Below are 48,414 nucleotides of genomic sequence, written 5' to 3'. Positions count from 1 at the left end.
TAGCGGCTTTTTTCTTGCCGTCAACACCTTTTTGATCAGGTGGTTGACGCCGCTTCTTCGTCCAAACCCGAAGGCTTTTCCTCGAAGCGAGCCGGCCATATTAGCCGACTTTTTCACTTAGTCAACACCTTTTTGAAGAGGTTCCGACGCCCCTGCCGCGTTGCCGTGAAGGCGTTGCGTCAGGGGAGGGAAAGTATGGCCCCAAATCGCCCGCTTGGGAAGAGGGCGTGAAAACTTTTTTCACTCTCCCGTCGCGGGGGCCCTGCCAGCCCCGCCGGCCCTGCCTTTACGCCGCTCGGCACTGCTTGGCACCGCTCGCGTGGCGCGCCTCTCTATATAGAGTTGCAGCCCACTGCCGGCCGCACCCACACCCGGTCCCTCGCCGGGCCTGGGCAACCGATCTCACGCTTCGACGAGTTGCACCCGGGCAAAGGTGCGCTTGCCGACCTGCAGGACACCCTCGAAACCAGGGGCGAAGCTCTGTTGCGGATCCTCGACCACCTCGCCAGCCACGCGCACCGCCCGCTCCTTCAGCTTGCGGGTGGCCTCGGAATTGCTGGCGGTCAGGCCCGCGGCGGTCAGCAGCGCGGCGATCCGCAGCCCCTCCGCCGGCACGGCGACCTGCTGCAGCGGCAAGGCGCTGGTGTCGCCCTGCCCGGTCACCACCGCATGCCAGCCGACGATGGCCTGCTCGGCGGCAGCCGCATCGTGGAAGCGGGTGGTGAGTTCGCGCGCCAGGCGCAGCTTCACTTCGCGCGGGTGCAGCCCGCCGGCTTGCACCTGCTGCCGCAGCGCCTGCGCCTCGCTCATGCCGATCTCGAAGGACAGCAGTTCGATCCAACGCCACATCAGCTCGTCGCCGATCTTCATGGTTTTGGTGACGATGTCGATCGCCGGCTCGCTGATGCCGATGTAGTTGCCCAGCGACTTGGACATCTTGTTGACCCCGTCCAGGCCTTCGAGCAGCGGCATCGTCAGCACGATCTGCGCCGGCTGCCCGTAGTGCTCCTGCAGGCCGCGGCCCATCAGCAGGTTGAACTTCTGGTCGGTGCCGCCCAGTTCGACGTCGGCCTTCAGCGCCACCGAGTCGTAGCCCTGCACCAACGGGTACAGGAACTCATGGATGGCGATGGACTGCTGCGCGGCATAGCGCTTGGCGAAATCGTCGCGCTCAAGCATGCGCGCGACGGTGTGCTGGCCGGCCAGGCGGATCATGTCGGCCGCGCTCATCTGCCCGAACCACTCGGAGTTGAAGCGCACCTCGGTGCGCTCCCGGTCGAGCACCTTGAACACCTGCTCCTCGTAGGTGCGCGCATTGGCCAGCACGTCCTCGCGGGTCAGCGGCTTGCGGGTGACGTTCTTGCCGGTCGGGTCGCCGATCATCCCGGTGAAGTCGCCGATCAGGAAGATCACCTGGTGCCCCAGGTCCTGGAACTGGCGCATCTTGTTCAACAGCACGGTGTGGCCGATGTGCAGATCCGGCGCCGTGGGATCGAAGCCGGCCTTGACCCGCAGCGGGCGGCCGCTGCGCAGGCGGGCCTCCAGTTCTTCACGCTTGAGGATTTCATCGGCACCGCGGCCGATCAGGGCAAGGGACTCTTCGATCGTGGACAAAGCAGGAACTCCGGCGTGTGGCGTCAAGCAACGTGAATGGCGTTAAGAGCGAGTTAACCATGCAGCCAGGTGAAAATCCGAGCCGGCTCAATGGTTTGACGCGCTGTGGAACCATGTTTATGGTAGCCGAGTTTTGAGCTCGCGCTTCGGGCTCGTGAGGAAGCCTTGATGCCCAACAGTGATCAGGAACGCGCGCGCCGGCAGCGCTTCCAGCAACGCCTTCATGTTCTCCACGACACTGCGCTGCATCGCAAGTTGAAGGAACACCTTCCCGCCGGACGCTGGACGCGCCGCCACTGGATCCACGCCAGCCTGTTCGCCACCATCGGCGCGATGGTCGCCACCATCGTCCCCGGCTTCTCCAACGCCATCGACGTGCCGCTGCAGACCACGCAGGCGACGCTGGCGCTGCCGTTGCCGCCGATCTCGCTGGCGCAGCAACAGCAGGCCGCGATCACCGACAACTGGCAGGTAGTTCGGATCGAGTCCGGACAGACCCTGGGCTCGGTGTTCGAGAAGCTCGGCATCCCCGCCACGGTGATGCAGCGGGTGCTGGACCATCCGGGCACCCACGACGCGCTGACCAAGCTGCGCCCGGGCGCCGAGATCGGCTTCGACCTGGCGACGACGGGCGACCTGCGCGCCCTGCGCTTCGACCGCGATGCCACCCACCGGGTGGAACTGTCGCTGCTCGACGACGACATCAAGGAGAAGGTGATCGAGCGCGAGACCAGCACGCGCACCGTGGTCACCAGCGGCGAGATCACCAGCTCGCTGTACGTGGCCGCGCGCAAGGCCGGGCTGTCACCGTCGGCGATCGCGACGATGACCGACGAGATCTTCAAGTACGACATCGACTTCGACAAGGACCTGCAGCCGGGCGACCGCTTCAGCGTGGTCATGGACGAGACCTGGCGCGAAGGCGAGCGCATCGACACCAGCAAGATCCTGGCGGCCACCTTCACCACCCGCGGCAAGACCTACAGCGGCTTCCGCTTCGAGCGCGGCGGCAAGCCGGCCGAGTATTTCGACGTAACCGGGCGGCCGCTGAAGAAGAGCTTCATCCGCATGCCGGTGTCCTACAGCCGCATCAGCTCCACCTTCGGCGCGCGCAAGCACCCGGTGCTGGGCACCATGCGCATGCACAAGGGCATCGACTACGCCGCGCCGACCGGCACCCCGATCATGGCCGCCGGCGATGCGCGGGTGCAGTTCGTCGGCACCCAGCGCGGCTACGGCAACGTGGTGATCCTGGACCACGGCAAGGGCTACAGCACGCTGTACGGGCACATGTCGCGCTTCGGCGGGATTAAGGCCGGCCAGCGCATCAACCAGGGCACGGTGATCGGCTATGTCGGCATGACCGGCATGGCCACCGGTCCGCACCTGCACTACGAATTCCGCGTGGACGGGGTGCAGCGCAATCCGGCCTCGGTGACGATGCCGCCGCCGACCCCGCTGGCCGGCGCCGAGCTGGCCGCGTTCCGCGCCCAGACCTCGCCGGCGCTGGCGCGCATCCAGCGCGTGGAGAAGCTGATCTACGCCGATGCCGACGAGCCGGCGGCGAAGAAGAAGAAGGTCGTCGCCTCGTCCAAGGCCGCCGCCTCGCACGACGCCGGCTGAGCACCGGCGTCCGGTTCCGCCGCGCCGCGCATTGACGGGCGGCGGCACCTGGCCCACGCTGCGGCGCCGACCGCCGCCTGGTGCCTTGCATGTCCTCGCTCTCCGCCGTTCCCGACGACGCCCTGTTCCTGGGCCTGATGTCCGGCACCAGCGCCGACGGCATCGATGCCGCGCTGGTGCGCTTCGGCCACGATGGGCGTCCGCATCTGCAGCTGGGCCGCACCTATGCCTGGGCACCGCAGCAGCGCGCGGCGCTGATCGCCCTAGGCGAAGGCGGCGACATCACCTCACTGGACGCACTGGGGCGGCTCGATGCCGAGGTCGCGATCGCCTTCGCCGAGGCGGCGCTGCGCCTGCTCGAGGACGTCGGCGTCGCGCCGGCCGCGGTCCGCGCGATCGGTTCGCACGGGCAGACCGTGCGCCATCGCCCGCTGGCCGACCCCGCCTTCACCTGGCAGCTCGGCGACGGCAACCGCATCGCCGAACTGACCGGCATCGCCACGGTCTGCGATTTCCGCCGCCGCGACGTCGCCGCCGGCGGCCATGGCGCGCCACTGATGCCGGCTTTCCATGCGGCGATGCTGGGGGCGGCGCACGAGGATCGGGCCGTGCTCAACCTCGGCGGCATCGGCAACCTGACCCTGTTGCCGGCGCACGGCGCCGTGCGCGGCTTCGACACCGGCCCGGCCAACGCACTGCTCGATGCCTGGTGCCAGCGCCATCAGGGCCAGCCCTACGATGCCGGCGGCGCGTTCGCCGCCAGCGGCGCGGTCGACGCCGACCTGCTGCAGCGCCTGCTGGCCGATGCCTGGTTCGCGCTGCCGCCGCCCAAGAGCACCGGGCGCGAGCAGTTCCACCTGCGCTGGCTGGAGGCCTGCCTGGAAACACCGGCGCCGGCGCCGGCCGCGGTGCAGGCGACGCTGCTGGAACTGACCGCAGCGACGATCGCCGATGCGCTGCTGGCGCAGCAGCCGGCGACCCGGCAATTGCTGGTGTGCGGCGGCGGCGTGCACAACCCGCTGTTGCTGGCGCGGCTGCAGGCGCGCTTGCCGGGCGTGCAGGTGCTATCGACCGAGACGCAGGGCCTGGACCCGGACTTCATCGAAGCGATGGGATTTGCCTGGCTGGCGCGGCAGACCCTGGCCGGGCTGCCGGGCAACCTGCCGTCGGTCAGCGGCGCGCGCGGGCCGCGCATCCTCGGCGCGATCCATCCCGCCTGAGCACCGACGCCAGAAGGTCAGAAGCCGCTGCCGGCCGGCAGCGCGCGCAAGGCCGCGATCGCCTCCGACAGCGCATCCACTTCGCGGTGCTCGAAGCCGCTGCGCACGTCGTGCTCGCTGGAGAACAGGCCCTGCTCGATCAGCGCCAGCACCGCCTGGCGCTGGGTCCAGCCGCGCGCCACGCCGATGCGGCGGATGCGTTCGAGCAGGAACGGGTCGATATCGCGCAACACAAGGTCGCTCATGCGGACTCCCGGGCGGCGGCGCACCCGTGCGCCGCTGCCCATCATCCCTGCCTGGGGACGCCCTTTCAATCGCGGGACGACACCGCCTGTGGCGTCTGTTCGCGGATCCGCGGCCACAGCCAGGCCAGCAACAGCAGGGTCGGGATCACGGTGAAGGCGCTGAGCACGAAGAAGGTGCTGTAGGAGGTGGCTTCGACGATGTAGCCGGAGACACCACCGACGAACTTGCCCGGCAGGTTGGCCAGCGACACCAGCAGCGCGTACTGGGTGGCGGTGAAGTTGCGGTCGGTCAGCGAGGACATGAAAGCGACCAGCACGGTCCCGGCGAAGCCCTGGAACAGGTTGTCGGCGCTGAGCGCGGCGTAGAACGACCAGAGTTGGCCGGGGTTGTGCGCCATCAGCAGGAACGCCAGGTTGGACAGCGCCACGCCCAACGCGGCGACGAGCAACATGCGCCGGAAGCCGAAGGCGGCCACCGCCAGGCCGCCGGCGAACGCCCCGGCGATGCCCATCCAGACCCCGAACAGCTTGGAGACGGTGGCGATGTCGGCCTTGTCGAAACCCGAGTCCAGGTAGAACGGGCCGGACATCACCCCGATCACCTGGTCGGGGAACTTGAACAGACCCACGAACAGCAACAGCGCCAACCCCAGCGCCAGGCCGTTGCTGGAAAAGAAGCTGGAGATCGGCTGCCAGAACGCGCCGACCATGTCGATCCTGCGCACCACCGTCGCCGCCGGCACCTCCGGCTCGCGGCACAGCAGGGTGGTGACGATCGGCAGCAGCATCAGCCCGGCCATGACCAGGTAGGCCAACGTCCAGTCGCCGTACTGCGCCAGATACAGCGCGCCGGCGCCGGACAGGATCAGGCCGATGCGGTAGCCGAAAGTGTAGGTGGCGGCGAGCGCGGCCTGCGCCGACAGCGGCGCGATCTCGATGCGGTAGGCATCCACCACCGAGTCCTGGGTGGCGCCGGCGAACGAGGCGATCAGCACCCACAGCACCAGCGTGCCCACGCTCAACTCCGGGCGGGTGAACGCCAGCGCCACCAGGCCGATGGCCACGCCCAGTTGCGCGACCAGCAGCCACGAGCGGCGCCGGCCGAGGAAGCCGAGCAGCGGGAAGCGGTAGCGGTCCAGCAGCGGCGCCCACAGGAACTTGAGCAGGTAGAAGAAGCTGGCCAGGCTGATCAGGCCGATGCTGCCCAGGTCCAGGCCGACGTCGCGCAGGCGCGTGGACAGGGTCTGCGAGGCGATCAGCAGGAACGGCAGCCCGCTGCCGAAGCCCAGCAGCGCCATGGTCGCCGCCGACGGCGTGGCGAAGGCGCGCTTGATCCCGGCCCAGCCCTTGTACGACACCGGCGCCGCGGAGGTGCCGCCGCTCATTCGCGGTAGTCCACCGTGAACGGCGCATGGTCGGAGAAGCGCTGCGCGGTGTAGATGGAACAGCCTTGCAGGCGCTCGCGCAGGGTCGGGGTGACGAACTGATAGTCGATGCGCCAACCGACGTCGTTGGCGCGCGCCGCACCGCGGTTGCTCCACCAGGTGTAGTCCTGGCCTTGCGGATGCAGCGCGCGGTAGGCATCCACCCAGCCGCGGCCGCTGGCCGGGTCGGCCTCCTCGGCACGGTCGGCGCACAGGCCGTTGAGCCAGTCGCGCTCGGCCGGCAGGCAGCCGGAGTTCTTCTGGTTCGACTTCCAGTTCTTGATGTCCAGCGCCGAACGCACGATGTTCCAGTCGCCGCACAGCACGTAGTCGCGGCCGCTGTGCAGCCACTCCACCAGGATCGGCCGCAGCCAGTCCATGACCTGGAACTTGTAGCCCTGGCGCAACTCGCCGGAGGACCCGGAAGGAATGTAGAAGGACACCACGCTCAAGTTGCCGAAGCGCGCCTCGATGTAGCGGCCCTCTTCGTCGAACTCGGGCCAGCCCAGCGCGGTCCGCACCTCGTCCGGCTCGCGCTTGCTGTAGATGGCCACGCCGCTGTAGCCCTTCTTGGTGCTGGCGTCGCGGAACCAGACGCCGTAACCGTCCGGCAGGAACGCCGGCCCGGCCAACTGATGCTCCTGCGCCTTGGTCTCCTGCACGCACAGCACGTCCGCCTGCTGCGTGGCGAACCACTCGAAAAAGCCCTTGGTGGCGGCCGACCGCAGGCCGTTGGCGTTGAAGCTGATGATGCGCATGGGTGAGGAGCCGGGATTCGGGATTGGGGATGACGGGATTTGTGAAAGCATAGCCGGTCACGCCCATGCAGCGTCCGCGCTTGGGGTACGCTTTCACGAATCCCTAATCCCCAATCCCGAATCCCGGCCTTCCAATGACCGACTACCGGCAACGTTTCCTGCAACTGGCCCTGGACGTGGAGGCGCTGCGCTTCGGCGAGTTCACGCTGAAGTCCGGGCGCCTGAGTCCGTATTTCTTCAACGCCGGGCGCTTCGACTCCGGTGCCAGCATGGCGCGGCTGGCGGCGTGCTACGCCGATGCCGCCGACGCCGCCGGGCTCGACTTCGACCTATTGTTCGGCCCGGCCTACAAGGGCATTCCGCTGGCCACGGCGGTGGCCTGCGAGTACGCGCGGCGCGGGCGCGACCTGCCGCTGGCGTTCAATCGCAAGGAAGCCAAGGCGCACGGCGAAGGCGGCAGCCTGATCGGCGCGCCGCTGGCCGGCCGCCGGGTGCTGATCGTCGACGACGTGATCACCGCCGGCACCGCGATCCGCGAGGCGCTGGGCATCATCCGCGCCGCCGGCGGCGAGCCGGCCGCGATCCTGGTCGCGCTGGACCGCCAGGAGATCGCGGCCGAGGACGACCGCCGCTCGGCGGCGCAGGCGGTGGCCGCCGAAGCCGGCGTTCCTGTGGTCTCGGTCGCGCATCTGGGCGACCTGCTTGCATTCATCGACGGAAACGCAGACCTTGTCGGCTTCCGCGAACCGCTGCTGGCCTACCGGGCCCGCTACGGTTGCGCTTCGTCTGGCTGACAGCAGGGGGCTGCCACGATGCCGATCCGACCACGCAATCGCGTCCTGCCGGCGGTGCTGGCGCTGCTGGCCTTGCCGGCCGCCGCGCAGCAGGCACCGGCACCGTCCAAGAAGCTGTATTGCTGGAACCAGGGCGGACAGCGCACCTGCAGCGATGCGCTGCCGCCGGAAGCGGTGAACCAGGCCCGCGACGAGTTCAACGTCACCAGCGGCATGCGCAGCGCCGAGGTCGGACGCGCATTGAACGCCGAGGAGCGCGCCGCGGCCGCGGCCGATGCCGCGCAGCGGCGCGCCGACCAGGCGGCGCTGGAGACGCGCAAGCGCACCGACCAGGCGATGCTGCTGTCGTACCAGACCGAGGACGAGTTGCGCCGGGTGTTCGCCGAGCGCATCGGCATCGTCGACAACAACATCCAGACCGCGCGCTACAACGTGGAGAGCCTGCGCCAGGGCCTGATCGGCCTGCTGTCCGGCGCCGGCGCGCGCGAGCTGACCGGGCAGAGCGTGCCGGCCAAGACCGCCGACGATGTGCAGCAGCGGCACCGCGCCCTGCTGTGGCAATTGCGCATGCAGAAGAACTTCGAGCAGCAGCGGCTGGGCCTGGATCAGGAAATCGAGGACGTGCTGCAGCGCTACCGCGCGGCCCGCGGCGTCGGCCCGGCAGCGGCCGCGACCACCGCCGGCGGCTGAGCCGCCGTACGGTCCGGCGCCCGGACCAGGCCGGGCGCGAAGCCTCTCAGAACGTCGGCGTCAGCCCCGGCAGCACCGCCTGCAGCTGGGCGCGGAACAGCGCCTTGATCCGCTCCAGCGCCGCCGCGTTGTCGGCCTCGAAGCGCAGCACCAGCACCGGCGTGGTGTTGGAGGCGCGCACCAGGCCCCAGCCGTCGGGGAAATCGGCGCGCAGGCCGTCGATGGTCAGCAGCCGCGCACCGGTGAACGGCGAGCCGTCCTGCTGCGCCCGGGCAGCCAGGTCGGCGACCAGCGCGTGCGCATCCTGCCCGTCCACCGGCAGCTTGATCTCCGGCGTGGCCACGCTGTCGGGCAACTCGGCCAGCACCTCCGACGGCGCTTCCTCGCGCTGGGCCAGGATCTCCAGCAATCGCGCCGCCGCGTACAGGCCGTCGTCGAACCCGTACCAGCGCTCCTTGAAGAAGAAGTGGCCGCTCATCTCGCCGGCCAGTTCGGCGTCGGTCTCGCGCATCTTCGCCTTGATCAGCGAGTGCCCGGTCTTCCAGACCAGCGGGCTGCCGCCGTTGCGCAGCACGTAGTCGGACAGCTTGCCGGTGCACTTGACGTCGTAGATCACCAGCGCGCCGGGGTTGCGTTGCAGCACGTCGGCGGCGAACAGCATCAGCAGGCGATCCGGATAGATCACCGTGCCGTCCTTGGTGACCACGCCGAGGCGGTCGGCGTCGCCGTCGAAGGCCACGCCCAGGTCGGCGTCGAAGCGCCGCACGGTCTGCACCAGGTCCTCCAGGTTGCGCGGCTCGCTGGGGTCGGGATGGTGGTTGGGGAAGGTGCCGTCGACGTCGCAGTACAGCGGCACCACCTCGGCGCCGATCGCCTCCAGCAGCCGCGGCGCCAGCTCGCCGCCGACGCCGTTGCCGGCATCGGCCACGACCTTGAGCGGGCGGTCCAGCTGCACGTCGTCGGCGATGCGCTGGATGTAGTCGTCGCCGACGTCGCGCTGCTGCAGCCGGCCGGGTTCGTCGGCCACCGGCAGGCGGCCGGCACTGATCCGCGCGTGCAGGTCGGCGATGGCGGCGCCGGACAGGGTCTCGCCGCCGATCACGATCTTGAAGCCGTTGTAGTCGGCCGGGTTGTGGCTGCCGGTGACCGCCACGCAGCTGCCGGCGCGCAGGTGATAGGCGGCGAAGTACACCACCGGGGTCGGCGCCAGGCCGATGTCGGTGACATGGCACCCGGCGCGGCGCAAGCCTTCGATCAGCGCCGCCGACAGCTCCGGCCCGGACAGGCGGCCATCGCGGCCGACCACCACCTCGTTGAGCCCCTGTTCCTGCATCACCGCGCCGATCGCCTGGCCGATCAGTGCCGCGACCTGCGGGCTGAGGTCGCGGCCGACCACGCCGCGGATGTCGTAGGCGCGGAAGATCTCCGGCGCCACCGTGAACGCCGGCACCGGCTTGGCCGGCGCGGCCTCCTCGGCGGCGGACGGCGGCGGCGGCGGCAGCTCCTGGCGTTGCAGGCTCTGCTGCAGGGTGTGTTCTTCGGTGGCCGCGGCGCCGGCACGGCGCGCCCGTGGCTGCGGCAGGCGCCCACGCGCGGCCAGCAACAGCAGTGCGCCGAGCACCGCACACAGGCCGGCGACCAGCAGGCAAGGCAGCGCGCCCAGCCCAAGCGGACCGGCTTCGGTATCCGGCAGCGAGGCGACCATGCGCAGGCCGCTGTCGCCGACCGGCCGCGACAGCGCGTCGGCGCGATCGTGCAGCGCAGCGTCGCCGGCGGCGATCACGTCATAGCCGCCCTGGCGCAGGGCCAGGTAGCCGGTGCCCGGCACCGATGCCTGCGCGACCGGATCGGTCAGCAGCGCCAGCGGCAGGCGCAGGTAGACCACCCCGGCGCTGCCGCCCAGCGATACCGGCGCGGCCAGACCCAGGCGCGGGCCGCCGCCGTCGCGGATCACCGCGCTGGCCAGCTTGCCGGTCAGCAGGGCCTTTTCCAGCAGCGCCAGGCGGCCGTAGCCGAAGCGCGCCGTGTCGGCGTAGCCCGGCTCCAGGTCGGCGGGCAGCACCAGCGCGTCCTCGGCCTGCGCCCAGTCCGCACGCAGCGCCTGCGCGGCGGCCGCGGCATCGCCGCGGCTCAGGGCCGCCTGCACGGTCGGCTGCTGAAGGCGCTCGGACAGGCGTTTGCCCACGCCGGCCAGCGCCTGCTGGGTCTGCATGACCGCGGCATCGCGCGCCTGCTCCAGCGTGGCGGCGGCCTGCTCGGCCCGCCATTGCTCGACCCCGCTCCAGCCGAACCAGACCACCAACAGCACCAGCAGCACCGTCAGCAGAGGCGCCACCTTGCGCAAACCCTGCGGCACCGGCCGCGCTTGTGTTGCCTCGCTCATGCAGACGATCCCCTGTCAGCGCACTCCGGTATGGCCGAATCCACCCGTTCCCCTGGCGCTGTCGGCAAAAGTATCCACCACCTGCAGGGCGACGCGCACGACCGGCATCACCACCAACTGCGCGATGCGATCGCCGGGGGCGATGGTGAAGTCCTCGCGGCCGCGGTTCCAGACGCTGATCAGCAACGGCCCCTGGTAGTCGGCGTCGATCAGGCCGGTACCGTTGCCCAGCACGATGCCGTGGCGGTGGCCCAGGCCCGAGCGCGGCAGCACCACCGCGCACAGCTGCGGATCGGCGATGTAGATGGACAGGCCGCTGGGGATCAGCGCGGTGTCGCCCGGCGCCAGGGTCAGCGGCGCCTCGGTGGCCGCGCGCAGATCGAGCCCGGCGCTGGCTTCGGTGGCGTAGTCGGGCAGCGGCCAGCTGTCGCCGAAGCGCGGATCCAGCAGCTTCACCTGCAACGGATAGGGCGTGGGAGTGCTCATGCGTGCAGCCTCTGCGCGATCAGGTCCAGCAGTTGTTCGGCCAGCTGTGTCTTGGAGACCGCCGGGAAGTCGCGTTCGCCATCCTGCCAATAGGCGGTGGCCGCGTTCTGGTCGCTCTCGAAGCCGTTGCCGGCCACCCCCACCCGGTTGGCCACGATCAGGTCCAGGTGCTTGTCGGCGAGTTTGCCACGGGCATAGCGCTCGATGTCGTGGGTCTCGGCGGCGAAGCCGACCACCAGCTTCAGCGCCTGGGTCTGCGCGGCGACCTCGGCCAGGATGTCCGGGGTGCGGGTCAACTCCAGGGTCAGGGTCTCGCCGCTCTTCTTGATCTTCTGCGCCGCCACCTGTTTTGGCGTGTAATCGGCGACCGCGGCGGTGCCGATGTAGATGTCCGCCGGCAGCGCGCCGAGCACCGCCTCGCGCATCTGCGCAGCCGAGCGCACGTCGATGCGCTGCACGCCGTCGGGCGTAGACAAATGCACCGGACCGCTGACCAGCACCACCTCGGCACCCAGCCGGGCGGCGGCCGCGGCCAGCGCATACCCCATCTTGCCGCTGCTGCGGTTGCCCAGGTAGCGCACCGGATCCAGGTCTTCGTAGGTCGGGCCGGCGCTGATCACCATGCGCAGGCCGCGCAGGACGCCAGTGCCGGTGCCGGTGCCGGTGCCGGTGCCAGACCGCGACGGAACGGCGGCGTTGGCGGCGGCGGCGGGCGGGGCAACCGACGCGGCGCCCTGGTCCGTGCGCCCAGCGAGCGCGGCGACGATCTGCTCGGGTTCGGCCAGGCGGCCGGGGCCGGACTCGCCTTCGGCCAGCGGGCCGTCGTTCGGGCCGACCACCTGCGCGCCGCGCTGGCGCAAGGTGGCGATGTTGGCCTGGGTGGCCGGATGCAGCCACATGCGGTGGTTCATCGCCGGGCATACGGTCAGCGGCGCGGTGCTGGCCAGGCACAGCGTGCCCACCAGGTCGTCGGCCAGCCCGTGCGCCAGGCGCGCCAGCAGGTCGGCGGTGGCCGGCGCCACCACGATCTGTTCGGCCCAGCGGGCCAGTTCCAGGTGGCCCATCGCCTGCTCGGCCCCGCTGTCCCACAGCGTGGTGCGGGTGAGATGACCCGACAGCGCCTGGAAGCTCAGCGGGGTGACGAACTGCTGCGCGCCGGCGGTCATCGCCACCTGCACCTCGGCGCCGGCGTCGCGCAGGCGCCGTACCAGTTCCAGCGCCTTGTAGGCGGCGATTCCCCCGCCGACGCACAACAGCACACGTCGCCCCTGCAGGGGCCTCTCGAAAATCGGGGTCACGTCGGGAATGTCCTACCCATACAAGGACGATTAGCTTACCCGATGGTTTTTGGCGGCCTGATACCGTTGCGCCATGTCGGCCGGCACCCTGGCGATATGCACATCTCCGACTGGCCCTGCGAAGAACGTCCCCGGGAAAAGCTGCTGGCACGCGGCCCCCGGGCCCTTTCCGACGCCGAACTGCTGGCGATCTTTCTCGGCTCCGGCCTGCCCGGCAGCGACGCGGTGCGCACCTCGCGCGACCTGCTGCAGCGGCACGGGCCGTTGCGCATGCTGCTGGACCGAACGCCCGGCGACCTGGTGCGCCTGCCCGGGCTGGGGCCGGCGCGCGCGTGCCAGCTGTCGGCGGCGCTGGAGCTGGGCCAGCGCCACCTGGCCGCGGAACTGCAGCGCGGCGACACCCTCAGCAACCCGGTCAGCGCCGGCCGCTACTTCGCGCAACGCCTGCGGTCGCGGCCCTACGAGGTGTTCGCCGCGCTGTTCCTGGACACCCGGCACCGCTGGCTGGCCTTCGAGGAGCTGTTCCAGGGCACCCTGGACGGCGCCGAGGTGCACCCGCGCGAGGTGGTGCGGCGTGCGCTCACGCTCAACGCCGCCGCGGTGATCATCGGCCACAACCACCCGTCCGGGAACCCGGAACCCTCCCCCGCCGACCGCGCGGTCACCCACCGGCTGAAACAGGCGCTGGACCTGATCGACGTGCGCCTGCTCGACCACTTCATCGTCGGCGACGGCGTGCCGGTCTCGATGGCCTCGCGCGGCTGGGCCTGAGCCGCGGCGCGGGGCAGGCCTTGCCGGCCTGGCACGCGCGCCCGGCGGGGCCAGTAGCGGCCACGGCAACGCCGCCGCGCAGCGGTCTGGCCGGCGTGGGCCTGCGGCCGCTTCACGGCTGAGGTCGGGCTGAACCCGGGACGGGCCGGGAGGCGGCGGGTCGGGTAAAATCGCCGGTTCCGCGCTTCAAGCAGAGATCTCGTGAAATCCCAACTCCGCGCCCTGATCGGTCAAGGCATCGAAGCCTTGCGCGCCAATGGCACCCTGCCGGCCGACACCCTGCCGCCGGACTTCGTGGTCGAGCGGCCCAAGACCCGCGAGCACGGCGACTTCGCCACCAATGCCGCGATGCTGCTGGCCAAGGCCGCGCGCACCAATCCGCGTGCCCTCGCCCAGCAACTGGTGGACGCGCTGCCGGCCAACGACGATGTCAGCAAGGTCGAGATCGCCGGCCCGGGCTTCATCAATTTCCACCTCGGCCCCGGCGCCTACCAGCGCGAGGTGCTGACGGTGCTCAAGCAGGGCGAGGACTACGGCCACAGCCTGGTCGGCAACGGCCGCACCGTGGGCGTGGAATACGTCTCGGCCAATCCGACCGGCCCGCTGCACGTCGGCCACGGCCGCGCCGCGGCCATCGGCGACTGCCTGGCGCGCCTGCTCGAGGCCAACGGCTGGAACGCCAAGCGCGAGTTCTACTACAACGACGGCGGCAACCAGATCGAGAACCTGGCGCGCTCGGTGCAGGCGCGCGCCCAGGGCAAGACCCCGGACAGCCCGGACTGGCCGGAGGAAGGCTATCGCGGCGACTACATCCAGGACGTGGCCGACGCCTACCTGGCCGGCGCCGCGGTGGACCTGGAAGGCCACGTGGTCACCGGCGCCAGGGATCCGCAGGATCTGGACGCGATCCGCCGCTTCGCCGTGGCCTATCTGCGCAACGAGCAGAACCACGACCTGGCCGCGTTCGGCGTGGATTTCGACATCTACTTCCTGGAAAGCTCGCTGTACCGCGACGGCAAGGTCGAAGAGGCGGTGCAGAAGCTGATCGCCTCCGGCCACACCTACGAGGACGGCGGCGCGCTGTGGCTGAAATCCACCGATTTCGGCGACGACAAGGACCGGGTGATGCGCAAGTCCGACGGCACCTACACCTACTTCGTGCCGGACGTTGCCTACCACCTGAGCAAGTGGCAGCGCGGCTATGTGCGCGCCATCACCGAGCTGGGCGCCGACCACCACGGCTCGCTGGCGCGGGTGCGCGCCGGCCTGCAGGCGATGGACCTGGGCATCCCCAAGGGATGGCCGGAATACGTGCTGCACCAGATGGTCACGGTGATGCGCGGCGGCGAGGAAGTGAAACTGTCCAAGCGCGCCGGCAGCTACCTGACCCTGCGCGACCTGATCGAGGAAGCCGGCCGCGACGCCACCCGCTGGTTCCTGATCGCGCGCAAGCCCGATTCCCAGCTCACCTTCGACATCGACCTGGCGCGCCAGCAGAGCAACGACAACCCGGTGTTCTACGTGCAGTACGCGCACGCCCGCGTGTGCAGCCTGCTGCGCCAGGCGCAGGAGAAGAAGCTGGACTACGACCAGGCCGACGGCCAGGCGCAACTGAACCGGCTGAACGACGCGACCTCGCTGGAACTGATGCAGGAACTCTCGCGCTACCCGGAAGTGGTGGAGAATGCGGGGCATGCGCTGGAGCCGCATCTGATCGCGCAGTACCTGCGCGAACTGGCCACGGCCTTCCACACCTGGTACCACGGCACCCCGGTGCTGGTGGACGACGCCGGCGAACGCAACGCCAAGCTGACCCTGGCGGTGGCGGCGCAGCAGGTCCTGGCGAACGGTCTGAACCTCCTGGGCGTCTCGGCCCCGGAAAAAATGTGAGTGGAGAAGCGGTAAATGGCAGCACGACGCGGTAAGACCCAGGCCCGACGCAACACCGGCAACGGCACGCCCGGGTGGGTGTGGCTGATCGCCGGCGCGGCGATCGCCGCGGTGGTGTTCCTCGGCGCGCCGGGCCTGTTCAAGAAGGATGGCGACTTCCTGCGCGTGGGCGGCCCGCGCGCCAATCCGGATGCGCAACCGGCACCGGTGGCCGATGCCGACGTCGATGCGGCCCCGGACCTGCCCAAGCCCGCCGCCCACGCAGCCGGCAGCACCAAGCCGGAGGCGAAGAAGGACGCGCAGACCCAGTACGACTTCTACACCCTGCTGCCCGGCAAGGAAGTGCAGATGTCCGACGCCGAACTGGCCGCCAGCGCACGCGCCGAGGCGGCTCGCCAGGCCAAGGCGCAGGCCGCCGCGGGTGCGACTGCCGCCGCGACCGGCACCACGCCGGCAACGGCCACGGCCGCGCCGACGGCAACCGCAGCCAATCCGACGCCGCTGCCGGAAACGCCGAGCGTGGCAACCAGCACCGCGGCCACCCCGGCGGCGTCAAGGCCGACGGCGACCACGGCCACGCCGGCCGCGACCACCGCACCGGCCGCGGCAGCGGCGACCGCCGCGCCCGACAACGCGCGCTACATCCTGCAGGCCGGCTCGTTCGGCGCCTCCGGCGACGCCGAGTCGACCAAGGCCAAGCTGGCGATGCTGGGCCTGTCGGCGCGCGTGGAATCGGCGCAGATCAGCGGCAAGACCGTCTACCGCGTGCGCATGGGGCCCTACGGCACCGCCAGCGAACTGGCCGAGGCCAAGCAGAAGTTGAACGGCAGCGGGCTATCGGCGATCGCGATCAAGGCGCAGTGAGGCTGGGATTCGGGAATCGGGATTGGGGATTCGGAGAAGCGGTCTTCGTACCGTTTTCGCCTTCGCGTGCATGCATGCGTTGTCGCCACTGACGTTGCGGCGCACCGACGCTGCTATGGCGATGCAGTTCATCGACGGCCGCCTGCCGGCGGCTGCGATCAGTGCGCAATAGAGCCGGGAATCGCGAGTCGGGAATCGAGAATGGGAGAAGCGGCATCCCTGCCGTTCTCACTTGCATGTGTGCGCAAGTGCCGCCGCCGGCGTTGATACCCGCCAATGCGGCATGACGCTGCAGCGGCACATCGGCGACGCGGAGAACAGCGTAGTTAGGTGGGGAATCGGAAATGTTGAATGGGGAGGCGAGCGCCCCGTTCCGGGCGACGCGTAGGCTTGGCAAGACACTTTGTCTGCGAGCTGTCTCGCCGGCACCGACACGCAATCAAACGCTTGCGCTGACTCCCGCACGGACACACGGCGCCGTCGACGCCCTACAACCGCATTTGCTTTTACCATTCCTGATTCCCCCCTCCCGATTCCCGGCCCCACCATGACCCAGACTGCCCTGATCACCGGTGCCACTTCCGGTTTCGGCGCCGCCGCCGTGCGCCGCTTCGTCGATGCCGGCTGGCGCGTGATCGCCACCGGCCGCCGCGCCGAACGCCTGCAGCCGCTGCTGGACGCCTTCGGCGCCGAGCGCGTGCACATCGCCGCCTTCGACATCCGCGACACCGACGCCCTGGACGCGATGCTGGCGGCGCTGCCCGAGGCGTTCCGCGGCATCGACCTGCTGGTCAACAACGCCGGCCTGGCCCAGGGCACCGCGCCCGCGCAGGCCGCGCAACTGGACGACTGGCGCACGATGATCGACACCAACATCACCGCGCTGGTGACGCTGACCCATCGCCTGCTGCCGACGCTGATCCAGCGCCGTGGCGCGATCATCAACATCAGTTCGGTCGCCGCGCTGTATCCCTACCCCGGCGGCAATACCTACGGCGGCACCAAGGCCTTCGTCAGCCAGTTCTCGCTGGGCCTGCGCTCGGACCTGCACGGCACCGGCGTGCGCGTGACCGCGATCGAACCGGGCATGGCCGAGACCGAATTCACCCTGGTCCGCACCCATGGCGACCAGAAGGCCTCGGACACGCTCTACCAGGGCGCGCAGCCGATGACCGCCGACGACATCGCCGAACAGATCTTCTGGGTCGCGACGCTGCCGCCGCATCTGAACATTAATCGGCTGGAAATCATGCCGGTGACGCAGTCCTTCGCCGGCTTCCAGGTCGCACGGCAACCGGCCTGAGCGGCCGCGGGGTCGCGCGCGGCCCCGCCACCTCCCTTTCCCACGCCCTCGCGGCGCAAACATCCCCTGCCGTCGCATGGCAGAGGCCGGCGCCGGTGCGCCAGCAGAGCGCCCATTCCGACACCGGCTTAACGAAATGATATAACATCACTTACATGGCGCCGCGCTCGTGGATCGGGCCGCGCACCATCCGTTCGCCTGCAGCCCGCCGCTGCCGCCAGCCTCCACTCCCCTTCGTCCGCACACACCATGAAGACCTATACCCACGCCCTCGCCGTGCTGGCCGGGCTCGCGGCCGGCGACGGCGCCGCGCAGACGTCGACCGACACCACCACCACGCTCGGCACCGTGGAAGCGCGGCGCCACAGCGCCGCTTCGCTGTCCACCCGCAACATCCTCAGCTCGGTCGACGTGCTCGGCAGCGAGCAGATCGGCGACAAGAACGTCATGAACAGCTGGGAGCTGCTCGGGCAGATGCCCGGCATGCAGCTCACCGAAACCCGGCAGGGCGCCGAGTCCGGCAAGGTCACCTTCCGCGCCTTCAACGGCGAGGGCTATCTCAACGGCATCAAGGTGCTGATCGACGGCGTGCCGAGCAACGTCAACAGCGGCAACCAGCGCTTCATCGACATGATCTTTCCGCTGGAGATCGCCTACATCGAGGTGGTCCGCGGCACCAACGATCCGCGCTACGGCCTGCACAACATCGGCGGCAATTTCAACATCGCCACCCGCCAGGGCGGCAACTACCAGGACCTGCGATTGAGCGGCGGTAGCTTCGCCACGCGCGAGCTGCAGTACGCCGCCGGCCATGAAGCCGATGGCCTGGCGCAGAACTACTTCGTCGGCGCGCAGGCCGCGCACGGCTATCGGCAGCACGACACCTCGCGCAAGTACACGCTCGGCGGCAAATGGTTCTACGGCGAAGACGACGATGCCGCACGCATCGGCCTGATCGCCCGCATTTACCACCACGAGGCCGACGAACCGGGCTTCCTCACCGCCGCGCAACTGGCCGAGGACCGCACGCAATCGCCGCCGAAGAACGCCAACGACGGCGACGACCGCGACATGCGCCAGGCCAGCGTGCACGCCGACGTCAGGCTCGGCGACGGCCTGCAGCTGCGCAACACGTTGTACTTCAATCGCTATGAGGACGACCGCCGCGTCACCTTCACCGACTACCCGATCGGCAACGCGCCGCGGCAGCGCCGGCAATGGGACGAAACCCAGACCGGTCTGCTCAGCACCGTCGCCTGGCAGGCCAGCGACCTGCTGAGCGTGGAAGCCGGCCTCAACGCCGAGCACCAAGACAACCGCTACCGGCGCGCGCGCTATGCCTACAGCGTGCCGACCGATTTCGACCGCACGCCGGCACGGGTGCAGAACGACGATCGCTACAGCCTGGACAACCTCGGTCTGTACCTGCAGGCGGTGCTGCAGCCGACCGACGCGCTGAAGATCGTGCCGGCGTTCCGCGCCGACCGTTTCTCCGGCGAGACCGCGCTACCCGGCGGCATCCATGCGCCGCTGCAACGCTACGGCTGGATCGACCAACCCAAGCTCAGCGTGATCTACGCGCTGACGCCGCAGCTGAGCGTGTATGCGAACTGGGGACGCACCTTCCAGATCCTCACCGGCTCCACCGCGCCGGCCTATCTCACCCCGGGCCAGCCGGCGTTCCGGCCCTCGATCAATACCGGCAAGGAACTGGGCTTGAAACTGCAGCCGGTGGCCGGCACCGAGGCGCGCGTGGCGGTGTGGCGCCAGGACGCCACCGACGAAGTGGCCAACATGCCCAGCACCGGCACCACGGTCGGCCTCGGCCAGACCCGACGGCAAGGCGTGGACCTGCAACTGAGCACGCAATTGGGCGAGCGCTGGACCGCGTGGCTCTCGCACGCGGTGCAGGAAGCCAAGGTGGTCAGCGCCTACACCGCCACCGGCGAATCGCTGCGCGGACGCGAGGTGTTCTCCACGCCGCGCTACATCAGCAACGCCGGCCTCGACTACCGGCCCGACGCGCGCTGGACATTCGGCGTGCAGGCGCGCGCGCAGGGCGACTACTACATCGACGAGCGCAATGCGCAGGGCAAGTACGGCGGCTTCCGCGTGGTCGATGCCAGCGTGCGCTACCAGCTCACCTCGCGCAGCAGCCTCGGCCTGCAGGTCAAGAACCTCACCGACGCCCGCTATGCCTACGTGTGGTACGACAACTTTTTCTGGGGCGGCAACGACCAGCCGATGTTCTCGCCGGCGCCCGGACGCTCGGCCTACCTGAGCGTCGAAGTGCGGCTGTAGGGCAACGCCAACGACCTGCTTCCGCTACTCCACGCCGGAGGCGGGTTGCCTTGTGGGAGCGGCGTCTGCCGCGCCGGGTTCCCAGGATCACCACGTCGCGGCTGAAGCCGCTCCTACAAGGCGCTTCCCCTCGTGACCGGAGGCCCTGTCGTCGTCGCGGCTGGCGGACGGCCGCACCTCCCCCGCCACATCGTTTAACATTGCCTTCACGGAGCGACGGACGCCCAGCGTCCCGAACAAGCAAGCCCCGCAACCTCGCCGTTGCCGCCAGCCCTCCGCTGTCCCCACTTGCTTGCAGGCCCCATGAAGATCGATTCCCTCGCCCTGGCCGTCCTGGCCGGACTTGCCGCCGGCCATGCCGGCGCGCAGACCCTGACCTCCGAGACCACCACCACCCTGGGCACCGTAGAGGCGCGACGCGAGACCGCGGCTTCGCTGTCCACCCGCAACATCCTCAGCTCGGTCGACGTGCTCGGCAGCGAGCAGATCGGCGACAAGCAGGTCATGAACGGCTGGGAATTGCTGGGCATGATGCCCGGCGTGCAGCTCACCGAGATCCGCCAGGGCGCCGAAACCGGCAAGGCCACCTTCCGCGCCTTCAACGGCGAGGGCTACCTCAACGGCATCAAGATCCTGATCGATGGCGTGCCGAGCGATGCCAACAGCGGCAACCAGCGCTTCACCGACATGATCTTCCCGCTGGAGATCGCTTACATCGAAGTCGTGCGCGGCACCAACGACCCGCGCTACGGCCTGCACAACATCGGCGGCAACCTCAACATCGCCACGCGCCAGGGCGGCGACTACCAGGACCTGCGGCTGAGCTACGGCAGCTTCGCCACGCGCGAGTTGCAGTATGCCGTCGGCCACGAGGCCGGCGGCCTGGCACAGAACTATTTCGTCGGCGCGCAGGCCACGCAGGGCGAACGCGCGCACGACAGCGCGCGCAAGTACACCCTCGGCGGCAAGTGGTTCTACGGCGAGGACGACGACACCGCGCGCATCGGCCTGATCGCCCGCGCCTACCATCTCACCGCCGATGCGCCCGGCTTCCTCACCGCCGCGCAACTGGCCGAGGACCGCGAGCAGTCGCCGCCGCAGAATGCCAACGACGGCGGCGAGCGCACCCTGCGCCAGGCCAGCGTGCACGCCGACCTGAAGCTCGGCGAGGGCCTGCAGTTGCGCAACACGCTGTACGTCAATCGCTACGACGAAGAACGCCGGGTCACCTTTACCAGTTATCCGGTCGGCAACGCGCCGCGGCAGCGCCGGCAATGGGACGAAACCCAGACCGGCCTGCTCAGCACCATCACCTGGCAGGCCAGCGACCTGCTGAGCGTGGAAGCCGGCCTCAACGCAGAGCACCAGGACAACCGCTATCGCCGCGATCGCTACGCCTACGCGGTGCCCACCGATTTCTGGAGTGCACCGGCGCGCGTGCAGAACGACGACCGCTACACGCTCGACAACCTCGGCCTGTACCTGCAGGCGGTGCTGCAGCCGACCGCCGCGCTGAAGATCGTGCCGGCGTTCCGCGTCGACCGCTTCTCCGGCGACACCACGCTGCCCGGCGGCGTGCACGCACCACTGCAACGCTATGGCTGGATCGACCAGCCCAAGCTCAGCGTGATCTATGCGTTGACCCCGCAGCTGAGCGTGTACGCCAACTGGGGCCGCACCTTCCAGATCCTTACCGGCTCCACCGCGCCGGCGTACCTGACGCCGGGCCAGCCCGGCGTGCGGCCATCGATCAACACCGGCAAGGAGCTGGGTCTGAAGCTGCAGCCGGCGGCAGGCACCGAGGCCCGCGTGGCGGTATGGCGGCAGGACGCCACCGACGAGGTTGCCAACAACGTCAGCTCCGGCACCACGGTGGGCCTGGGCCAGACCCGGCGCCAGGGCGTGGACCTGCAACTGAGCACGCAACTGGGCGAACACTGGACGCTGTGGCTGTCGCAGGCGCTGCAGGAGGCCAAGGTGGTCAGCGCCTACAATGCCTCGGGCGAATCCCTGCGCGGGCGCGAAGTGTTCTCGGTGCCGCGCTACATCAGCAACGCCGGCGTCGATTACCGACCCGATGCGCGCTGGACGGTCGGCGTGCAGGCGCGCGCACAGGGCGACTACTACATCGACGAGCGCAACACGCAGGGCAAGTACGGCGGCTTCCGCGTGGTCGACGCCAGCGTGCGCTACCAGCTCAGCCCGCGCGTCAGCCTCGACCTGCAGGTCAAGAATCTCACCGACAACCGCTACGCCTACGTCTGGTACGACAGTTTCTTCTGGGGTGGCAACAACCAGCCGATGTTCTCGCCAGCGCCCGGGCGCTGGGCCTATCTCGGGTTCGAACTGCGGCTGTAGCGCGCCTCGCATCACCTGCATCCGTCACGGCGTGCTGCGTAGGCGCAGCTTCAGCCGCGACGGCTTCACCCGGAACGCCCATCGCGGCTGAAGCCGCTCCTACAGGACACGTCCCCGGGGAGATGGGAGGTGCCCCTGTCGCGGTCTTGCCTGGCCAAGAGCGACCGTAAGGTCGCTGGACGCGGCGTCAGCCACGCTGTGGTACGTTTCCAGACGTCGCCAGCCTTCGCGCAAGCCTCCCGCTCGTTCACAGGAGTGCCTTGCGATGCTCTCTCCCTCTCCGTTCGACCGCGTGGTGTTTCGCTTCCCGGAGGCGCCGCGATGACCGACTTCGTCACCGACGCAGCGCAGCTGCAGGACTGCGTGGGGCGCCTGCCCGGCCCGCGCGACATGAAGGTGATCGACCATCTGGACGCGCATGCGCTGCGCTGGCTGGCCGCCAGCCCGCTGCTGTTCGCCGGCGTCGCCGGCCAGCGCCTGGCGTTGAGCGCAGGCAGTGGCGCGCCCGGCTTCGCGCGCGCCGACACTCCGCACCTGCTGTCGATCCCGCTGCAGGCGCTGGACACGGCGCATCCGCAGGTCGGCGCCGGCTTCGGGTCGCTGTTCCTGGTACCCGGTTTGGGCGAGACCCTGCGGATCAATGGCCGCATCGCCGGCGACGACGGCACGCGCCTGTTCGTCGCCGTCGAGGAGTGCTATCTGCACTGCGCCAAGGCCCTGCTCCGCGCCGACTGGTGGCGTGCCGAGACACCGACCGACGCCACGCCAGCGGAGGCGGTGGCGGGATTTCTCGCCAGCTGCCAGCTGCTGGTGCTGGCCACCGCCGATGCCGAGGGCCGCGTCGATGTCAGCCCGCGCGGCGATCGCGCCGGAGCCTTGCTGCAGGCGCATCGCGACGCCTGGTGGTTCGCCGACCGGCCGGGCAATCGGCGCGTCGACAGCCTGGGCAATCTGCTGGCGCGGCCGCAGATCGCCCTGCTCGCGCTGCGCCCGGGCAGCGCGCGCTGCGTCCGCATCGAAGGGCTGGCCCGCCCCAGCCCCGACGCGGCGATCCGCAGCGCGCTCGCCGTCGATGGACGCGTTCCGCATCTGGCGGTGCGGGTGCTGCCGGCGCTCCTCGAAGAGACGCGCAGCCCCGCGCTGGGCCGCTTCGACGCCTGGCCGCCCGCCGCCATCGCGCACGACCTGGACCCGCCGGCGATCTTCCGCGACCACGTCCGGCTCAGCGGCGCGCGCGGCGCCCAGGCCACGCTGATGCGCGCGGCGGTCTCGGTGCCCGGCGTGGTCCGCAAGGGGCTGCAGGCCGACTACAAGAAGAACATGTACTGAGCGCGCGACGCCGCCGGCTCACCCGGCTGCGTCGATCACGCCAGGGGCGCTGAGGTGATGTACCGCATAGCGCTGCGCCTCGTCGTCCGCCGGCGGCAGATCGCGCCACAGCTCGAAACGCAGCCGCGTCCATCCCTGCGGTTCATAGCCGCGCACCGTGGCCAGCACGCGTGCGTCAGGCGCATGCACGTCGTCGGAGTCGCTGCCCACGGCGCGCGACGGTGCCTGAAGCGCGCGGGTGGCATAGCGCGCCGTGCGCAGCGCCGCCGACGTCGACGCCGTCCCGACCATCCACGACTGCACCGCCGGTCGGCCGAACGCCTCGCATAGCGCGGCGAAGGCGGGGCCGACGAGGAACGCGTGCATCGCCGCCGCATCGCGCCACAGGTAGAACGGCGCGTACAGGTTCTGCCCGCTTGGCAGGAGCGGATCGGCGCGATCGGCAACCAGGTAGGCCTTGAACTGCAACCCCGGCAGCGTATCGAGCAACGGCCCCTTGTCGGCGATGCGGCGGCGGATGATCGCCATGTCGTAGTCCGCCGGCAACGCGATGCTGTACTGCATGGCGATCATGCCGGTGCTCCGCTGGCCGCGATGCCGGCGCGGCCGCCACCGAAGGACCAGTCCTGCGCGTCGGTGGTGACGATGGTGACCATCACGTCCTCCGGCGCGATCCCCGGCGCGATCGCCAGCAGCTCGACCAGGCGCCGGTAGAACGCCTGCTTGCAGGTGGCGCTGCGTTGGCGGCCGGCGGTGATGGCGATCAGCACGAAGCCCTCCGAGCGCGGCCCGCCCAGGTAGTGGCGGTCGAACACCAGTTCGTCCGCGTCGTGCTGGTGGATGACCTGGAAGCAGTCGCCGGCCGGCACCTCGAACGCCTCGTGCATGGCCTGGTAGAGGCTGGCCGACAGCGCGCGCAGGCATTCGGGCGGGTTGCCGCGCAGCAGCGAGATGCGGGCGTACGGCATCAGCGTGCCTCCGTCGTGGCCGACCGTGCCGCGACGGCGGCACGCAGCAAAGGCAGCGCCGACGCCGCACACGGCCAACCGGCGTAGAAGGCCAGGTGGGTGATGGCTTCGGCCAACGCCTCGCGGTCCAGGCCGTTGTCCAGCGCGCGCCCCAGGTGAAACGGCAGTTGCTCCAGCCGATACAGCGCAACCAGCGCGGCCACCGTGACCAGGCTGCGTTCGCGCGGCGGCAGGCCGGGGCGCTGCCACACCTCGTCGAACAGCACCTCGTCGGTCAGCCGGGCAAAGGCCGGCGCAATGTCACCGAACGCGGCCTGCGGGGAGGGAAACGGCGTGGATGGGTCGGACATCGGGCAGGCCTCGCATGGGAACGGGCACAGCCTAGTCGCGCAGGATTTTCCGAAAAATCGGAAAATATCGAAACGACCATCCGGAAAACCAGGATCGACCGATGCGCCCCACCACCTTCGACCTCGACGCGCTGCGCAGCTTCGTCGCCGGCGTGGAACTGGGCAGCTTCGCCAAGGCGGCCGACCGCCGCGGGCGTTCCACCTCGGCGATCAGCGCGCAGCTGAAGAAGCTGGAGGAGCAGGCCGGGCAGCCGGTGCTGCGCCGCCAGGGCCGCGGCCTGGCCCTGACCGAGGCCGGCGAAGCCTTGCTGGGCTACGCGCGGCGCCTGCTCGAACTCAACGACGAGGCGGTGGTGGCGCTGCAGGACCCGGCGCTGCAGGGCTGGGTGCGGCTGGGGCTGCAGGAGGACTTCGGCGAGCACATGCTGCCGGACGTGCTGGGGCGTTTTGCCCGCGCCCACCCGCAGGTGCGGATCGAAGCGCGCATCGCCCGCCACCAGGAGCTGCTGGCGCGGGTGGAGGCCGGACAACTGGACCTGGCCCTGGCCTGGGAGTCCGGTGCGGCCTCGGCGCACCGGCAGGCGCAATCGGCGTGGCCGCTGCGCTGGATCGCCGCTGGCGAGCGTAGCGGCCTACCCGCCATGGCCACCTGGAGCGGCGCAGCGCCGCTGCCGCTGGTGATGCTGGAAGCGCCCTGCCTGCTGCGCACGGCCGCGACCACGGCCCTGGACCGCGCCGGCATCCCGTGGCGCATCGCCTTCACCAGCGCCAGCCTCGGCGGCGTATGGGCGGCCGTGCGCGCCGGATTGGGCATCACCCTGCGCACCCCGGCCGGCGTGCCGCCCGGGCTGGCCCTGCTGGCGCCCGGCGCCGGCGGCCTGCCGACGCTGCCGGCGCTGGGACTGAACCTGCATCGCGCGGTCGCCACGCCGCCGCCGGCAGTGGCACGGCTGGCGGAGATCCTGCAACAGCGCCTGCAGGCGGCGCATGCGGCGCTGGCCGCGGAGGGGTGAGGCGGCGCGCGCTTACTTGCCGCCCTTGCAGGGCATCATCTTGGCGATCAGGCCGCCGCCACCGGAGAACATGTTGGCGCCGCCGGTGACCGCGGTCTTGACGGTGCTGCCGTCGCTCTTCACTTCCACGTCCTTGAACAGCTCGTCGTTGCGCGCCACCGCATAGTCCTGGCGGTCGTAATGCTCCACCTCGATGGAACCGGCGTAGCTGGTGCCCGCGTACACGTTGCGCGACTTGGCCTGGTCGAACTGGAACGGCACCACCACGATGTAGCGGCCCGGCAGCATGTCGGTGAACTGGAACGCGCCGGTGGCGTCGGTCTTGGTTTCGACCCGCGTGTTGAAGGCCTGGTCGGACATCAGCACCGACTCCTTGCTGCGATCGGACTTCTTGCGCAGCGCGACCCATTCCTCGAAGTACGGCGTCGCCGGGAACAGCATCACCTGGCGGTTGTCGGCCAGGAACAGGCGGTTGTCGTGGTAGGCGCAGGCCACGCCGGTGATGGTCGCATGGCCCTTGGCCAGCGCGGCTTCGGCCGCCGCCTTGTCGAACGGCAGGCTGGGCGAGGTCTCGCGGATCTTCGGCGTGCTGTCCACGGTCGGCGAGGTGCGCATCTGCGCAGCACTCTGGCCGGCGGCGGCCAGTCCACAGCTCAGCAGCAGGACCCAGCCACGGCGTGTGATCGTCTGCATCGTATTCCCCTTATCGTCCATGAAGGCGCGCACGCTAGCACGATCCGTGGCAGCGCCATAGAGCTGTAGCGCGCGGGTCGCACCCCGCGCTTTCAGCCCCGCGCCGCCGCCGCGACAGGAGCGCTGCGCCGCTCGCGCAGGCGCAGGAACGGCCACTCCACCGCGTAGTGCAGGACGGCCGCGAACAGCAGCGCCATGCCGGCATAGACGGCGAAGGCGAGCGGCCCGCGCCCGTCCAGTTGCGCGCCGAACCACACCTGGGTCAGATGGAATACGGCCTTGTGGCTCAGGTACAGGCTGTAGGACACCGCGGCCAGCCAGGCCACGCCCGGCACCCGGCAACGCCCCAGCCACCCTTGCGTGGCGGCGCCGGCGCCGACCAGCAGCGCCAGCCCCAGCGACAGCACCGGCCAGCCGATCGCATTGCCGAGCAGGCCGGTGCGGTCGCGGAACAGCCACATCGCCAGCGCGCAGACCGCGATCCCGGCAAGCGCCACGGCGCTGGCGTGGCGCTGCAGCCGCTGCCAGTGCCGCGGCCGGAAGGTCTTCAGCACCGCCAGCGCCACGCCGGCCAGCAGGCCGTACAGGCGGTTCCAGGTCGGGTAGTAGAGATCCTCGACGAACCAGTTGCGCTGCAGCCCGGCGCCAATGCGATCCAGCGTGCTGTCGTGCAGCCAGATGGCGCGGCGCAGGGCGATGCCGCCCAGCACCACGGCCACGCACAGCGCCACGAAACGCGCGCCGACGGCCGCCGCAGCATCCACGCCGCCAACAGCGGAAACACCAGGTAGAAGTGCTCCTCCACGCACAGCGACCAGGCATGCGAGAACGCCTGCTGGTTGGCGTACTCGATGCCCAGGTTGAGGGTGAAGCTGGCGAACAGCCACCACGGCGCGATCCCCGGCGCTTCGCGGAAGCCGGGCCAGGCTAGGTACAGCGCCAGCACCACCGCGTACGCCGGCAGGATGCGGTAGGCGCGGCGGCGATAGAACTCGCCGCAGCGCAGCCGTTCGCCGCGGGCCAGCGGCGCCAGCACCTGACCGCCGATCAAAAAGCCGCTGAGCACGAAGAACAGGTCCACGCCCATCCAGCCATCGCGCGAGAGCCACTCCCAATCCGGCCCCAGCCCGCCGACCACGAAGGAGTGGAACAGCATCACCCAGACGATGGCGATGGCGCGCTGCAGGTCGAGGCCGGGAGAGCGCATCGCATTGAGGTGACGGTGGGAAGCGCGCAGCTTACTGGCTGTGCTGGCGTTTGCGGCGGTGGCCGTCCACCGGCGCCGGTGCGATCGCGCCTGTGAGACGTCGCCGCGGCGCCAAGCGGCGACCTCTGACCTCCAGGCTGCGTGCACGCGCGCACCCTCACCCCAACCCCTCTCCCGGGGGAGAGGGGCTTACTGGCGGATGCCGGCGCTGGCGTCAGTCGCGCGCCGTCAGCCCAGCGGCTCGTCCGACAGGTAGGTGTAGCCGGTCAGGCCGGCCTCGAGCGCGTCGGCCAGTTCCGTCGCCTGCGCGGCCGGCAACTGCGCGGCGGCCACACGCTCGGCGTAGGCGGCGCGCAGGTCGTCCAGGCGGTAGCCCACGTAGTCCAGCATCACGTCGGTGGTGTCGCCTCGCCGCTGCTGGGCGATGCGGTAGCCGTCGCCGTCCACCGCCACTTCCACCGCGTCGGTGTCGCCGAACAGGTTGTGGATGTCGCCGAGGATTTCCTGGTAGGCGCCGACCAGGAAGAAGCCGATGCGGTAGCTTTCGCCCGGGCGCAGCGCGTGCAGCGGCAGCGAGCTGTCCAGGCTTTCGTTCTCGACGTAGGTCTTGACCATGCCGTCGGAATCGCAGGTCATGTCGCAGACCACGCCGCGCCGCGCCGGCGCCTCGTTCAGGCGCTCGATCGGCACGATCGGGAACACCTGGTCGATCGCCCACACGTCGGGAATCGATTCGAACACGCTGAAGTTGACGAAGTACTTGTCGACCAGGCGCTCGTTGAGTTCGTCCAGCACCGGGCGGTGGCTCTTTTCCTCGTGGCTCAACCGCGCGCGCACGCCGTGGGCGATGGCATAGAACAGGTCGTCGATGCGCGCGCGATGGGTCAGGTCGATCTGGCCCAGCGCGTAGCCGCTGAGGCCTTCGGCGTGGAAATGCTGCGCTTCCTGGAACAGCTCCACCGCCGGGCGCTGGTCCAGTTCGGCATGGATCTCGCGCAGGTGGCGGATCGCCGCCGGCTCGTCGTCGTGCGCGTCGGGCACGCGGCCTTCCGGCGCCTGCTCCACCTCGGACACGTTGGCGATCAGCACCGCGTGGTGCGCGGTCATCGCGCGCCCGCACTCGGTGACGATGCGCGGCGGCGCCAGGCCGTGTTCCTCGCAGGCGCTGGCCAGCGGCTGCACGATGTTGCTGGCGTAGGAATGCAGGCCGTAGTTGATCGAGCAGTAGCTGCGCGAGCGGGTGCCTTCGTAGTCGATGCCCAGGCCGCCGCCGACGTCGACGTGGCTGATCTTCGCGCCCAGCTTGGACAGCTCGACGAAATAGCGGGTGGCCTCGCGCATGCCGTTGGCGATGTCGCGCACGTTGGAGATCTGCGAGCCCATGTGGAAGTGCAGCAGGTTCAGCGCGTCGGCGTACTCGGTGTCGCGCAGGGTCTTCCACAGGTCCAGCACCTGCCGCGGCGACAGCCCGAACTTGGCCTTGTCGCCACCGCTGTTCTGCCACTTGCCCGCGCCCAGCGAGGCCAGGCGCATGCGCACGCCCAGGCCCGGCTTCACGTCCAGCGCGCGCGCCTCCTCCAGCACCAGCTTCAGCTCCGACGGCTTCTCGATGACGATGAAGGTCTGCAAACCGAGCTTGCGCCCGATCAGCGCCAGGCGGATGTATTCGCGGTCCTTGTAGCCGTTGCACACGATCAGCCCGCCCGGACGCGACAGCGCCAGCACCGCCATCAGTTCCGGCTTGCTGCCCGCCTCCAGGCCGAAGCCCTCGCCCTGGTGGCTGGCCAGGGTACCGGCCACGCCGCGGTGCTGGTTGACCTTGATCGGGTACACCGCGGTGTAGCCGCCGGCGTAGTCCCAATCGGCCTGGGCCTGCGCGAACGCGGCCTGCAGCTTGCCCAGGCGCTCGCCGAGGATGTCGGGGAAACGCACCAGCATCGGCAGCTTGGCGCCGGCCGCGCGCGCGGCGTCCACCACCTCCGGCAGCGCGATCGCCACGCCGTCGGCGCCCTGCGGCCGAACGACCAGCCGGCCGGCCGCGTCCACGTCGAAATACCCGTCGGCCCAATGCGGGATCGAGTAGGTCTTGCGGGCTTGGTCGAGGGACCAATCGCTCATCGTGGCGGCTCGGCTGACGGAAAAAGGGCGTGGATTGTAACCCCTGCTACGCGTGGGGTCCGTTACAATCCGCGCCGTTCCGACGCCCTCGGCTCCTGCCGGAGCCGGGCCGGGTTCGCGGGCGCCTGGCGTGCTCTGCGCCTAGCCCTCATCCGGAGAGGTACGGTAACAGCGTCGCGTGGCTTGGCTCCACTAGGCTGCGCCCGACCCTCATCCGGCGCTACGCGCCACCTTCTCCCGGGGGGAGAAGGAATCATCGCTTCTTTTCTTGCTTTCCTAGGACATCTGCATGAGCGCCAACGACAACTGGTACATCGAACACTTCCAGCCCACCGGCTCGGCCATCGGCTACCGCATCACCGGCAAGCTGGACGAGGTGCAGTCGCCGTTCCAGAAGATCGAGATCTACGACACCACCGACTGGGGCAAGCTGATGGTGATCGACGGCGCGGTGATGCTGACCACGCGCGACAACTTCTTCTACCACGAGATGATCAGCCACCCGGCGCTGTTCACCCACGCCGCGCCCAAGCGCGTGGTGATCATCGGTGGCGGCGACTGCGGCACCCTGCGCGAAGTGCTCAAGCACCCGGGCGTGGAAAGCGCCACCCAGTGCGACATCGACGAGCAGGTCACGCGCATGGCCGAGAAGTATTTCCCGGAACTGTGCGACTCCAACAACGACCCGCGCGCCGAGTTGCTGTTCGACGACGGCGTGGCCTACATGGCCAACTGCCCGGCCGGCAGCGTGGACATCGTCATCGTCGACTCCACCGACCCGGTCGGCCCGGCCGAAGGCCTGTTCAACAAGGCGTTCTACGAAAGCTGCTTCAAGGCGCTGAAGGACGACGGCATCCTGGTGCAGCAGTCCGAATCGCCGCTGGCGCTGCTGGACCTGATCAAGGAAATGCGTGCGGAAATGGGCAAGGCCGGCTTTGCGAGCTTCCACACCGTGCCGTTCCCGCAGCCGTGCTACCCGACCGGCTGGTGGAGCGTGACCATGGCGCGCAAGCAGGGCGGCTTCGACTTCCGCCAGGCCGACGCCGCGGCCAAGCCATTCGCCACCCGCTACTACAGCGCGCACCTGCACACCGGCACCCAGGTGCTGCCGCCGTTCGTGGCCGAGGCACTGGGCGGCTAAGCCCCGGTCCTCTTCGGCATCGGCGCGCTCGACGTGCGCCGATGCCGCGGATCGCAGGCGCTACCCCGGTCCTCGAGTCTCGGCCAGGTCCCGTATCAACTCATTCGCCGCGGCTACGACGGCATCTGAACCGGCACCTGGCGCAAGCGTGCTCGGCCTATCCGGCTGGCCCACCACGCTGGCGGCAGACTCCGGCAGGCACGAACCCCACGCCGATAGGCGCGGCTTCAGCCGCAACAGGCGTCACAGGAACACGCCGTCGCGGCTGAAGCCGCTCCTGCAACGCATCCATGCCACGCCGATGCAGCCGCGGTGACCGCGTTACAGCGCGTCTGCGTCCAGTTCGCCGGTGCGGATCCGTACCACCGTGCCCAGGTCGTAGACGAACACCTTGCCGTCGCCGATCTTGCCGGTGGCGGCGGCCTTGACGATGGCCTCGACCACGCGCTCCACCTGCTCCTCGCTGACCGCCACTTCCAGCTTCACCTTTGGCAGGAAATCGACCACGTACTCGGCGCCGCGGTACAGCTCGGTGTGGCCCTTCTGCCGGCCGAAGCCCTTGACCTCGGTGACGGTGATGCCGGCCACGCCCTGCGCGGCGAGCGCTTCGCGCACGTCGTCGAGCTTGAACGGCTTGATCACGGCCATGATCATCTTCATGCGGCGTTCTCCAATCACAATGGCCTCAGGATAGCGCGGTTGCGCGATCGACGGCCGTCGGGTTCAATGGCCACGCGCCCCCAACGCCGGAATTTTCCGACAGCGCGCCGCGTCCGATCCCGATGGTGCCGACCCGCCGGATACCGCAGTCTGACGCCACCTGCCGGAGCACAGCCATGATCGATCTCAACCATCTCGACGACCTCGCCCGCCGCCTCAGCGACCTGGTGCCACCGGGCCTGCGCCAGTCCCGCGACGAACTGCAGAGCACCTTCAAGAGCGCGCTGCAGGCCGGGCTGGGCAAGCTCGACCTGGTCACCCGCGAGGAGTTCGAAGTGCAGCGCGCGGTGCTGCTGCGCACCCGCGAGAAGCTCGAGGCGCTGGAGCGCAGCGTCGCCGCGCTGGAAGCGGCACGCAGCGGGCAAGCGCCCAACACCAACCCCTGATCCACCCGCCACCATGAGCCTGGCGCTGGTGCACAGCCGTGCCCGCGCGGGGGTGCTTGCGCCTCCGGTTCGGGTCGAAGTCCATCTCTCCGGCGGCCTGCCGGCCACGCAGATCGTCGGCCTGCCCGAGGCAGCGGTGCGCGAATCGCGCGATCGCGTACGCGCCGCCCTGCTCTGCGCGCAGTACGAATTCCCGGCACGGCGGATCACCGTCAACCTGGCCCCGGCGGACCTGCCCAAGGAGGGTGGCCGCTTCGATCTGCCGATCGCGCTGGGCATCCTCGCCGCCGCCGGCCAGCTCGACCCGCAGGTGCTCGGCCAGTACGAATTCCTCGGCGAACTGGCCCTGACCGGCGAACTGCGCCCAGTCGACGGCGTCCTGCCGGCCGCGCTGGCCGCCGCCCAGGCCGGGCGCACCCTGATCGTGCCGGCCGACAACGGCGCCGAGGCCGCGCTGGCGCAACACGTGCAGGCGTTCACCGCGCGCACCCTGCTCGAGGTCTGCGGATTGCTCAACGGCAGCAAGACCCTGCCCGCGGCGACGGCGCCGCCGGCCGTCGCCGCGCCCTTTCCCGACCTGAGTGACGTGCGCGGCCAGGCGCAGGCGCGGCGCGCCCTGGAGATCGCCGCGGCCGGACATCACCACCTGCTGCTGATCGGCAGCCCCGGCTGCGGCAAGACCCTGCTGGCCTCGCGCCTGCCCGGCATCCTGCCCGAGGCCAGCGAAGCCGAGGCGCTGGAGAGCGCAGCCATCGCCTCGGTCAGCGGCCGCGGCGTGGATCCGGCGCGCTGGCGGCAACGCCCCTACCGGGCGCCGCATCACACCGCCAGCGCGGTGTCGCTGGTCGGTGGCGGCACCCATCCGCGTCCCGGCGAAATCTCGCTGGCGCACCACGGCGTGCTGTTCCTGGACGAGTTGCCCGAGTGGAACCGCCACGCGCTGGAAGTGCTGCGCGAGCCGCTGGAGTCGGGCCAGGTGACCGTGTCGCGCGCGGCGCGCAGTGCCGAGTTTCCTGCGCGCTTCCAGTTGGTGGCGGCGATGAACCCTTGCCCCTGCGGCTGGGCCGGCGACCCCAGCGGCCGCTGCCGCTGCAGCGAGGACGCGGTGCGGCGCTATCGCGCGCGCATCTCCGGCCCACTGCTGGACCGCATCGACCTGCATGTGGACGTGCCGCGGCTGCCGCCACAGGCACTGCGTGCCGATGCGCCGCCCGGCGAAACCAGCGCCGCCGTGCGCGAGCGCGTGGAGCAGGCGCGGCAACGCCAGCAGGCACGCGCCGGCCGCCCCAACGGCCAGCTCGGCCACAGCGAGACCCTGCGCGACTGCCGCCTGCAGCCGCGCGACGAGGCGCTGCTGGAACATGCGATCGAGCGCCTGCGGCTGTCGGCGCGCTCGCTGCACCGCATCTTGCGCGTGGCACGCACCATCGCCGACCTGGACGCCAGCGATGCCATCGCCACCGCACACCTGACCGAGGCCATCGGCTACCGGCAACTGGATCGTGGGGAGGCGGCGGCGAGCGCCGTGGGTTCCACAGCGCCCGGAGCACGTCGCCTGGCAGGGTGACGTCAAGCCGCAGCCGGCGCATGCACCGCTTTGTTTCTCTGCGCGGTCGCGCCCGATGAGCGCGGCACTCCGCCGTCCGCGCTCAACTCCTCGCCGCAGCGTCCACCCAATCGGCGAGCAGGGCATTGCACCGCCTGGCATGGGTGAAGGTCATGCCGTGCGACGCCCCGGCCAGCACCTCGTGACGCGCCTGCGGCAACCACGCCGCCAGGGCGGCAGCGTTGTCGCGGTACTGCGCCGGGCTGCGTTCGCCGGCGACCAGCAACACCGGCATCGCCAGCGTGGCGGCCTGCTCTGGCCGGTACGCCGGCAGCGCGTCGGCGATCTGCGGCACCAGGGTCTGCGCGTTGTCGCGCACCATCTGCCGAAAGCTCGCGCTGCTGCGCGCCCAGGCGCCGCGCTGGCTGACCGAGTCGACGAAGCATTCCAGGCCGGCCTCGATCTGGCCGCCTTGGAGCAACGCGATCGCCTGCGCGCGGACCGCCTGCACCTCGGCCGGCAGGCCCTGCGGTTGCGGGCCGCCCGGATCGAACAGGGTCAGGCTGGCGATAGCGTCGCGCCGCAGCAGCGCCGCCTGCCAGGCGACGGCGGCGCCACGGGAGTGCCCGACCAGATGCACCGGCCGCGCTTCCTCGGCGATGAAGGCGGCGAGCTGCTGCGCATGCCAGCGCCAGCCGAATACATGCCGCGACGCCGACGGCAGCCGCGGGTAGTACTGGCCCAGGCTCAGCGCACTGAGCTGGAAGCGGTCGGCCAGCCCGCGCACCTGCGGCGCCCAATAGCGGTAGTCGCACAATGCCCCGTGCACCAGCAGCACCGGCGCGCCTTCGCCTACCCGCAGATAGGCCAGCGCATCGTCCGCACCGAGCAGGCGCACCGCGGGTTTGGGCAACGCGGTGCGTGGACTGGCAGTACGTGGAATGGTCATGTCCGAGCGTGGATCTGCGCAGCGTGCCCGATGCGCCGGCGCGGGCCGGTTGTGCCGGCATCTGCGCCGCAGCAGGCGGCAGCACAGGCAAGCACGAGAGCAAAAACAGGGAAGATGGGCACAGGCATGCGCATACGATAACTGCGGCGCCAGCGGGTCTGTCCCGGGCACGCGATCGTCGGAATGACGATGCGCAGGAAGCAGGGGGGAAGGACTGGATGGCGCGCCCGGAGGGATTCGAACCCCCGACCAATGGCTTCGGAAGCCACTACTCTATCCGGCTGAGCTACGGGCGCAACGGACGCGCATTCTAACGGCATTCGTCGGCCGCGTCTCCCCCGTCCGCACTGCCTGCCGACATCGTGCGGCGCGGCGGGCTTGCGCCTACCGCCAGACAGGCTCCGCCCCGCGGCTCCCCCCGGCTGCCGACGCGGCAGGGCATACCGGGGCGCCCCGCTTGGTCTTCCGGGGTGGCGAAGACCCACCACCAAGGCATCTCACGCCATCGCCAGCCCTGCGTAGCAGCGCAGGCCACCGCCACGACATCGCGACGCGCCGCCCACGCCACGCGGCTGCTACCCTTGCGCGATGGCTTACGAACGCTACGAAACGCCTGCCGCGCTGCCGCCGCGCGCGCGCCTGGGCCAGTACTGGAAACTGCTGCGCGGCGACCGGCCGATCGGCGCGCTGCTGCTGCTGTGGCCGACCTGGTGGGCGCTGTGGCTGGCCGCCGATGGGGTGCCGCCGCTGTGGACCCTGTTCGTGTTCACCGCCGGGGTGTGGCTGACCCGCTCGGCCGGCTGCGTGATCAACGACTACGCCGACCGCTGGCTGGATCCGCAGGTCGAGCGCACCCGCAGCCGGCCGCTGGCCACCGGCGCGGTCAGCGGCCGCGAGGCGCTGGCGGTGTTCGCGGTGCTGATGCTGGTCGCGTTCGCGCTGGTGCTGACGATGAACGCGCTGACCATCGGCCTGAGCGTGGTCGGGCTGTTGCTGGCCGCCAGCTATCCCTACCTGAAGCGCTACACCTACCTGCCGCAGGTCTACCTGGGCATGGCCTTCGGCTGGGGCATCCCGATGGCCTTCGCCGCCGTGCGCGGCGAGGTGCCGGCACTGGGCTGGCTGCTGTACGCGGTCAACATCCTCTGGTCCACCGCCTACGACACCTGGTATGCGATGGTCGATCGCGAGGACGACCTGCGCGCCGGCTCCAAGTCCACCGCGATCCTGTTCGGCGAACTGGATCTGGTCATCCAGGGCGTGCTGTACGCGCTGATGTTCGTCGCCCTCGGTTTCGTCGGCCACCGCGCGGACCTGGGCGTGTGGTACTGGGCCGGCCTGGGCGTGGCGGCGCTGCTGGTCGCCGCGGAGTTCCGCATGGCCCGCCACCGCGAACGCGCCGCGTGCTTCCGCGCCTTCCTGCACAACAACTGGGTCGGCCTGGCGATCTTCGTCGGCATCGCCGCCGCGCTGGCGTTGCGCGCCGACTGACACCGACGCGGTTCGGCAGTCCGCTTCGGCGGCACGAAGCAGCATCCTGGCCGCCAGGCCACGCGACAGGCACGGGTCCACCAGGCGGCGCAGGTGCAGCGGGTCCAGCGTCACGGCACCCGCGCCACCACCCACGCATCGACCCGTTCGACGCCGGCACGGCGCAGCGCCTTTGCCGCGGCGTGGAGGGTCGCGCCGGTGGTCATCACGTCGTCGATCAGGGCCACATGCGCCGGCAACGCGGCCGAGGTCGGCACCGCGAACGCGCCGCGCAGATTGCGCCGGCGCGCGCGGGCGTCCAGTTCGGATTGTGCCGCGGTCGCCCGCACCCGCTGCAGGTCCAGGCACAGCGGCACGTCCAGCGCGCGCGCCAGTGGCTTCGCCAGTTCCAGCGCCTGGTCGTAGCCCCGCCGGCGCAAGCGCGCCGGATGCAGCGGCACTGGCAGCAGCGCCTGCGGCCGCGGCAAGGCCGCGCAGCGTGCCTGCAACAGCGCGGCGAGCAGTCGGCCGGCGGCCAGGTCCTGGTGGAACTTGAAGCGGCGCAACAGGCCATCGACCGGCGCGGCGTACACGCAGGCGCTGGCGACCCGCTCCAGCGGTGGCGGCCGACGCTGGCACGCGCCGCAGGCCTGCTCGGCATCCAGGGCCGGCAACGGCAGCGCACAGCGGCAGCAGGCCGCCGCGTTCCAGGGCACGCCATCGCGACAGGCCGCACACAGGTCCAGGGCCTGCACGCCCGGCTCGGCGCAGACCAGGCAGCGTTCCGGCAGCAGGCGGCGCTGCAGCCACCGCCAGCCACCGTCAACCAAACCAGTCATCGTGAAGTTGACAGGACTTTGCATGCTCACCAGACTGCCCGCTTTCCCAGCTGCTGACCGTCAGGAAACCCCCATGTCCGCTGTCGTCCGACACGACTGGCAACGCCAGGAATTGCTCGCCCTGTTCGATCTGCCGTTCCCGGAGCTGCTGCATCGCGCCGGCGCCGTGCACCGCGAACACTTCGATCCGGCGCAGGTGCAGGTGTCCACGCTGCTGTCGGTGAAGACCGGTGGTTGCCCGGAAGACTGCGCGTACTGCCCGCAGGCGCAGCGCTACGCCACCGGCGTGGAGGCGCAGAAGCTGATGAGCACCGAGGCGGTGCTGGACAAGGCGCGCCAGGCCAAGGCCGCCGGCGCCTCGCGGTTCTGCATGGGCGCGGCCTGGCGCTCGCCCAAGGACCGCGACATCCCGAAGGTGGCGGAGATGATCCGCGAGGTGAAGGCGCTGGGCCTGGAGACCTGCGCCACCCTGGGCATGCTCGACGGCACCCAGGCGCAGGCGCTGAAGGCGGCCGGGCTGGACTACTACAACCACAATCTGGACACCGCGCCGGATTTCTACGACTCGATCATCCACACCCGCCAGTACCAGGACCGCCTGGACACGCTGACCCACGTGCGCGACGCCGGCCTGAAGACCTGCTGCGGCGGCATCGTCGGCATGGGCGAGTCGCGCGACCAGCGCGCCGGCCTGCTGCAGGCGCTGGCCAACCTGCCGGTGCATCCGGATTCGGTGCCGATCAACCGCCTGGTGCAGGTCGCCGGCACGCCGCTGCACGGCACGGTCGAACTGGATCCGTTCGAATTCGTCCGCACGATCGCGGTCGCGCGCATCGCGATGCCGCGGGCGATGGTGCGGCTGTCAGCCGGGCGCGAGAGCATGAGCGACGAACTGCAGGCGCTGTGCTTCTGCGCCGGCGCCAACTCGATCTTCTACGGCGAGAAACTGCTGACCACCGGCAACCCGGACACCGAACGCGACCAGGCGCTGTTCGCACGGCTGGGGCTGCGGCCGATGCAGGTGATGGTCGACGCCGACGCGCACGACCATCCCGGCACCGTGCATGCGGACATCACCGCCAAGCCGACGATCGCCGCCGCCCTGGTCTGACGTCGCGCGTCCGTCCGCCGATCCGGCCGTCCATCGCCGGCGGCGCCCGGCCCGGCCGGGGACGCGCTACGCTAGCCCGCCAGACGCCCGTCCCACACCCATGGCCCGTCCCGACCTGCACGACCGCATCCAGTCCGCGCGTGCCCTGCGCGAAGCGCAGGGGCGCCTGCGCATGCGCCGCAGCGTCGGCCGTCGCGACGGCGTGCGCCTGGAAGTCGACGGCCGCTGGCTGACCGGCTTCTGCAGCAACGACTACCTGGGCCTGGCGCAGCAGTTCGAAGTGGTCGCGGCCCTGCAGGACGCGGCCGCGCGCGAAGGCGCCGGCGCCACCGCCTCGCACCTGGTGTGCGGCCACCACGCGCTGCACGAGGCGCTGGAAAGTGAGATCGCCGACTGGCTCGGCTATCCGCAGGCGCTGCTGTTCGGCAGCGGCTTCATCGCCAACCTGGCGGTACAGCAGGCGCTGCTGAGCGAGGAAGAGGACGTGTGCGTGCAGGACCGGCTCAACCACGCCAGCCTGCTCGACGCCAGCCGCCTGGCCGGCTGCCGCCTGCGCCGCTATCCGCACCTGGATGCCGAAGGCGCGATGCGCCAGCTCAAGCACGCTGCCGACGGCGCGGCGATGCTGGCCACCGATGGCGTGTTCAGCATGGACGGCGACGTTGCCCCGCTGCGCTCGCTGGCGCTGGTGGCGCGCACGCAACAGGCGCTGCTGTACGTGGACGACGCGCACGGCGTCGGCGTGGTCGGCCCGCAGGGGCGCGGCAGCGTCGCCGAGGCCGGCCTGGGTGTCGACGACGTGCCGCTGCAACTGGTGACCCTGGGCAAGGCGCTGGGCGGCTACGGCGCGGCGGTGGTCGGCGATGCGGCGCTGGTCCGGCATCTGGCCGAAACCGCGCGACCGTATCTGTACACCACCGCGCTGCCGCCGGCGCAGGCCGCCGCGTCGCTGGCTGCGGTCAAGCTGGCGCGGCGCGACCAATGGCGGCGCGAACGCCTGGTCGAACTGATCGCCCTGTTCCGTGGCGGCGCACGTCGCCATGGCCTCGACCTGATGGCCTCGGACACGCCGATCCAGCCGCTGCTGTGCGGCGAGGAGCGCACCGCGCTGGCATGGTCTGCGGCACTGGAACAGGCGGGCTATCTGGTCTCGGCGATCCGCCCGCCGACCGTGCCGGAAGGCAAGTCGCGGCTGCGCGTGACCCTGTCGGCGCTGCACACGCCGGCGCAGGTGCAGGCGCTGCTGGATGCGCTGGCGCTGGCCCGCGATCGCGTAACCGCACACCCACCCGGTCTGCCGGCGTGAGCGACGGTGCGCTGGCCGCGCGGCGCAAGGTCTGGGAGGCGCTGTCGGCGCTGTACCTGGACACTGCGGTCGACGCGCACCACGCGCACATCGCCGGCGTGCTCGCCGCCTCGCCGTTCGCCACCGACACGCTGTGGCGGATGCTGCGCAACGACGTGCATCCGCGGCTGGCGCCCAACCTGCTGACGCCGGCCGGCGCCTGGCAGGGCATCGACGCCGACTGGCTGAGCGCGGCGATCCAGCAGCGCCGCGGCGCGCATCGCTGGTCGGCCTGGTGCACCCGCGGCTATCCACGCCGACAGTGGCGCCTGCTGCTGCCGCAGGTACTGGCGCAGCGCGCGGCGCACTAACGCGGCGGCCGACGCCGCTCTCCTGTTCCTTCGCAACGACGGATACCGATGCATATCGACACCCTGGGGCAGGGCCCCGATCTGGTCCTGCTGCACGGCTGGGCATTGAACGGCGGCATCTTCGCGCCGCTGGTGGAGCGCCTGTCGGCGCAGTACCGCCTGCACCTGGTGGACCTGCCCGGGCACGGCCACAGCCGCGGCGACGACACGCCGCTGGCGCTGCCGCATGTGGTCAGCGCGATCGCCGCGGCCACGCCGCCGGCGGTGTGGCTGGGCTGGTCGCTGGGCGGGCTGTTCGCGCTGCATGCCGCCGCCACGCAACCGCAGGTGCGCGGGCTGGCGATGCTCGCGGCGACGCCGCGCTTCGTGCGCGGCAGCGACTGGCCGCACGCCGTGGAGCCACAGGTATTCGAACAGTTCGGCCACGACCTCGCCGAGGACTACCGCGGCACCCTCGAACGCTTCCTGGCGCTGGACACGCTCGGCTCGGCGCACGCGCGCGCCGAACTGCGCACCCTGCGCGAAGCGCTCGACGCCCGCGGCGCACCCGACCCGCACGTGCTGCAGGACGGCCTGACCCTGCTGGAACGCACCGACCTGCGCCGCGCTCTGCCCGGCCTGCGCGTGCCCAGCCTGTGGATCGGCGGCCAGCGCGACCGCCTGGTCCCGCCCACGGGCATGGAGGCCGCCGCGACACTGGCGCCGAATGCGCGCGCGCTGATCGTCGCCGGCGGCGGCCACGCCCCGTTCCTCGGCCATGCCGACACCGTCGCCGAGGCGCTGCGTGCATTCCTGGGGACGCTGGACTAGCGACGCCGCGCCGCGCGTTCCGCGAGTCCCTGGTTCGTGCTGCCATGTGTCGCACCCTCCTTCCTGCAGGCGCGCCGCGGCCGCGGAAGCCTGCGATCTGCCGCCGCGCTTCGGCGTGCTGTCGTAGGAGCGGCTTCAGCCGCGGCACGCCTGCTGCATCGGGTCGCGGCTGAAGCCGCTCCTACGCGCGCCCCGTTACGCGGCGCCAGGGGCCACGTTGCAGCGGCGATGATCCGCGTGGTCCGCCTGGATCACCCACTCGCGGGAAGCGATAGGTAGCTCCGCTGTAGGAGCGACTTCAATCGCGCCGGTCGGCCAATCGCGTCGCGACTGAAGTCGCTCCCACATCGCAGCACGCAGCACCATGCAGGCACAGGCTTCCGCCACGCCCGCGCATCAATGGACAACCGACATCCTGCGCCCGCCGGCGTGGTCATCAGATCGCCAACGATCACGTCTCGTAGGAGCGGCTTCAGCCGCGACACGCATGCTGCATCGGGTCGCGGCTGAAGCCGCTCCTACGCGTGATCACGTGTGCGGCGCGCAACAGCGCTGCAGTGATGACAGCCGATCATCTTTTTCATCGGCACACACACGCTCTCGGATGACGGAAACTCCCCCCCCCTGTGGGAGCGACTTCAGTCGCGACGCATGGCACCAAACGCGTCGCCGCAACGCCGCTCCCGCCTGTACCTGTACGGCACGCATCCTCTATTTCACGCCGCTCCGCTGGCCGCCGCCGCGGCGATGTCCGATCATCGCGTCTCTTTCGAACCGGAGTGCAAGCATGGACCTGGGAATCGCCGGCAAGTGGGCGCTGGTGTGCGCCGCGAGCAAGGGGCTGGGACTGGGTTGCGCGCAGGCGCTGGCGCGCGAGGGCGTGCATGTGGCGATCGTGGCGCGCGGCCAGGCCGGGCTGGATGCGGCCGCTGCGCAACTGCGTGCGCTGCACGGCGGTGGCGAGGTGGTTGCCGTGGCCGCGGACATCACCACCGAGGCAGGACGCGCCGCCGCACTGGCCGCCTGCCCACAGGTCGACATCCGGATCAACAATGCCGGTGGGCCGCCGCCGGGCGATTTCCGCGACTGGGAACGCGAGGACTGGCTGCGCGCGCTCGACGCCAACATGCTGGCGCCGATCGCGCTGATCCGCGCCACCGTCGATGCGATGCAGGCGCGCGGCTTCGGCCGCATCGTCAACATCACCTCGGCCGCGGTGAAGGCGCCGATCGACAGCCTGGGCCTGTCCAACGGCGCGCGCGCCGGCCTCACCGGCTTCGTCGCGGGGCTGGCGCGGCGCACGGTGGCGCACAACGTCACCATCAACAACCTGCTGCCCGGGCAGTTCGACACCGACCGCCTGCGCGGCAACATCGCCCACGCCGCGCAGCGCGAGGGTGTCGATCCCGCCGACCTGGCCGAACGCAAGCGCCGGCAGATTCCGGCCGGGCGCTTCGGCACTGCGGAGGAGTTCGGCGCGGCCTGCGCCTTCCTGTGCAGCGCGCAGGCCGGCTACCTGAGCGGGCAGAACCTGTTGCTGGATGGCGGGAGCTATCCGGGGACGTTCTGAGGAGCCGGGATTGGGGATTCGGGAGTCGGGATGCACAGCCGCGGGCGCTCCGCTTGGTCGGGCGAGGCGCTGAACATGATGATCTGCGGGCCACGCTGGCCGCGAGGGAAAGGCGGCGATAAGGAACCGGCTGGATTCGGGATTGGGAGTACATAACGGCGATCGCGCCGCTTGATCAGCGCGAAGTGCGCAACGCGGTGATCCGCGCCACCGCTGGCCGCGGCGCGACGCAGGCGGCGATAATGCGCGGATGGATCCTTCCGCGTTCGACTCCCAGCACATCCGCCGCGCGTTCGCGCGTGCCGCCGCCAGTTACGACGCCGCCGCGGCGCTGCAGCGCGAGGTGCAGGGGCGCTTGCTGGAATCGCTGGACTACCTCGGCGACCGCGTGCCGCAGGTGGTGCTGGACGTGGGCAGCGGTCCGGCGCACGCCGCCGCGGCGATGAAGAAGCGCTGGCCGCGCGCGCAGGTGATCGCGCTCGACCAGGCCCTGCCGATGCTGCAGCAGGCCAAGCGCCAGGCCGGCTGGTGGAAGCCGTTCGGGCGGGTCTGCGCCGACGCGCGCGCGCTGCCGCTGGCCGAGCACAGCGTCGATGTGATCTTCAGCAACCTGTGCCTGCAGTGGGTCGAGGACCTGCCGGCGGTGTTCGCCGGGTTCCGCCGCGTGCTGCGCCCCGGCGGCCTGTTGCTGTGCTCCAGCTTCGGCCCGGACACGCTGATCGAGTTGCGCGAGGCCTTCGCCCAGGCCGACCAGACCACGCCGCACGTGAGCCGCTTCGCGCCGATCGCGCAGTTCGGCGATGCGTTGATGCTGTCCGGCTTCCGCGATCCGGTGCTGGACCGCGACGTGTTCAACCTGACCTATCCGGACCTCGCCGCGCTGATGCGCGAACTGCGCGCGATCGGGGCCACCAACGCGCTGCAGGCGCGCCGCCACACCCTCACCGGCCGCGGCCGGTTCGCCGCCGCCACCGCCGCCTACGAGCCGCTGCGCGGTGCCGACGGCACCCTGCCCAGCACCTGGGAAGTGATCTACGCGCACGCCTGGGCGCCACCGCCGGGCGCGCCGATCCGCGAAGGCGGCGGCGAGATCGCCGCGGTGCCGCTGTCAGCGATCCCGATCCGCCGCCGCGGCGACTGAGCCGGGCAGCACCCGGAACAGCACCCGGCCCCGGTAGGGCGGACCCAGCGCCTGCGCCTGTGCGCCCTGCGCGGCGATGCGCGCGGCCACCTGCGGCCAGGCCACGTCCTTGCACACCCACACGCGGCCGGTGCGCGGCTGCCGCAAGACCGTGGACAGGTCCGCGTCGTACTCGGGACCGAAGCGCGGCGTGTCGGACAACGGGTCCAGGCGGATCTTGCGCACCTGCGCGCCCAGTTCCAGACGCAGGCCGTAGCGCGCCATGTCCTCGACGAACACCACCTCGCGCACCGGCGTGCCGGCGCGCTGGGCGATCGCCTGCGCCCAGGCGCCGGCATCCTTGTGCGTGGGCAGCAGCGCCAGCGCCAGCGCGAGCGCCAGCAGCAGCCCGCACCAGCCCAGCAGCCACGGCCAGCGCCACGGCGCGCGCCCCTCCTGCTCACGCTGCCACGCCGCCAGCAACGCCAGCGGCACGAACAGCGGCAGCACGTACAGCGGCAGCCGCGAGCGCGACAGGCATAGCACCAGCAGCGGCAGCAGCAGCCACAGGGTCAGCAGCAGCGGCGCGGCCTGCTGCAGGCGCAGCGCCGGTGTGCGCCACCACTGCCGCAACTGCCGCGGCAGTTGCCAGGCCCAGCGCGCCAACGCCGGCGTCCACGGCAGCGTGCCCAGGACCAGGATCGGCGCATACGCCACCGCCCAGCCATACCACTGCGCGTTGCGCCCGAACGCATCGCTGGCCACGCGCTTGACCACCTCGTCGCCGACGAAGTACTGCAGCAAGCCGGGATGGCCATGGATCACCGCCAGGTACCAGGGCAGCGCCAGCACCGTGAACAGCGCGATGCCGGAGAGTTGCAGCGCGCGCCGCGGCGGCCCCGGCGTCACCGCGTTGAACAGCAGCAGCGCCGGCAACGGCAGCAACCCGGGCGGCCCCTTGGTCATGAACGCCAGGGCGAAGCCGGCCCACATCGCCGCGATCCAGCGCTTGCCCTGCCCGGGCGAGTGCGCACGTGCTTCGACGAAGGCCCACACCGCCAGGGTCTCGCAGGCGGCGAGCAGGAAGTCGGTGGATATCCATTGCGCCGCGCCGAACGGCGCCAGCATGGTGGCGTAGAGCAGTGCCGCCTGCGCCGGCAGCGTGGGCCGCTCGGGGAACAGCCGCGCGGCCAGGCGCCAGACCAGCAGCACGCACAGCAGGTAGGCCAGCGCCGACGGCAAGCGCGCCGCCCACGGCGATGGCCCGAAGGCGGCGACGCTGGCGGCGATCGCCCAGTAGGTCAGCGGCGGCTTGGTCCAGTGCGCCACGTCCTCGCTGCGCCGTGGCGTGAGCCAGTCGCCGCTGTGCAGCATGTTCAGCGCGACATTGGTGTAACGGCCTTCGTCGGCGTCCCAGATCCCGCGGGCACCCAGCAGGGCCAGCGCGAGCGTGCAGGCCAGCAGCGCCACCGCGATGGCCGGGGAACGAAGCAGCGCGCGCATCGGCGGTCCTCTCGGTCGGCGCGGCGACCATAGCCGTGGCGTCTGCGGCCGCGGATGACGGCCGGCGGACAGTTTTGCGACAGCGAGGGCCTACCGGCCTCAGGCCGGCGCGCGGCTCAGGCGGAGACCTGCGCGATCCAGTCTTCGAGGTTGTAGTAGTTGCTGACGCGGGCGATCTTGCCGTCGCGGATATCGAAGAACGCCCCGCCCGGCAGCACGTAGCGCTGGCCGCGCGCCTCCGGCAGGCCGGTATCGGTGTGGTGGTATTCGCCATGCACCACGTACTCGGCGGCGGCGCGGCGGCCGTCCTGCGCGGCCAGCACCACGATGTCGTGCAACTGCTCGCGGTAGCTGGCGTTCATGCGCTGCAGGAAGGCGGCGAACGCGTCCTTGCCGGTCTCGCGCGCGCCCTGGTTGAGATCGTGGGCGACGTCGTCGCTGAGCATGCCCAGCATGCCGTCCCAGTCGCCGCGGTTGAACGCGGCGTAATAGGCCTGGACCAGGGCGATGGACTGGTCCTGCCCAGGAACTCCGTGGTTGCTCATGGCTGCCGCCCTCCGGCCGTGGAAAGGCCCATCATACGGTCTCGCCGCCGTGCTCGACGCCCCGCTCCAGCAGGTCGCGATGGAAGAAGTACAGCTCCTGCAGCAGGAAGCGCCAGCGGGTCTGGAAGCTGCGGAAGCGGCTGCTCGGGGTCGACGAGGCCAGCGCGTCGATCTGCAGTTCCTGGCACAGCCGCAGCGCCCGCGCCATGTGCAGCGGATCGCTGACCACGATGGCCCGGTGCAGGCCGTGTTCGCGCATCAGCCGCCGCGCCTCGATCAGGTTCTGCCGGGTGGTGCGCGACACCGTCTCGATCAGGATCGCATCGGCCGGCACGTCGTGGCGCAGCGCGTAGCGCCTTGCCACCTGCGACTCGGCGAAGCGCGCGCCGTTGCCGAAGCCGCCGGTGAAGATCAGGGTCGGCGCGTAGCCGCGCTGGTACAGGTCCAGGCCGTGGCGGATGCGCTCCTCGAACACCGGCGAGGGCTTGGCGTCGTAGGCCGCGGCGCCGAGCACGATGATCGCGTCCGCCGGCGCCGCCTGGTCGCGGTCGCCGACCCAGACGATGTAGATCGCCACGCCCAGCAGCCACAACCCCAGCAACGCCGCCAGGCGCAGCAGCCAGCGCAGCCAGCGGAACCCGCCCCGCGCGCTCATGCCGCGCCCCACGGCAAGGCATCCAGGTCGACGTTGCCGCCGGACAGGATCACTCCCACCCGGCGCCCGGCGAAGCGTGCCGGCTGCGCCAGCACCGCCGCCAGGGCGATCGCCGAGGACGGCTCCACCACCTGCTTGAGCACCTGCCACAGCAGCCGCATCGCCGCCACGGTCGCCGCGTCGTCCACCACCAGCACCTCGGCATGGCCGTGAAGCAGGGCGAAGTTGGGTTCGCCGAGGCTGCCGCGCAAGCCGTCGCAGATCGTGTCCGGGACCATGTCCACGCGGCGCTCGCCGGCGGCCAGCGAGCGCGCGGTATCGGCGGCACCGGCCGGCTCGGCCAGCAGCAGCTGCGCCTGCGGCGCCAGCGCCGACAGGGCCAGGCGGCTGCCCGCGGCCAGGCCACCGCCGCCGACCGGCACCACCAGCAGGTCCAGCCCGCCGCTGGCGTCCAGCAGTTCCAGCGCGGCGGTGCCCTGCCCGGCGATCACCGCCGGATCGGCATAGGGATGCACCAGGGTCGCGCCGGTGTCGCGCTGCACCTGGGCGCACAGCGCCTCGCGGGCGGCGATGCTGGGCGCGCAGCGCCACAGGGTGGCGCCGTGGCGGGCGATGTTGGCGAGCTTGGCGGCGACCGCGCCTTCCGGCACCACCACATGGCAGCCGATGCCACGGGTACGCGCGGCCAGGGCCAGCGCCGCGCCGTGGTTGCCCGAGGAGTGGGTGACCACCCCGCAGGCCGCCTGTGCCGGATCCAGCGCCCACACTGCGTTGCAGGCGCCGCGGAACTTGAACGCGCCGCCGCGCTGCAGGTGTTCGGCCTTGAAGTACAGCTGCGCGCCGCTGGCGGCATCCAGCGCCTGCGAACGCAGCACCGGGGTCGGCCGCGCGTGCGCGGCAATGCGTGCGGCGGCCGCCAGGACGTCGCCGAACTCGGGCAGAAAACGTGAGACCATGCGCGAAAGGGTAGCGTATCGTCGCCAACGTGCAGCGCCCGCCAGCCGCGCCGGTTCGCCGCCGTTGCGCGCGACTTAAGCGTTCAAGTGCGGCGCGGGAAGTTAAGGGGGGATTCAATGCAACGGACCGAACCTGTCAGCCAGCCTGCTGGAGGGCAAACGCCATGAAACTGCGCCTGATCTGCGCCGCTGGACTGCTGGCCGCACTGGGCGGCTGCGCCACCTACGATTACGCCGGAGGCGGCGACGGTGGCTACTACCGTGGCGCGCCCTCGGTCCAGTACCGCTACCCCGCCGGCTATTCCGAGTACTACTCGCCTTACGGCGCGGTGCCCTACTACGGTTACGGCCCTGCGTACTACGGCTACTACGGCTACGGCGTGCCGTATTACTACTATCGCGGCTACGACGGCCCGCGCCACCGCCCGCCGCCGCGTCCGCGGCCGGACGACGGCGGTTCGCGCCCCCCGCTGCCCAGCGTGGGCGGTCGGGTGCCCTCGCCCTGGCGCGACATGGACCGCCTGCGGCGTCCGGACGCGCTCAATTCGTCGCCGCGGCCGCAGTCGATGCAGCCGGCCCGGCCGGCGATGCAGCGCCCCGAGGGGATGCAGCGCCCGCCTGCCCCGCGCCCCGGCAATATGGGGCGCAGCAATGGGACACGTCGCACACTCGAGCCCTGAGAAAGGGCTTGCGTTCGCCAGCCCCAACACGCACTCTACGTCCTACGGGGTGACCGACTGCGTCGCTTTATGACCCGAAGGGGTGACCCCACCGTCTATGTCGATGTCCGACAGGGAAATCTGGATCCCCCCTGTTCCGGCCCTGTCGGGCGTCGGCGCCTCACAACGAAAAGCCCCGGTCCGCCGGGGCTTTTCGCGTTGGGGCTTTGCCGTTGCTGGCACGGCGCCGGCGCCGGGCGAAAAACGGGCATAAAAAAGGGCCGGTAGTCCCCCGACTACCGGCCCCCAGCTCCCCCAACGTGCGCGTGACTGGCCCCTGTTCCAATTCCAGTCATACGCCCCTGACGCATTGCCACGTTGGGTGCAGTGGGAATATCTGCAGATTGCGTGCCAACTTGAGGCCCAGATCTGCAATTTGTGATGCAACCGCTAAAATTCCTGTTCCCGCCTAGGGCGCTCCCGCCTGCGGCCCCCTTCCGCCGGCTCATGGGGCCGGCCGTGAGACCCCGATGAGCGATTCCTTCTACCGCTATGACGTGATCGTGATCGGCGGCGGCCATGCCGGCACCGAGGCGGCGCTGGCGTCCGCGCGTGCCGGCGCGCGCACCCTGCTGCTGACCCACAACGTGGAGACGGTGGGGGCGATGAGCTGCAACCCGGCCATCGGCGGCATCGGCAAGGGCCACCTGGTCAAGGAGATCGACGCGCTGGGCGGGGCGATGGCACAGGCCGCGGACCTGGCCGGCATCCAGTGGCGCACCCTCAACGCGTCCAAGGGGCCGGCGGTGCGCGCGACCCGTTGCCAGGCCGACCGCAGCCTGTACCGCAGCGCGATCCGGCGCCTGGTCGAATCGCAGCCGAACCTGACCCTGTTCCAGGCCGCGGTGGACGACCTGGTCATGGACGGCGAGCGCGTGCGCGGCGTGCTGACCCAGACCGGGCTGCGCTTCGAGGCCGCGGCGGTGGTCCTGACCGCCGGCACCTTCCTGGCCGGCAAGATCCATATCGGCCAGACCCAGTACGCCGGTGGCCGCGCCGGCGATCCACCGGCCACCGC

43 protein-coding genes, 1 tRNA gene and 1 pseudogene (1 of these 45 only partly in view) are annotated in these 48,414 nt (G+C 70.7%); 24 read left to right on the top strand and 21 right to left on the bottom strand.

Going from position 1 to position 48,414, the window contains the following annotated elements; translation table 11 throughout:
* Nucleotides 1–402: 402 nt before the first annotated feature.
* Nucleotides 403–1,614: a tyrosine--tRNA ligase gene (gene tyrS, locus NUG21_RS02445; protein ID WP_019797305.1), complete on the bottom strand. Its 1,212-nt coding sequence runs from the start codon at nt 1,612–1,614 to the stop codon at nt 403–405.
* 168 nt (nt 1,615–1,782) lie between these two features.
* On the opposite strand from tyrS, the gene NUG21_RS02440 reads away from it, so the two are divergent.
* On the top strand, nt 1,783–3,237 hold the full coding sequence (locus tag NUG21_RS02440; protein ID WP_160946701.1) for a M23 family metallopeptidase: 1,455 nt from the start codon (nt 1,783–1,785) through the stop codon (nt 3,235–3,237).
* Between the two features lie 89 nt (nt 3,238–3,326).
* Nucleotides 3,327–4,457 carry an anhydro-N-acetylmuramic acid kinase gene (locus tag NUG21_RS02435; RefSeq protein ID WP_263392177.1) on the top strand — a complete coding sequence of 377 codons (1,131 nt, stop codon included), beginning with the start codon at nt 3,327–3,329 and terminating at the stop codon, nt 4,455–4,457.
* A gap of 17 nt (nt 4,458–4,474) precedes the next feature.
* Here the strand turns inward: NUG21_RS02435 and NUG21_RS02430 are convergent, their stop codons facing one another.
* From NUG21_RS02430 to NUG21_RS02420, 3 genes are all read right to left on the bottom strand, one after another.
* Nucleotides 4,475–4,702, bottom strand: coding sequence for a hypothetical protein (locus NUG21_RS02430; RefSeq protein WP_263392176.1), 228 nt, complete (start codon nt 4,700–4,702; stop codon nt 4,475–4,477).
* A gap of 65 nt (nt 4,703–4,767) precedes the next feature.
* Nucleotides 4,768–6,087 (bottom strand): AmpG family muropeptide MFS transporter, encoded by a 1,320-nt coding sequence (locus NUG21_RS02425; RefSeq protein ID WP_160946703.1) that lies wholly within the window; start codon nt 6,085–6,087, stop codon nt 4,768–4,770.
* The gene (locus NUG21_RS02420) at nt 6,084–6,884 is read right to left on the bottom strand and encodes an exodeoxyribonuclease III (RefSeq protein ID WP_019796943.1); all 801 of its coding nucleotides are present in this window, start codon (nt 6,882–6,884) and stop codon (nt 6,084–6,086) included. Before NUG21_RS02420 ends, NUG21_RS02425 begins: the two co-directional genes overlap by 4 nt.
* 134 nt (nt 6,885–7,018) lie before the next feature.
* Here NUG21_RS02420 and pyrE point away from each other — a divergent pair, with 134 nt between their 5' ends.
* Together pyrE and NUG21_RS02410 are read left to right on the top strand one after the other, a co-directional pair.
* The gene (gene pyrE, locus NUG21_RS02415; protein WP_160962628.1) at nt 7,019–7,678 is read left to right on the top strand and encodes an orotate phosphoribosyltransferase; all 660 of its coding nucleotides are present in this window, start codon (nt 7,019–7,021) and stop codon (nt 7,676–7,678) included.
* Nucleotides 7,679–7,696: 18 nt separating this feature from the next.
* The gene (locus NUG21_RS02410; RefSeq protein ID WP_263392175.1) at nt 7,697–8,368 is read left to right on the top strand and encodes a hypothetical protein; all 672 of its coding nucleotides are present in this window, start codon (nt 7,697–7,699) and stop codon (nt 8,366–8,368) included.
* Between the two features lie 46 nt (nt 8,369–8,414).
* Here the strand turns inward: NUG21_RS02410 and NUG21_RS02405 are convergent, their stop codons facing one another.
* Genes NUG21_RS02405 through coaBC form a run of 3 tightly spaced genes read right to left on the bottom strand, consistent with a single transcriptional unit; the run spans nt 8,415 to nt 12,535 of the window.
* The gene (locus tag NUG21_RS02405) at nt 8,415–10,751 is read right to left on the bottom strand and encodes a phosphomannomutase/phosphoglucomutase (RefSeq protein WP_263392174.1); all 2,337 of its coding nucleotides are present in this window, start codon (nt 10,749–10,751) and stop codon (nt 8,415–8,417) included.
* A gap of 15 nt (nt 10,752–10,766) precedes the next feature.
* On the bottom strand, nt 10,767–11,237 hold the full coding sequence (gene dut, locus NUG21_RS02400) for a dUTP diphosphatase (protein ID WP_017907877.1): 471 nt from the start codon (nt 11,235–11,237) through the stop codon (nt 10,767–10,769).
* Nucleotides 11,234–12,535 (bottom strand): bifunctional phosphopantothenoylcysteine decarboxylase/phosphopantothenate--cysteine ligase CoaBC, encoded by a 1,302-nt coding sequence (gene coaBC, locus NUG21_RS02395; protein WP_263392173.1) that lies wholly within the window; start codon nt 12,533–12,535, stop codon nt 11,234–11,236. The genes dut and coaBC overlap by 4 nt, the downstream gene beginning before the upstream one ends.
* A gap of 96 nt (nt 12,536–12,631) precedes the next feature.
* Between coaBC and radC the strand changes: the two genes are divergently transcribed.
* The 7 genes from radC to NUG21_RS02360 all read left to right on the top strand — a co-directional run bounded on the left by radC (nt 12,632) and on the right by NUG21_RS02360 (nt 23,351).
* Nucleotides 12,632–13,306 carry a RadC family protein gene (gene radC / locus NUG21_RS02390; protein ID WP_263392172.1) on the top strand — a complete coding sequence of 225 codons (675 nt, stop codon included), beginning with the start codon at nt 12,632–12,634 and terminating at the stop codon, nt 13,304–13,306.
* 201 nt (nt 13,307–13,507) lie between these two features.
* The gene (gene argS, locus NUG21_RS02385) at nt 13,508–15,196 is read left to right on the top strand and encodes an arginine--tRNA ligase (protein ID WP_160946708.1); all 1,689 of its coding nucleotides are present in this window, start codon (nt 13,508–13,510) and stop codon (nt 15,194–15,196) included.
* 15 nt (nt 15,197–15,211) lie between these two features.
* The gene (locus NUG21_RS02380; RefSeq protein ID WP_263392171.1) at nt 15,212–16,060 is read left to right on the top strand and encodes an SPOR domain-containing protein; all 849 of its coding nucleotides are present in this window, start codon (nt 15,212–15,214) and stop codon (nt 16,058–16,060) included.
* 547 nt (nt 16,061–16,607) lie between these two features.
* Nucleotides 16,608–17,363 carry an SDR family NAD(P)-dependent oxidoreductase gene (locus NUG21_RS02375; RefSeq protein ID WP_160946710.1) on the top strand — a complete coding sequence of 252 codons (756 nt, stop codon included), beginning with the start codon at nt 16,608–16,610 and terminating at the stop codon, nt 17,361–17,363.
* Nucleotides 17,364–17,612: 249 nt separating this feature from the next.
* The gene (locus tag NUG21_RS02370) at nt 17,613–19,664 is read left to right on the top strand and encodes a TonB-dependent receptor (RefSeq protein ID WP_263392170.1); all 2,052 of its coding nucleotides are present in this window, start codon (nt 17,613–17,615) and stop codon (nt 19,662–19,664) included.
* Between the two features lie 303 nt (nt 19,665–19,967).
* Nucleotides 19,968–22,022, top strand: a complete 2,055-nt coding sequence (locus NUG21_RS02365; RefSeq protein ID WP_263392169.1) for a TonB-dependent receptor — start codon at nt 19,968–19,970, stop codon at nt 22,020–22,022.
* Between the two features lie 321 nt (nt 22,023–22,343).
* Nucleotides 22,344–23,351 carry a pyridoxamine 5'-phosphate oxidase family protein gene (locus NUG21_RS02360; RefSeq protein ID WP_263392168.1) on the top strand — a complete coding sequence of 336 codons (1,008 nt, stop codon included), beginning with the start codon at nt 22,344–22,346 and terminating at the stop codon, nt 23,349–23,351.
* An 18-nt stretch (nt 23,352–23,369) separates the two neighbouring features.
* Here the strand turns inward: NUG21_RS02360 and NUG21_RS02355 are convergent, their stop codons facing one another.
* The 3 genes from NUG21_RS02355 to NUG21_RS02345 are packed head-to-tail and all read right to left on the bottom strand — an operon-like array spanning nt 23,370 to nt 24,669.
* On the bottom strand, nt 23,370–23,924 hold the full coding sequence (locus tag NUG21_RS02355) for a DUF4865 family protein (RefSeq protein WP_263392167.1): 555 nt from the start codon (nt 23,922–23,924) through the stop codon (nt 23,370–23,372).
* Nucleotides 23,921–24,319, bottom strand: coding sequence for a tautomerase family protein (locus tag NUG21_RS02350; RefSeq protein ID WP_263392166.1), 399 nt, complete (start codon nt 24,317–24,319; stop codon nt 23,921–23,923). Before NUG21_RS02350 ends, NUG21_RS02355 begins: the two co-directional genes overlap by 4 nt.
* Complete coding sequence (locus NUG21_RS02345) at nt 24,319–24,669, bottom strand: carboxymuconolactone decarboxylase family protein (protein ID WP_263392165.1); 351 nt, start codon at nt 24,667–24,669, stop codon at nt 24,319–24,321. The genes NUG21_RS02350 and NUG21_RS02345 overlap by 1 nt, the downstream gene beginning before the upstream one ends.
* 101 nt (nt 24,670–24,770) lie before the next feature.
* Here NUG21_RS02345 and NUG21_RS02340 point away from each other — a divergent pair, with 101 nt between their 5' ends.
* Nucleotides 24,771–25,682 (top strand): LysR substrate-binding domain-containing protein, encoded by a 912-nt coding sequence (locus NUG21_RS02340; RefSeq protein ID WP_160946717.1) that lies wholly within the window; start codon nt 24,771–24,773, stop codon nt 25,680–25,682.
* 12 nt (nt 25,683–25,694) lie between these two features.
* Here NUG21_RS02340 and NUG21_RS02335 read toward each other — a convergent pair whose 3' ends face one another.
* From NUG21_RS02335 to speA, 3 genes and pseudogenes are all read right to left on the bottom strand, one after another.
* Nucleotides 25,695–26,375, bottom strand: a complete 681-nt coding sequence (locus NUG21_RS02335; RefSeq protein ID WP_263392164.1) for a carboxypeptidase-like regulatory domain-containing protein — start codon at nt 26,373–26,375, stop codon at nt 25,695–25,697.
* Between the two features lie 92 nt (nt 26,376–26,467).
* A pseudogene (locus NUG21_RS02330) lies at nt 26,468–27,582 on the bottom strand (acyltransferase).
* A 228-nt stretch (nt 27,583–27,810) separates the two neighbouring features.
* Nucleotides 27,811–29,700, bottom strand: a complete 1,890-nt coding sequence (gene speA / locus NUG21_RS02325) for an arginine decarboxylase (RefSeq protein ID WP_160946720.1) — start codon at nt 29,698–29,700, stop codon at nt 27,811–27,813.
* Between the two features lie 289 nt (nt 29,701–29,989).
* On the opposite strand from speA, the gene speE reads away from it, so the two are divergent.
* Nucleotides 29,990–30,841, top strand: coding sequence for a polyamine aminopropyltransferase (gene speE / locus NUG21_RS02320; RefSeq protein WP_263392163.1), 852 nt, complete (start codon nt 29,990–29,992; stop codon nt 30,839–30,841).
* Nucleotides 30,842–31,162: 321 nt separating this feature from the next.
* Here speE and NUG21_RS02315 read toward each other — a convergent pair whose 3' ends face one another.
* Nucleotides 31,163–31,501 carry a P-II family nitrogen regulator gene (locus NUG21_RS02315; RefSeq protein WP_160946722.1) on the bottom strand — a complete coding sequence of 113 codons (339 nt, stop codon included), beginning with the start codon at nt 31,499–31,501 and terminating at the stop codon, nt 31,163–31,165.
* A gap of 176 nt (nt 31,502–31,677) precedes the next feature.
* Here NUG21_RS02315 and NUG21_RS02310 point away from each other — a divergent pair, with 176 nt between their 5' ends.
* Both NUG21_RS02310 and NUG21_RS02305 read left to right on the top strand, forming a co-directional pair.
* Nucleotides 31,678–31,947, top strand: a complete 270-nt coding sequence (locus NUG21_RS02310; protein WP_019796600.1) for a ubiquinone biosynthesis accessory factor UbiK — start codon at nt 31,678–31,680, stop codon at nt 31,945–31,947.
* Between the two features lie 13 nt (nt 31,948–31,960).
* Nucleotides 31,961–33,514, top strand: coding sequence for a YifB family Mg chelatase-like AAA ATPase (locus tag NUG21_RS02305; RefSeq protein WP_160946724.1), 1,554 nt, complete (start codon nt 31,961–31,963; stop codon nt 33,512–33,514).
* An 82-nt stretch (nt 33,515–33,596) separates the two neighbouring features.
* On the opposite strand, the gene NUG21_RS02300 is transcribed toward NUG21_RS02305, so the two are convergent.
* Nucleotides 33,597–34,442 carry an alpha/beta fold hydrolase gene (locus tag NUG21_RS02300; RefSeq protein WP_263392162.1) on the bottom strand — a complete coding sequence of 282 codons (846 nt, stop codon included), beginning with the start codon at nt 34,440–34,442 and terminating at the stop codon, nt 33,597–33,599.
* 219 nt (nt 34,443–34,661) lie between these two features.
* A tRNA-Arg gene (locus NUG21_RS02295) sits at nt 34,662–34,738 on the bottom strand.
* A 292-nt stretch (nt 34,739–35,030) separates the two neighbouring features.
* On the opposite strand from NUG21_RS02295, the gene ubiA reads away from it, so the two are divergent.
* Nucleotides 35,031–35,933 (top strand): 4-hydroxybenzoate octaprenyltransferase, encoded by a 903-nt coding sequence (gene ubiA, locus NUG21_RS02290; protein WP_263392161.1) that lies wholly within the window; start codon nt 35,031–35,033, stop codon nt 35,931–35,933.
* A 110-nt stretch (nt 35,934–36,043) separates the two neighbouring features.
* Here the strand turns inward: ubiA and NUG21_RS02285 are convergent, their stop codons facing one another.
* Nucleotides 36,044–36,751, bottom strand: a complete 708-nt coding sequence (locus NUG21_RS02285) for a ComF family protein (RefSeq protein WP_263392160.1) — start codon at nt 36,749–36,751, stop codon at nt 36,044–36,046.
* A 73-nt stretch (nt 36,752–36,824) separates the two neighbouring features.
* On the opposite strand from NUG21_RS02285, the gene bioB reads away from it, so the two are divergent.
* From bioB to bioC, 6 genes are all read left to right on the top strand, one after another.
* On the top strand, nt 36,825–37,862 hold the full coding sequence (gene bioB, locus NUG21_RS02280) for a biotin synthase BioB (RefSeq protein WP_263392159.1): 1,038 nt from the start codon (nt 36,825–36,827) through the stop codon (nt 37,860–37,862).
* Between the two features lie 100 nt (nt 37,863–37,962).
* On the top strand, nt 37,963–39,168 hold the full coding sequence (gene bioF, locus NUG21_RS02275; RefSeq protein ID WP_263392158.1) for an 8-amino-7-oxononanoate synthase: 1,206 nt from the start codon (nt 37,963–37,965) through the stop codon (nt 39,166–39,168).
* Nucleotides 39,165–39,518 (top strand): DUF7079 family protein, encoded by a 354-nt coding sequence (locus NUG21_RS02270; protein WP_263392157.1) that lies wholly within the window; start codon nt 39,165–39,167, stop codon nt 39,516–39,518. Before bioF ends, NUG21_RS02270 begins: the two co-directional genes overlap by 4 nt.
* Nucleotides 39,519–39,566: 48 nt before the next feature.
* Nucleotides 39,567–40,328, top strand: a complete 762-nt coding sequence (bioH, locus tag NUG21_RS02265) for a pimeloyl-ACP methyl ester esterase BioH (protein WP_263392156.1) — start codon at nt 39,567–39,569, stop codon at nt 40,326–40,328.
* A gap of 787 nt (nt 40,329–41,115) precedes the next feature.
* On the top strand, nt 41,116–41,898 hold the full coding sequence (locus NUG21_RS02260) for an SDR family oxidoreductase (protein WP_263392155.1): 783 nt from the start codon (nt 41,116–41,118) through the stop codon (nt 41,896–41,898).
* Between the two features lie 250 nt (nt 41,899–42,148).
* Nucleotides 42,149–43,039 (top strand): malonyl-ACP O-methyltransferase BioC, encoded by an 891-nt coding sequence (bioC, locus tag NUG21_RS02255; RefSeq protein WP_160946732.1) that lies wholly within the window; start codon nt 42,149–42,151, stop codon nt 43,037–43,039.
* On the opposite strand, the gene NUG21_RS02250 is transcribed toward bioC, so the two are convergent.
* The 4 genes from NUG21_RS02250 to NUG21_RS02235 form a co-directional block, all read right to left on the bottom strand.
* A complete protein-coding gene (locus tag NUG21_RS02250; protein ID WP_263392154.1) occupies nt 43,007–44,521 on the bottom strand; it encodes an ArnT family glycosyltransferase in 1,515 nt (504 codons plus the stop codon). The two genes, bioC and NUG21_RS02250, sit on opposite strands and share 33 nt — an antisense overlap.
* A gap of 116 nt (nt 44,522–44,637) precedes the next feature.
* A complete protein-coding gene (locus NUG21_RS02245) occupies nt 44,638–45,066 on the bottom strand; it encodes a ketosteroid isomerase-related protein (protein WP_019798792.1) in 429 nt (142 codons plus the stop codon).
* 31 nt (nt 45,067–45,097) lie between these two features.
* Nucleotides 45,098–45,721, bottom strand: coding sequence for a YdcF family protein (locus NUG21_RS02240; protein WP_263392153.1), 624 nt, complete (start codon nt 45,719–45,721; stop codon nt 45,098–45,100).
* On the bottom strand, nt 45,718–46,677 hold the full coding sequence (locus NUG21_RS02235; protein ID WP_160946736.1) for a pyridoxal-phosphate dependent enzyme: 960 nt from the start codon (nt 46,675–46,677) through the stop codon (nt 45,718–45,720). The genes NUG21_RS02240 and NUG21_RS02235 overlap by 4 nt, the downstream gene beginning before the upstream one ends.
* A 164-nt stretch (nt 46,678–46,841) precedes the next feature.
* Here NUG21_RS02235 and NUG21_RS02230 point away from each other — a divergent pair, with 164 nt between their 5' ends.
* Entirely contained in the window at nt 46,842–47,357 is a 516-nt protein-coding gene (locus tag NUG21_RS02230) for a hypothetical protein (RefSeq protein WP_263392152.1), read from the top strand.
* A 509-nt stretch (nt 47,358–47,866) separates the two neighbouring features.
* Nucleotides 47,867–48,414, top strand: partial view of a tRNA uridine-5-carboxymethylaminomethyl(34) synthesis enzyme MnmG gene (gene mnmG / locus NUG21_RS02225; RefSeq protein WP_263392151.1) — the 5' portion only. The gene runs 1,342 nt beyond the window's last position; 548 of the gene's 1,890 nt are visible here — the first part of the coding sequence; it begins with the start codon at nt 47,867–47,869; its stop codon lies off the right edge, out of view.

Origin of the sequence: Xanthomonas sp. CFBP 8445 (genome assembly GCF_025666235.1) — a bacterium.
In the GTDB taxonomy this organism is placed as follows: domain Bacteria; phylum Pseudomonadota; class Gammaproteobacteria; order Xanthomonadales; family Xanthomonadaceae; genus Xanthomonas_A; species Xanthomonas_A indica.
The sequence above is the reverse complement of the archived record's forward strand: the minus strand, read 5'-3'. Positions and strand labels throughout refer to the sequence as shown.

What these genes read in the sequence shown, in the direction of transcription:
- radC (WP_263392172.1), top strand. Translation starts at nt 12,632, where the DNA reads ATGCACATCTCCGACTGGCCCTGCGAAGAACGTCCCCGGGAAAAGCTG.
- bioC (WP_160946732.1), top strand. Translation starts at nt 42,149, where the DNA reads ATGGATCCTTCCGCGTTCGACTCCCAGCACATCCGCCGCGCGTTCGCG.
- NUG21_RS02360 (WP_263392168.1), top strand. Translation starts at nt 22,344, where the DNA reads ATGACCGACTTCGTCACCGACGCAGCGCAGCTGCAGGACTGCGTGGGG.
- bioH (WP_263392156.1), top strand. Translation starts at nt 39,567, where the DNA reads ATGCATATCGACACCCTGGGGCAGGGCCCCGATCTGGTCCTGCTGCAC.
- NUG21_RS02300 (WP_263392162.1), bottom strand. Translation starts at nt 34,442, where the DNA reads ATGACCATTCCACGTACTGCCAGTCCACGCACCGCGTTGCCCAAACCC.
- NUG21_RS02440 (WP_160946701.1), top strand. Translation starts at nt 1,783, where the DNA reads ATGCCCAACAGTGATCAGGAACGCGCGCGCCGGCAGCGCTTCCAGCAA.
- NUG21_RS02250 (WP_263392154.1), bottom strand. Translation starts at nt 44,521, where the DNA reads ATGCGCGCGCTGCTTCGTTCCCCGGCCATCGCGGTGGCGCTGCTGGCC.
- NUG21_RS02370 (WP_263392170.1), top strand. Translation starts at nt 17,613, where the DNA reads ATGAAGACCTATACCCACGCCCTCGCCGTGCTGGCCGGGCTCGCGGCC.
- NUG21_RS02235 (WP_160946736.1), bottom strand. Translation starts at nt 46,677, where the DNA reads ATGGTCTCACGTTTTCTGCCCGAGTTCGGCGACGTCCTGGCGGCCGCC.
- NUG21_RS02380 (WP_263392171.1), top strand. Translation starts at nt 15,212, where the DNA reads ATGGCAGCACGACGCGGTAAGACCCAGGCCCGACGCAACACCGGCAAC.
- bioB (WP_263392159.1), top strand. Translation starts at nt 36,825, where the DNA reads ATGTCCGCTGTCGTCCGACACGACTGGCAACGCCAGGAATTGCTCGCC.
- NUG21_RS02420 (WP_019796943.1), bottom strand. Translation starts at nt 6,884, where the DNA reads ATGCGCATCATCAGCTTCAACGCCAACGGCCTGCGGTCGGCCGCCACC.
- bioF (WP_263392158.1), top strand. Translation starts at nt 37,963, where the DNA reads ATGGCCCGTCCCGACCTGCACGACCGCATCCAGTCCGCGCGTGCCCTG.
- NUG21_RS02350 (WP_263392166.1), bottom strand. Translation starts at nt 24,319, where the DNA reads ATGCCGTACGCCCGCATCTCGCTGCTGCGCGGCAACCCGCCCGAATGC.
- NUG21_RS02375 (WP_160946710.1), top strand. Translation starts at nt 16,608, where the DNA reads ATGACCCAGACTGCCCTGATCACCGGTGCCACTTCCGGTTTCGGCGCC.
- NUG21_RS02285 (WP_263392160.1), bottom strand. Translation starts at nt 36,751, where the DNA reads ATGACTGGTTTGGTTGACGGTGGCTGGCGGTGGCTGCAGCGCCGCCTG.
- NUG21_RS02245 (WP_019798792.1), bottom strand. Translation starts at nt 45,066, where the DNA reads ATGAGCAACCACGGAGTTCCTGGGCAGGACCAGTCCATCGCCCTGGTC.
- pyrE (WP_160962628.1), top strand. Translation starts at nt 7,019, where the DNA reads ATGACCGACTACCGGCAACGTTTCCTGCAACTGGCCCTGGACGTGGAG.
- NUG21_RS02335 (WP_263392164.1), bottom strand. Translation starts at nt 26,375, where the DNA reads ATGCAGACGATCACACGCCGTGGCTGGGTCCTGCTGCTGAGCTGTGGA.
- speE (WP_263392163.1), top strand. Translation starts at nt 29,990, where the DNA reads ATGAGCGCCAACGACAACTGGTACATCGAACACTTCCAGCCCACCGGC.
- NUG21_RS02230 (WP_263392152.1), top strand. Translation starts at nt 46,842, where the DNA reads ATGAAACTGCGCCTGATCTGCGCCGCTGGACTGCTGGCCGCACTGGGC.
- dut (WP_017907877.1), bottom strand. Translation starts at nt 11,237, where the DNA reads ATGAGCACTCCCACGCCCTATCCGTTGCAGGTGAAGCTGCTGGATCCG.
- NUG21_RS02305 (WP_160946724.1), top strand. Translation starts at nt 31,961, where the DNA reads ATGAGCCTGGCGCTGGTGCACAGCCGTGCCCGCGCGGGGGTGCTTGCG.
- NUG21_RS02340 (WP_160946717.1), top strand. Translation starts at nt 24,771, where the DNA reads ATGCGCCCCACCACCTTCGACCTCGACGCGCTGCGCAGCTTCGTCGCC.
- NUG21_RS02315 (WP_160946722.1), bottom strand. Translation starts at nt 31,501, where the DNA reads ATGAAGATGATCATGGCCGTGATCAAGCCGTTCAAGCTCGACGACGTG.
- NUG21_RS02355 (WP_263392167.1), bottom strand. Translation starts at nt 23,924, where the DNA reads ATGATCGCCATGCAGTACAGCATCGCGTTGCCGGCGGACTACGACATG.
- NUG21_RS02435 (WP_263392177.1), top strand. Translation starts at nt 3,327, where the DNA reads ATGTCCTCGCTCTCCGCCGTTCCCGACGACGCCCTGTTCCTGGGCCTG.
- NUG21_RS02260 (WP_263392155.1), top strand. Translation starts at nt 41,116, where the DNA reads ATGGACCTGGGAATCGCCGGCAAGTGGGCGCTGGTGTGCGCCGCGAGC.
- NUG21_RS02430 (WP_263392176.1), bottom strand. Translation starts at nt 4,702, where the DNA reads ATGAGCGACCTTGTGTTGCGCGATATCGACCCGTTCCTGCTCGAACGC.
- speA (WP_160946720.1), bottom strand. Translation starts at nt 29,700, where the DNA reads ATGAGCGATTGGTCCCTCGACCAAGCCCGCAAGACCTACTCGATCCCG.
- NUG21_RS02310 (WP_019796600.1), top strand. Translation starts at nt 31,678, where the DNA reads ATGATCGATCTCAACCATCTCGACGACCTCGCCCGCCGCCTCAGCGAC.
- NUG21_RS02410 (WP_263392175.1), top strand. Translation starts at nt 7,697, where the DNA reads ATGCCGATCCGACCACGCAATCGCGTCCTGCCGGCGGTGCTGGCGCTG.
- NUG21_RS02240 (WP_263392153.1), bottom strand. Translation starts at nt 45,721, where the DNA reads ATGAGCGCGCGGGGCGGGTTCCGCTGGCTGCGCTGGCTGCTGCGCCTG.
- NUG21_RS02405 (WP_263392174.1), bottom strand. Translation starts at nt 10,751, where the DNA reads ATGAGCGAGGCAACACAAGCGCGGCCGGTGCCGCAGGGTTTGCGCAAG.
- NUG21_RS02425 (WP_160946703.1), bottom strand. Translation starts at nt 6,087, where the DNA reads ATGAGCGGCGGCACCTCCGCGGCGCCGGTGTCGTACAAGGGCTGGGCC.
- ubiA (WP_263392161.1), top strand. Translation starts at nt 35,031, where the DNA reads ATGGCTTACGAACGCTACGAAACGCCTGCCGCGCTGCCGCCGCGCGCG.
- NUG21_RS02365 (WP_263392169.1), top strand. Translation starts at nt 19,968, where the DNA reads ATGAAGATCGATTCCCTCGCCCTGGCCGTCCTGGCCGGACTTGCCGCC.
- NUG21_RS02345 (WP_263392165.1), bottom strand. Translation starts at nt 24,669, where the DNA reads ATGTCCGACCCATCCACGCCGTTTCCCTCCCCGCAGGCCGCGTTCGGT.